Source organism: Achromobacter sp. F4_2707, assembly GCF_047501535.1.
Lineage (GTDB): Bacteria > Pseudomonadota > Gammaproteobacteria > Burkholderiales > Burkholderiaceae_B > Yanghanlia.
Map to the genome: position 1 here is coordinate 113,557 of NZ_JAZDRJ010000005.1, position 56,486 is coordinate 170,042.

At 56.6% G+C, this 56,486-nt stretch carries 57 protein-coding genes, 2 tRNA genes, 1 pseudogene and 1 riboswitch (2 of these 61 only partly in view); of the genes and pseudogenes, 32 read left to right on the top strand and 28 right to left on the bottom strand.

The window, feature by feature from the left end; genetic code table 11:
* Positions 1–536, top strand: the 3' portion of a protein-coding gene (dapB, locus tag VRY85_RS06610) for a 4-hydroxy-tetrahydrodipicolinate reductase (protein ID WP_414597818.1). 256 nt of this gene lie to the left of the window's left edge; the window shows 536 of its 792 coding nt (coding positions 257–792); its start codon lies off the left edge, out of view; it ends in the stop codon at positions 534–536.
* A gap of 92 nt (positions 537–628) precedes the next feature.
* Here dapB and murB read toward each other — a convergent pair whose 3' ends face one another.
* A complete protein-coding gene (gene murB / locus VRY85_RS06615; protein WP_414597819.1) occupies positions 629–1,672 on the bottom strand; it encodes a UDP-N-acetylmuramate dehydrogenase in 1,044 nt (347 codons plus the stop codon).
* Positions 1,673–1,877: 205 nt separating this feature from the next.
* Between murB and VRY85_RS06620 the strand changes: the two genes are divergently transcribed.
* From VRY85_RS06620 to VRY85_RS06655, 8 genes are all read left to right on the top strand, one after another.
* Positions 1,878–1,953, top strand: a tRNA-Gly gene (locus tag VRY85_RS06620).
* A gap of 100 nt (positions 1,954–2,053) precedes the next feature.
* Positions 2,054–2,158, top strand: a riboswitch (TPP riboswitch).
* A 134-nt stretch (positions 2,159–2,292) separates the two neighbouring features.
* Entirely contained in the window at positions 2,293–3,399 is a 1,107-nt protein-coding gene (locus VRY85_RS06625) for a long-chain fatty acid--CoA ligase (RefSeq protein WP_414597820.1), read from the top strand.
* Positions 3,396–4,895 (top strand): acyl-CoA reductase, encoded by a 1,500-nt coding sequence (locus tag VRY85_RS06630; RefSeq protein WP_414597821.1) that lies wholly within the window; start codon positions 3,396–3,398, stop codon positions 4,893–4,895. Before VRY85_RS06625 ends, VRY85_RS06630 begins: the two co-directional genes overlap by 4 nt.
* Positions 4,896–4,904: 9 nt before the next feature.
* Positions 4,905–5,690 carry an ABC transporter permease gene (locus VRY85_RS06635; RefSeq protein ID WP_414597822.1) on the top strand — a complete coding sequence of 262 codons (786 nt, stop codon included), beginning with the start codon at positions 4,905–4,907 and terminating at the stop codon, positions 5,688–5,690.
* Positions 5,690–6,694 (top strand): ABC transporter substrate-binding protein, encoded by a 1,005-nt coding sequence (locus tag VRY85_RS06640; RefSeq protein ID WP_414597823.1) that lies wholly within the window; start codon positions 5,690–5,692, stop codon positions 6,692–6,694. Before VRY85_RS06635 ends, VRY85_RS06640 begins: the two co-directional genes overlap by 1 nt.
* A 21-nt stretch (positions 6,695–6,715) precedes the next feature.
* A complete protein-coding gene (locus VRY85_RS06645) occupies positions 6,716–7,483 on the top strand; it encodes a 3-oxoacyl-ACP reductase (RefSeq protein WP_414597824.1) in 768 nt (255 codons plus the stop codon).
* Positions 7,484–7,516: 33 nt separating this feature from the next.
* Positions 7,517–8,131, top strand: a complete 615-nt coding sequence (locus VRY85_RS06650; RefSeq protein WP_414597825.1) for a hypothetical protein — start codon at positions 7,517–7,519, stop codon at positions 8,129–8,131.
* A gap of 45 nt (positions 8,132–8,176) precedes the next feature.
* Entirely contained in the window at positions 8,177–9,712 is a 1,536-nt protein-coding gene (locus tag VRY85_RS06655) for a phospholipase D family protein (protein WP_414597826.1), read from the top strand.
* Positions 9,713–9,734: 22 nt separating this feature from the next.
* Here VRY85_RS06655 and VRY85_RS06660 read toward each other — a convergent pair whose 3' ends face one another.
* Entirely contained in the window at positions 9,735–10,484 is a 750-nt protein-coding gene (locus VRY85_RS06660) for a TSUP family transporter (protein WP_414597827.1), read from the bottom strand.
* Between the two features lie 53 nt (positions 10,485–10,537).
* On the opposite strand from VRY85_RS06660, the pseudogene VRY85_RS06665 reads away from it, so the two are divergent.
* Positions 10,538–10,660: pseudogene (locus VRY85_RS06665) on the top strand (glutathione S-transferase C-terminal domain-containing protein); the annotation flags it as partial.
* Here VRY85_RS06665 and VRY85_RS06670 read toward each other — a convergent pair.
* The gene (locus tag VRY85_RS06670; protein WP_414597828.1) at positions 10,648–11,883 is read right to left on the bottom strand and encodes an MFS transporter; all 1,236 of its coding nucleotides are present in this window, start codon (positions 11,881–11,883) and stop codon (positions 10,648–10,650) included. The pseudogene VRY85_RS06665 and the gene VRY85_RS06670 overlap by 13 nt on opposite strands.
* Positions 11,884–11,939: 56 nt before the next feature.
* Entirely contained in the window at positions 11,940–12,881 is a 942-nt protein-coding gene (gene trxB, locus VRY85_RS06675) for a thioredoxin-disulfide reductase (protein ID WP_414597829.1), read from the bottom strand.
* A 117-nt stretch (positions 12,882–12,998) separates the two neighbouring features.
* On the opposite strand from trxB, the gene VRY85_RS06680 reads away from it, so the two are divergent.
* Positions 12,999–13,673 carry an ArsR/SmtB family transcription factor gene (locus tag VRY85_RS06680; protein ID WP_414597830.1) on the top strand — a complete coding sequence of 225 codons (675 nt, stop codon included), beginning with the start codon at positions 12,999–13,001 and terminating at the stop codon, positions 13,671–13,673.
* Here VRY85_RS06680 and VRY85_RS06685 read toward each other — a convergent pair.
* From VRY85_RS06685 to VRY85_RS06700, 4 genes are all read right to left on the bottom strand, one after another.
* Entirely contained in the window at positions 13,670–14,863 is a 1,194-nt protein-coding gene (locus tag VRY85_RS06685; protein WP_414597831.1) for an MFS transporter, read from the bottom strand. The two genes, VRY85_RS06680 and VRY85_RS06685, sit on opposite strands and share 4 nt — an antisense overlap.
* 42 nt (positions 14,864–14,905) lie before the next feature.
* Complete coding sequence (locus VRY85_RS06690) at positions 14,906–15,334, bottom strand: PaaI family thioesterase (protein ID WP_414597832.1); 429 nt, start codon at positions 15,332–15,334, stop codon at positions 14,906–14,908.
* Positions 15,335–15,462: 128 nt separating this feature from the next.
* Positions 15,463–15,882 (bottom strand): PaaI family thioesterase, encoded by a 420-nt coding sequence (locus VRY85_RS06695; RefSeq protein WP_414597833.1) that lies wholly within the window; start codon positions 15,880–15,882, stop codon positions 15,463–15,465.
* Positions 15,883–15,929: 47 nt separating this feature from the next.
* Positions 15,930–17,630, bottom strand: coding sequence for a sigma-54 interaction domain-containing protein (locus VRY85_RS06700; RefSeq protein WP_414597834.1), 1,701 nt, complete (start codon positions 17,628–17,630; stop codon positions 15,930–15,932).
* 138 nt (positions 17,631–17,768) lie between these two features.
* Between VRY85_RS06700 and VRY85_RS06705 the strand changes: the two genes are divergently transcribed.
* The 10 genes from VRY85_RS06705 (at position 17,769) to VRY85_RS06750 (ending at position 28,257) form a co-directional block, all read left to right on the top strand.
* The gene (locus VRY85_RS06705) at positions 17,769–19,313 is read left to right on the top strand and encodes an acyl-CoA carboxylase subunit beta (protein WP_414597835.1); all 1,545 of its coding nucleotides are present in this window, start codon (positions 17,769–17,771) and stop codon (positions 19,311–19,313) included.
* Between the two features lie 74 nt (positions 19,314–19,387).
* Complete coding sequence (locus VRY85_RS06710) at positions 19,388–20,398, top strand: Bug family tripartite tricarboxylate transporter substrate binding protein (protein ID WP_414597836.1); 1,011 nt, start codon at positions 19,388–19,390, stop codon at positions 20,396–20,398.
* Positions 20,391–22,526, top strand: a complete 2,136-nt coding sequence (locus VRY85_RS06715; RefSeq protein WP_414597837.1) for an acetate--CoA ligase family protein — start codon at positions 20,391–20,393, stop codon at positions 22,524–22,526. Before VRY85_RS06710 ends, VRY85_RS06715 begins: the two co-directional genes overlap by 8 nt.
* Entirely contained in the window at positions 22,523–23,932 is a 1,410-nt protein-coding gene (locus tag VRY85_RS06720; protein WP_414597838.1) for an acetyl/propionyl/methylcrotonyl-CoA carboxylase subunit alpha, read from the top strand. Before VRY85_RS06715 ends, VRY85_RS06720 begins: the two co-directional genes overlap by 4 nt.
* Before the next feature lie 30 nt (positions 23,933–23,962).
* A complete protein-coding gene (locus VRY85_RS06725; RefSeq protein ID WP_414597839.1) occupies positions 23,963–24,175 on the top strand; it encodes an acetyl-CoA carboxylase biotin carboxyl carrier protein subunit in 213 nt (70 codons plus the stop codon).
* Between the two features lie 101 nt (positions 24,176–24,276).
* The gene (locus VRY85_RS06730; protein ID WP_414597840.1) at positions 24,277–24,708 is read left to right on the top strand and encodes a PaaI family thioesterase; all 432 of its coding nucleotides are present in this window, start codon (positions 24,277–24,279) and stop codon (positions 24,706–24,708) included.
* A 251-nt stretch (positions 24,709–24,959) separates the two neighbouring features.
* Positions 24,960–25,607: an ABC transporter substrate-binding protein gene (locus tag VRY85_RS06735; protein ID WP_414597841.1), complete on the top strand. Its 648-nt coding sequence runs from the start codon at positions 24,960–24,962 to the stop codon at positions 25,605–25,607.
* Between the two features lie 84 nt (positions 25,608–25,691).
* Complete coding sequence (locus tag VRY85_RS06740) at positions 25,692–26,492, top strand: ABC transporter permease (RefSeq protein ID WP_414597842.1); 801 nt, start codon at positions 25,692–25,694, stop codon at positions 26,490–26,492.
* Complete coding sequence (locus VRY85_RS06745; protein ID WP_414597843.1) at positions 26,492–27,286, top strand: ABC transporter ATP-binding protein; 795 nt, start codon at positions 26,492–26,494, stop codon at positions 27,284–27,286. Before VRY85_RS06740 ends, VRY85_RS06745 begins: the two co-directional genes overlap by 1 nt.
* Positions 27,283–28,257: an NnrS family protein gene (locus tag VRY85_RS06750; RefSeq protein WP_414597844.1), complete on the top strand. Its 975-nt coding sequence runs from the start codon at positions 27,283–27,285 to the stop codon at positions 28,255–28,257. Before VRY85_RS06745 ends, VRY85_RS06750 begins: the two co-directional genes overlap by 4 nt.
* Positions 28,258–28,627: 370 nt before the next feature.
* Here the strand turns inward: VRY85_RS06750 and VRY85_RS06755 are convergent, their stop codons facing one another.
* From VRY85_RS06755 to VRY85_RS06785, 7 genes are all read right to left on the bottom strand, one after another.
* Positions 28,628–30,922, bottom strand: coding sequence for a hypothetical protein (locus VRY85_RS06755; RefSeq protein WP_414597845.1), 2,295 nt, complete (start codon positions 30,920–30,922; stop codon positions 28,628–28,630).
* Positions 30,923–31,101: 179 nt separating this feature from the next.
* Positions 31,102–31,431: a hypothetical protein gene (locus VRY85_RS06760; RefSeq protein ID WP_414597846.1), complete on the bottom strand. Its 330-nt coding sequence runs from the start codon at positions 31,429–31,431 to the stop codon at positions 31,102–31,104.
* Between the two features lie 154 nt (positions 31,432–31,585).
* On the bottom strand, positions 31,586–33,757 hold the full coding sequence (locus VRY85_RS06765) for a replication endonuclease (RefSeq protein WP_414597847.1): 2,172 nt from the start codon (positions 33,755–33,757) through the stop codon (positions 31,586–31,588).
* 70 nt (positions 33,758–33,827) lie between these two features.
* Positions 33,828–34,607 carry a vWA domain-containing protein gene (locus VRY85_RS06770; RefSeq protein ID WP_414597848.1) on the bottom strand — a complete coding sequence of 260 codons (780 nt, stop codon included), beginning with the start codon at positions 34,605–34,607 and terminating at the stop codon, positions 33,828–33,830.
* A gap of 50 nt (positions 34,608–34,657) precedes the next feature.
* Positions 34,658–34,933 (bottom strand): helix-turn-helix domain-containing protein, encoded by a 276-nt coding sequence (locus tag VRY85_RS06775; protein ID WP_414597849.1) that lies wholly within the window; start codon positions 34,931–34,933, stop codon positions 34,658–34,660.
* A 185-nt stretch (positions 34,934–35,118) separates the two neighbouring features.
* Positions 35,119–36,345: a tyrosine-type recombinase/integrase gene (locus VRY85_RS06780; RefSeq protein WP_414597850.1), complete on the bottom strand. Its 1,227-nt coding sequence runs from the start codon at positions 36,343–36,345 to the stop codon at positions 35,119–35,121.
* A gap of 199 nt (positions 36,346–36,544) precedes the next feature.
* Positions 36,545–36,618, bottom strand: a tRNA-Cys gene (locus VRY85_RS06785).
* 227 nt (positions 36,619–36,845) lie between these two features.
* Between VRY85_RS06785 and VRY85_RS06790 the strand changes: the two genes are divergently transcribed.
* Entirely contained in the window at positions 36,846–37,208 is a 363-nt protein-coding gene (locus VRY85_RS06790; protein ID WP_414597851.1) for a NirD/YgiW/YdeI family stress tolerance protein, read from the top strand.
* A gap of 90 nt (positions 37,209–37,298) precedes the next feature.
* Here the strand turns inward: VRY85_RS06790 and VRY85_RS06795 are convergent, their stop codons facing one another.
* The 6 genes from VRY85_RS06795 to VRY85_RS06820 all read right to left on the bottom strand — a co-directional run bounded on the left by VRY85_RS06795 (position 37,299) and on the right by VRY85_RS06820 (position 42,726).
* Positions 37,299–38,126: an SAM-dependent methyltransferase gene (locus VRY85_RS06795; protein WP_414597852.1), complete on the bottom strand. Its 828-nt coding sequence runs from the start codon at positions 38,124–38,126 to the stop codon at positions 37,299–37,301.
* Between the two features lie 80 nt (positions 38,127–38,206).
* Complete coding sequence (locus VRY85_RS06800; protein WP_414597853.1) at positions 38,207–39,166, bottom strand: hypothetical protein; 960 nt, start codon at positions 39,164–39,166, stop codon at positions 38,207–38,209.
* Between the two features lie 133 nt (positions 39,167–39,299).
* The gene (locus VRY85_RS06805; RefSeq protein WP_414597854.1) at positions 39,300–40,292 is read right to left on the bottom strand and encodes a tripartite tricarboxylate transporter substrate binding protein; all 993 of its coding nucleotides are present in this window, start codon (positions 40,290–40,292) and stop codon (positions 39,300–39,302) included.
* Between the two features lie 78 nt (positions 40,293–40,370).
* Positions 40,371–41,084: a 3-oxoacid CoA-transferase subunit B gene (locus VRY85_RS06810; RefSeq protein WP_414597855.1), complete on the bottom strand. Its 714-nt coding sequence runs from the start codon at positions 41,082–41,084 to the stop codon at positions 40,371–40,373.
* Positions 41,071–41,751, bottom strand: coding sequence for a 3-oxoacid CoA-transferase subunit A (locus VRY85_RS06815; RefSeq protein ID WP_414597856.1), 681 nt, complete (start codon positions 41,749–41,751; stop codon positions 41,071–41,073). The genes VRY85_RS06810 and VRY85_RS06815 overlap by 14 nt, the downstream gene beginning before the upstream one ends.
* A 15-nt stretch (positions 41,752–41,766) precedes the next feature.
* The gene (locus VRY85_RS06820) at positions 41,767–42,726 is read right to left on the bottom strand and encodes a Bug family tripartite tricarboxylate transporter substrate binding protein (protein WP_414597857.1); all 960 of its coding nucleotides are present in this window, start codon (positions 42,724–42,726) and stop codon (positions 41,767–41,769) included.
* Between the two features lie 276 nt (positions 42,727–43,002).
* On the opposite strand from VRY85_RS06820, the gene VRY85_RS06825 reads away from it, so the two are divergent.
* From VRY85_RS06825 to VRY85_RS06845, 5 genes are read left to right on the top strand one after another with little or no spacing between them, the layout of a single operon-like run.
* Entirely contained in the window at positions 43,003–43,701 is a 699-nt protein-coding gene (locus VRY85_RS06825) for a DUF2946 family protein (protein WP_414597858.1), read from the top strand.
* Between the two features lie 50 nt (positions 43,702–43,751).
* Positions 43,752–44,339, top strand: a complete 588-nt coding sequence (locus tag VRY85_RS06830) for an NUDIX hydrolase (protein WP_414597859.1) — start codon at positions 43,752–43,754, stop codon at positions 44,337–44,339.
* Positions 44,340–44,347: 8 nt separating this feature from the next.
* Positions 44,348–45,121, top strand: a complete 774-nt coding sequence (gene aat / locus VRY85_RS06835) for a leucyl/phenylalanyl-tRNA--protein transferase (protein WP_414597860.1) — start codon at positions 44,348–44,350, stop codon at positions 45,119–45,121.
* Complete coding sequence (locus tag VRY85_RS06840; RefSeq protein ID WP_414597861.1) at positions 45,118–45,843, top strand: arginyltransferase; 726 nt, start codon at positions 45,118–45,120, stop codon at positions 45,841–45,843. The genes aat and VRY85_RS06840 overlap by 4 nt, the downstream gene beginning before the upstream one ends.
* A 10-nt stretch (positions 45,844–45,853) precedes the next feature.
* Positions 45,854–46,891 (top strand): quinone-dependent dihydroorotate dehydrogenase, encoded by a 1,038-nt coding sequence (locus VRY85_RS06845; RefSeq protein ID WP_414597862.1) that lies wholly within the window; start codon positions 45,854–45,856, stop codon positions 46,889–46,891.
* Between the two features lie 92 nt (positions 46,892–46,983).
* Here the strand turns inward: VRY85_RS06845 and VRY85_RS06850 are convergent, their stop codons facing one another.
* A complete protein-coding gene (locus tag VRY85_RS06850; RefSeq protein ID WP_414597863.1) occupies positions 46,984–47,577 on the bottom strand; it encodes a phasin family protein in 594 nt (197 codons plus the stop codon).
* 443 nt (positions 47,578–48,020) lie between these two features.
* Between VRY85_RS06850 and VRY85_RS06855 the strand changes: the two genes are divergently transcribed.
* Positions 48,021–48,995, top strand: a complete 975-nt coding sequence (locus tag VRY85_RS06855) for a tripartite tricarboxylate transporter substrate binding protein BugD (protein WP_414597864.1) — start codon at positions 48,021–48,023, stop codon at positions 48,993–48,995.
* Between the two features lie 41 nt (positions 48,996–49,036).
* Here VRY85_RS06855 and VRY85_RS06860 read toward each other — a convergent pair whose 3' ends face one another.
* The 3 genes from VRY85_RS06860 to VRY85_RS06870 all read right to left on the bottom strand — a co-directional run bounded on the left by VRY85_RS06860 (position 49,037) and on the right by VRY85_RS06870 (position 51,551).
* On the bottom strand, positions 49,037–49,807 hold the full coding sequence (locus VRY85_RS06860; RefSeq protein ID WP_414597916.1) for an IclR family transcriptional regulator: 771 nt from the start codon (positions 49,805–49,807) through the stop codon (positions 49,037–49,039).
* Between the two features lie 161 nt (positions 49,808–49,968).
* Positions 49,969–50,763, bottom strand: a complete 795-nt coding sequence (locus VRY85_RS06865) for a competence/damage-inducible protein A (RefSeq protein WP_414597917.1) — start codon at positions 50,761–50,763, stop codon at positions 49,969–49,971.
* On the bottom strand, positions 50,760–51,551 hold the full coding sequence (locus tag VRY85_RS06870; protein ID WP_414597865.1) for an EI24 domain-containing protein: 792 nt from the start codon (positions 51,549–51,551) through the stop codon (positions 50,760–50,762). The genes VRY85_RS06865 and VRY85_RS06870 overlap by 4 nt, the downstream gene beginning before the upstream one ends.
* Positions 51,552–51,680: 129 nt before the next feature.
* Here VRY85_RS06870 and VRY85_RS06875 point away from each other — a divergent pair, with 129 nt between their 5' ends.
* Entirely contained in the window at positions 51,681–52,055 is a 375-nt protein-coding gene (locus VRY85_RS06875; RefSeq protein WP_414597866.1) for a thioredoxin domain-containing protein, read from the top strand.
* Positions 52,056–52,072: 17 nt separating this feature from the next.
* Here the strand turns inward: VRY85_RS06875 and VRY85_RS06880 are convergent, their stop codons facing one another.
* From VRY85_RS06880 to VRY85_RS06890, 3 genes are all read right to left on the bottom strand, one after another.
* Entirely contained in the window at positions 52,073–53,446 is a 1,374-nt protein-coding gene (locus VRY85_RS06880; RefSeq protein WP_414597867.1) for a DEAD/DEAH box helicase, read from the bottom strand.
* A 142-nt stretch (positions 53,447–53,588) separates the two neighbouring features.
* On the bottom strand, positions 53,589–53,921 hold the full coding sequence (locus VRY85_RS06885) for an AzlD domain-containing protein (RefSeq protein WP_414597918.1): 333 nt from the start codon (positions 53,919–53,921) through the stop codon (positions 53,589–53,591).
* Between the two features lie 2 nt (positions 53,922–53,923).
* On the bottom strand, positions 53,924–54,649 hold the full coding sequence (locus VRY85_RS06890; RefSeq protein ID WP_414597919.1) for an AzlC family ABC transporter permease: 726 nt from the start codon (positions 54,647–54,649) through the stop codon (positions 53,924–53,926).
* Between the two features lie 157 nt (positions 54,650–54,806).
* On the opposite strand from VRY85_RS06890, the gene VRY85_RS06895 reads away from it, so the two are divergent.
* The 3 genes in view from VRY85_RS06895 to VRY85_RS06905 are tightly spaced (at most 22 nt apart) and all read left to right on the top strand, a layout consistent with a single transcriptional unit that may run on beyond the window.
* Positions 54,807–55,727, top strand: coding sequence for a branched-chain amino acid transaminase (locus VRY85_RS06895; RefSeq protein WP_414597868.1), 921 nt, complete (start codon positions 54,807–54,809; stop codon positions 55,725–55,727).
* Between the two features lie 22 nt (positions 55,728–55,749).
* Positions 55,750–55,962, top strand: coding sequence for a zinc-finger domain-containing protein (locus VRY85_RS06900; RefSeq protein WP_414597869.1), 213 nt, complete (start codon positions 55,750–55,752; stop codon positions 55,960–55,962).
* A 17-nt stretch (positions 55,963–55,979) separates the two neighbouring features.
* On the top strand, positions 55,980–56,486 hold the 5' portion of the coding sequence (locus VRY85_RS06905) for a YheT family hydrolase (protein WP_414597870.1). The gene runs 585 nt beyond the window's last position; only the first 507 of its 1,092 coding nucleotides appear in the window; its start codon is at positions 55,980–55,982; the stop codon falls past the right edge of the window.

A 56,486-nucleotide genomic window follows, 5' to 3' on the forward strand; every position in this document is an offset into this window, starting at 1 on the left:
TCGAGCATGGCGTCAAATGCGTGATCGGCACCACAGGCTTTGACGATGCGGGAAAAAAAGCCATTCAGGCCGCCAGCCAGAAAACCGCTATTGTTTTTGCGCCCAACATGAGTGTGGGCGTAAACGTCACTCTCAAGCTGCTGGAAATGGCGGCTCGCCTGCTCAACAGCGGTTATGACGCGGAGGTATTCGAGGCCCACCACCGCAACAAGGTCGATGCGCCATCCGGCACAGCGCTGGCCATGGGCGAAGCCGTAGCCCACGCTTGGGGCGAAGATCTCGACAAAATCGCGGACTGGGCCCGCCACGGCGATACCGGGCCTCGCGAAACCGGCCGCATCGGGTTTTCAGTGGTACGCGGCGGCGATATCATCGGCGATCACACCGTTTACTTCTGCGGGATTGGCGAAAGAATCGAAATCACCCACCGCTCCAGCAGCCGCACGACATACGCGCAGGGCAGCATTCGCGCTGCCCGTTACCTGGCACGCAAAGATTTCGGCCTGTTCGACATGCACGACGTGTTAGCAAGCTGACGCCTCACTCGCACGCCCCGCATGGGTGAAGCACACCCCAAAAGACGGACAGCAGTCCGAATTTTGGGGTGTTTTACATGGTGCGGGGCGTTTTACGTTTGTTCTGAAGCCGCCGACCCCATCTCGACCGGCTCTTGTTCGAGTCGCACACCAAAACGTGTCGCCACTTCGGCGCGAATCACATCGGCCAGTACCTGAATATCGCGAGCAGTCGCTCCGCCATGGTTGACCATCACCAGCGACTGTCGCTCGTGCATGCCCACCGGTCCCAGCCGCCGCCCCTTCCAGCCGGAACGCTCTATCAGCCAACCTGCCGCCAACTTGAAATGCGTGCCGCCATCCAAGGCATAAGCGACCATGCCGGGATGCAGCTCGCGCAGCGCGTTAAAGGTCTTGGCATCCACAATGGGGTTCTTGAAAAAACTGCCTACGTTGGCAAGCTCAGCGGGATCCGGCAACTTGGCCCGCCGTATTTCACAGACTGCATCGAATACCTGACGGGGCGTAACTGCGGCACCCGCCAAGGCAATGCCTGGATGCCGGGCAAGATCGGGATACGCCAGTTGCGGCCGCCATTCGTGCGGCAAGCGATAGCGCACCGCCAAAATCAACCAGCGGCCTGGTTCGGCATGTTTGAAAAAACTGTCGCGATAAGCAAACAGACAGTCGCCCGGCCCCATTTCAACCTGTTCGCCGCGCTGCATGTCCCAAGCCACCAGACTATGAAAGAACTCACTTTGTTCGACGCCATAGGCACCGATATTCTGAATGGGCGCCGCGCCAACGGTACCGGGTATCAGCGCAAGATTCTCCAGCCCCCGCCAGCCCTGATCAATACACAGGCCAACAAAGTGGTGCCAGGATTCGCCTGCTTGAGCCTCAACCACAAAAGCGTCAGTTTCCTGATCGACCAGCGTCACCCCGCGGGTTTCCACATGAATAACCAGTTCATCGACCTGAGGCGCAAGCACGACATTGCTGCCGCCCCCCAGCACGACCACGCCGGGAAAGCGGGGCACGATATCGGTGAGCGCAGGCAAATTAGCCGTGGAATTCAGGCGCAAAAACGACCGGGCAGATGATTTCAAGCCCAGCGTGTTGTAGTAGGTGAGATCCTGTTCTGTAATATGCAGCAAGGGGCCGCCCCCCAAACAATTTCGTCCCTCACATGTTACTGCAATCCGGCCGCTTGCCCATGCTCGACACCCCCCATCTCAACTTGCCCAACACCGCGCCAGCGCGCCCCGCCAGTCTCGCCACGCACCGACAGAGCACCAAACAGAAAAATCAGAAAAACATTTGACACACGCTAGATTTTCGTCATAGAATACAAATCTTCACGCGGGAATAGCTCAGTTGGTAGAGCGCAACCTTGCCAAGGTTGAGGTCGCCGGTTCGAGACCGGTTTCCCGCTCCAAATTCTCTAAAAATGCTCAAACCACGGTTTGGGCATTTTTTTTCGCCCTCTTCCTTACAATTAGCTTAAACCGGGACAGACCCCATTATTGGCTATAATCGGCGCTGCTCCGGGGTGTGTTGCGGCCTGATTAGGCGGGCACTGAGATGAAACCCGTGAACTTGAATCGGATCATGCCGACGTAAGGAGAGCGATTGTGGGGAAGCGCCCTGTTTCCCCATGTACCGGCGGCGCGGTTTTAGGCGCTGCCGCTTTTCACTACGTATGGCGGCCATTGTCCACGGCCCTTTCGGAGCACCCTTTCCGGCCCTGCCGGTCACTCCTGAACGAAAGGTAGCCGTGACACAAGCCCTTGATGCCACTCCTGCGATCGCACCCGATCTTCTTGCTGACCTAATGGATTTCATGAGGCGGCCCGATGACGGCGATGATGTCTTCAACAGCCTGGCATTACGCCTGTTTACCCACCAGTTCCAGCACAGCCCGGCATTTCAGCGTTACTGCCGACAGCAGCGCAAGACCCCGCGCACAGTAAAGCATTGGCGCGACATACCGGCCGTACCCATCAATGCACTGAAGGAACTCACCCTTTCTTGCGTGCCACCAGAGCAATGCGAACGGGTTTTCATGACCAGCGGCACGACCCGGGCAGATAACCGAGGGCGCCATTATCACCCCCACCTGCGGGTGTACGACCTTTCCATGAAGCTGTATTTCGCGCAGCGCTTCATGCGAGGCACCCCACGGATGCGTATGGGTATTCTATTCCCCACCGAAGCGATGTTGCCGAACTCGTCCCTGGCGCATTATCTGGCATTGGCCTTGAAGGAATTCGGCACCGAAGACAGCGAGTATTTCATCAGCCCGGACGGACTGGATATTGATCGCTTATGCCATGTTCTGGAACAGGCGCAGCACACACAGCAGCCCTACGCTTTGCTGGGGGCCAGCTACAGCTTTGTTCATCTTATGGACGCCTTGCGGGAACGAGGCCAGAGCTTCAAGCTGCCCAAGGGCAGCCGTTTGTTTGATACCGGCGGCTTCAAGGGCCAGTCGCGTGAACTATCGCTGGAAGACTTCTACAGCCAGATGACCGCGTGCTTCGGTGTCGCCGCTGAAGCCTGCACCAATATGTATGGCATGACGGAACTCAGCACGCAGTTTTATGACGATGGCAATGCCACTCAACCTGCGGTGAAATCCGGCCCGCACTGGATTCGCTCACGCACTGTGGACCCTCTTACCGGCCAGGATGTGCCTGCGGGCGAGCGCGGCGTGCTGGTTCATTGCGATCTGGCGAATTTCAATTCGACCACCACCATTCTGACCGAAGACATCGGTGTGCTGGTAGATGGCGGCTTCCTGCTCCTGGGGAGAGCTGAAGGCGCTCAGGCCAAAGGCTGTTCCCTGGCCATGGACGCCTTCCTGCGGGCAGCCCGGGAATGAGAAAAACTTCCGCGACCCGCACTACTGCGCCCAGCGCGCAGAACGCCTTCAAGGCTCAGGCAGGCTATATCCCTGGCATGGAAGCAAACGGCATCCACCGGCAAACATTGCGCTTTGAAGCGCATGGGCAATGCGTGGAGGTTGAAGTATTGCGGCCCACGCCCGCGCAACTCGCAACCCTGGCCACCTCCATTATCGCGGCACAAAAGCAACTGGCCGCCCTGCCCGTCATGGAGATTGTGGACGCCATTGACCGCAGCATTGCCCGGATGCTGGAAGCCGACACGCCGGAACGCCGGGAGATCGAACGCCTGCTGCCCATCATCAGCGGGTTCAGCCCCGAAATGACCCGGCTGGGCATCAACGCCTGCCTGAAAGCCTTTCGCCGCCCACAATTGCTGCGCTTTCTGGTTGAGGACTTCGGCGACCCGGGGCTGCTGGACGACTTTCGCCCCCGCCCCAAGGGGGGCTGGACCCGGGCTTGCGGCCCCGCCCTACTCGCCCATGTCTGGGCCGGGAATGTCCCTGGCCTGCCCCTGTGGAGCATGGTGGCAGGGCTGCTGGTCAAGGCGAGCGGCATTGGCAAAATGTCCAGCGACGAACCTCTGTTCGCCTCCTGGTTCGCGCATACCCTGGCCGAAGTCGACCCGCGGCTGGCCAATGCCCTGGCGGTGGTGTGGTGGCCTGGCGGCGACACCGGGCTGGAACAAGCGCTCTGCCAGCATGCGGATGTTTTGAAAGTCTATGGCGGCGACTCCGCCATTGCCGCCTGGCAGCGGCGGCTGCCCGCAGGCAAGCGCTTGCTGGCGCACGGCTACAAGCTGAGCGTCGGGCTGGTGTCAGGCACCGCCCTGGATACCCGCCAATCTCAAGCCACTGCGCGGCAGGCTGCGCTGGACATCCTGCGTTGGGATCAGCAAGGCTGCTACTCGCCCCAGACTCTGTTTGTGGAGCGCGGCGCCCAGGTCTCCCCCAGCGAATTCGCCTGCCATCTGGCCGGAGAGCTCGCCACGCTGGAGCACACTTTTCCCCGCCGTGCCTTGGCGCTGGAAGAATCGACCTCGGTCGCGCATTGGCGGCAGACACTGGAGCTGGAGGAACTGCGGGGTGAAGCCATTGAGTTGCTGGGGTCCACCGATGCGCCCTGGGGCATCGCCTATATGGATAAACCTCAGGCGCCGCTGCCCACCGCCCTGAACCGCACGGCCTGCGTCATGGCAGTGGACAGCCTGGAAGATGCCATGCCGTTGCTGGCCGGGCAGCGCGCTGTTCTGCAGACGGTAGGGTTGGCCGCCAGCCCTGAAGAACTGTTCCGCCTGGCGCCCCTGATCGCTGAAGCTGGCGCCACCCGTATCTGCGCTCTGGGCGCCATGACGACACCCGAGCCCGGCTGGCACCATGATGGCCGCTTCAGTCTGCTGGATCTGGTGCGCATGGTCGATATCGAGACGTCGGCGGAAACCGCGGCCGAAGCATTGGCCTCGTATCGGAATTAGAGCCGGGCCATGATGAAAACAGACTTGTGGAGATCCCCTTCGCTGTGGTCGGTCCTGCTGCTGCTCGCCATGCTGCTGACATGGGAATGGGCCGTCCACGCCTTTGGCTGGTCCGAGCTTGTGCTGCCCTCGCCTTCCGCCGTGGCCCGATCTCTCTGGCGTGGCCTGCTTACTGGCTATTTCTGGCCGCACATCATGCAAACTCTGGTGGAAGTCGTGGCAGGCCTGGCGCTGGGCACGGCAGTGGGGTTTTTGTGCGGGCTGGCGCTGGGCGAATCGGCCTTCGGGCGCCGGGTCTTCATGCCCTACGTTCTGGCCAGCCAGGTCATTCCCAAACTGGCCCTCGCTCCTTTGCTGACCGTATGGCTGGGTTTTGGCACACTGCCCGTCGTGGTCATCACCGCCTTGGTGTGTTTTTTCCCCTTGCTGGAAAGCACGATGACCGGCATCTCGCAAACCGACCCCACACGTCTGAAGCTGTTCCGTATGCTGGGCGCCACCCGCTGGCAAACTTTGTGGCGCCTAAAAGTGCCCGGCAGTTGGCCCGTTATCTTGGCGGGTTTTCGCATTGCTGCGGTGCTGGCTTTGGTCGGTGCGGTGGTGGGCGAATTCATTGGCGCCAGCCAGGGGTTGGGAGCCTTGATTATTGGCGCCCAGGGTTCCATGGATACCGCGTTGATGTTTGCCGTTCTGATACTTATCACGCTAATGGGGCTGGCGCTTTACCTGGCCGCATTGTGGATACCGAACCGCTTGCTGCGCCCCTATATCATTACAGAACCAGGAAATAAATAATGTTCAAGCACATGCTGCGCCGTTTGGCCACGCTCGCAATCGTGTCCGCCCTGGCATTTTCCGCGCAAACCGCCGCTGCTCAATCACCCTCGCCTGACAAAATCACCTTGGCGGGGTGGAGCAAGCCCATTACGGAAATCATTCATCTTCTTGCCGAGCCCGATATGGGTTTCTTCAAGAAGGAGAATCTGGCACTGACTTATCTGCCGGGCGCCGGTGGCGGCGATGCGCTACGCAACCTGTTGAGCGGCCAGGCGAATGTGGCATTCACCGACCCCGGTTCCTTCTTTGCCGCCTTGGATAAAGGCGCAAAGTTGCGCGCCATCTACGATATCTACCCGCAGAACGTCTTCAATATCGTAACCCTGGCTTCCAGCGGCATTACTCAGCCATCAGAACTCAAAGGCAAGCGCATTGGCGTCTACAGCCTGTCTAGCGGAACCCGCCAGAACCTGCAGATTCTGCTGCAGCAAGTCGGGTTGAGTGAGGATGATGTCACCATCATCGTGACCGGCTTGCTGAATTTTGCCCCACTCATACAAGGCCGGGTCGATGCCACGGCCGCCACGGATACCGGCCTGGCGCTGGCGCGACGCCGAGGGCTGACCGACGTCAACGTTATCAATGTCGCCGACTACCTGAACTATTCCAGCGATCTGCTGGTGGTAGAGGAATCGTTCTACCAGGAAAATAAAGACATGCTGCGCCGCTTTCTGACCGCCTGGCGCCACAGCGTCGAATGGATGATGGAAAAGCCAGAAGACGCCGCGCGACTGGCCGTGCGACGCGCCATTGATGGCCAGGACGAAAGCCTAAACGCTGACATCATTGCCTTGCGCAATCGCTCCAGCACTTCCGCACTAACCCAACAACACGGCTTGGGCACACTGAACTTGGAAACCCTGCAGGCCGCAGCCGACGCCTACTTCGAACTGGGCCTGATTTCGCGACGCATCGCTGTTCAGGACGCCATCGCCACCGATTTGCTCGCCAATACCCAATAAAGCCCCCTGAAGGAACACGCTATGGACTTCAAAAACAAGGTCGCCCTGGTGACCGGCGCCAGTCGGGGCATAGGCGCCGCCATCGCCCAGGCTTTCGCCCGTGAAGGGGCCATGGTGGTGGTGAACTACCTCAGTAACGATGCGGCGGCTGCCCAAGTCGTTGAGCGCTGCATGGCATCGGGCGGGGACGCCTGGGCGCAGAAAGCCGACGTTATGGACGCGCAGGCGGTAAACAATATGGTTACCCAGGTATTGGCTGAAACGGGCCGCATCGACATCGTGGTCAATAATGCCTTGCGCGCATATCGTTTCAACCCCGATACACGCAACCGTTTTCAGCAGTTGGAATGGCAAGCGTATCGCGACCAGTTCGACGGTGCGGTGCAAAGCGCCTGCAATGTCTGCCAGGCGGTGGTACCGTACATGCGCCAACAGGCAAGCGGCAGCATCATCAACATCGCCACCAACCTGGTGGAGCACCCTGTAGTGCCCTACCATGATTACGCCACGGCAAAAGCCGCTCTTATCGGTTTCAGCCGCCATCTGGCCGCCGATCTCGGCCCGTCCGGCATACGGGTAAACTGCGTAGCTCCAGGGTTGGTCTGGCCAACTGACGCCAGCCAGGAAACCCGTGAATCGTTGCGCGAACAATTGGCCGGCCAAACGCCGATGCGCCGCATCGCCACGCCTGAAGACGTCACCGGGCCCGTGCTGTTTCTGGCCTCTGAGTGGAGTCGTTTCATGACGGGTCAGGTTCTTTACGTGGATGGCGGCCTTGTAATGCGCTGATTTTAAGAAGCAGGAAACTAAGGAAAGCAGTTCATGGATATGGTATTGACGCTGTTGATGATTGCGGTGGTATGGCGGGTATTTACCCTGCGCTATCAACGCGCGCACATTACCTTGTTGGCCGGCAACCTGGCCAATCTTCAGCTGGAACGTCAAATCGCCTCTCTGATGGAAGGCTATGACCGCGCCCTCAAGGAAGACTCCGAAAACCGCCAAGTACAAATCCTGGAAAACTTTGCCCAGACGGAACGTACGATAGCCATCCATGCACAATCCTTGGCAAACGCCATGCAGAAGGAAGGTGAGTTGGAGACCCGGGTGGGCATCCTTGCCCTATGCATTCCTTACATTGAACGCTTTCTTCCCGGGCTAACGCGAGATTTCCGCCAGTTGCTGGCCATCCATGCAGCAGGCTTGCGCCATGTCGTCGATAACGAAGAAAATTGGAGCGCGAAAGACCGCGCCTTTCACTTGTCAGCCGAGGTGTTTCTGTTCCAACACAGTTGCCACTGGTTTTGCAAATCTCGGTCTGTTGCCGATGCGCGCTTAATGATGCTGCACAAAATCAACCACCAGAAAGTCCTGGAATCGGTATCGGAGCGCACCCGCTCGGCCTACAGAAGCTGGCTGCAAGGCGGGGGGGCCTGACGTGCGCTGCATCGCACACCACAACACCTCAAACCGGGAAACGCCGTGCTGAAAAAAGGGTTGCTGATCGCTGTGGGCCTGCTATTGTCGGCCTGTCACCCACCTTCTCTGGAAGACAGGAAGCCCTCTCAAGCACTGACCCGGCAAGAAAGCGCCGACACCCTGCTAGGGCGAGCGCTGACTCTACAGGTCGAACAGCACCCTGGCTTATCCGGCGTCCTTCCGTTACCCAACCCCATTGATGCTTTTGCCGCCCGCATGCTGTCGATTGAGGCAGCACAGCGCAGCATCGACATTCAGTATTACATCTGGCGGGACGACATCACCGGCAACTTGCTTTTGCAAGCCTTACACAAAGCCGCCCAACGTGGCGTGCGTGTCCGGTTGCTGCTGGACGATAACGGGACCAACGGGCTGGATGGCAAGCTGGCATTGCTGAATGCCCACCCCCATGTGGAAGTGCGATTGTTCAACCCCTTCCCCTTCCGCACGCTCAAGCAACTGGGGTTTCTGACCGACTTCAGGCGCCTGAACCGGCGTATGCACAATAAGTCATTTACGGTAGACGGCCAGGTCACAATCGTAGGCGGCCGCAATATCGGCGATGAATATTTCGACGCCACCCCAGGCATCACTTTTACTGATCTGGATGTCATGGTGGCCGGCCCCGCCGTCGATGAGGTGTCGGAAGACTTTGACCGCTACTGGAACAGCGAATCTGCCTACCCGATCGAACAACTGGTTGCCATGCCTCGCCAACGCCTTAGCGAGGCGAGGCAAAACGAGGCAGCTGCCCCTCCCCTAACCCCGAAAGCCCGGGCTTATGTCCAAGCCGTCACGCAATCCAAACTCATGGAAAACCTGGTTAACCAAACGCTGGAATACCAGTGGGTACCCGTGCGCATGATTAGCGATGACCCCGGCAAAGTACTCGGCAAAGCGCCCCCGGAAACCATGCTGCTCGCCCGGTTGGTGGAGGCACTGGATAGCCCCGAACAGTCAGTGGACCTTATATCGCCCTATTTTGTACCCACCGAACAGGGCGTCGAAGCCTTTGGCTCCTTGGCTCAAAATGGGGTGCGAGTACGCATACTGACCAACGGCATGGAAGCCACTGACGTCATTGCCGTCCATGCCGGATATTCAAAGTATCGACTACCGCTACTCAAGAAAGGGGTTGCCCTATATGAAATGCGGCAGGTACCCGACCCGGACAGACCCAAAGAAAAGGCGGGGCCCTTCGGTAGCTCGGGTTCCAGCCTGCACGCCAAGACGTTTGCCATAGATGGCAAACGTGTGTTTGTGGGTTCCTTTAATTTCGACCCACGCTCCGCCCGCCTGAACACCGAATTGGGTTTTCTGATCAAAAGCCAAGAAATGGCCCAAGCCATGTCCAACGCCTTTGAGCAGCAGTTGCCATACGAGGCCTACGAACTGAAGCTGGGCGACGAAGACAACATCATCTGGCTAGACGGAAACTCAAGCGGAAACCGCAGCTTAACGACAGAGCCTTCATCCTCGTGGTGGAAACGCGCATATATTGGATTCTTGTCGCTACTGCCGATAGAGCCCCTGCTTTAAACCGCCCACCTTATCTATTTGACTAGACCAGCATTCCGACCCCTGAGCAAATCAGCAGCACACACACCAGATGCTGTAACGTCTTTCTAGACACAGGGGGTTTGCGATTGGTCGAAAACGCCGTAATGGCGAACACGACAGGAAGCGCTTCCACCCCCAACAGCACGGCCTGGCTGCTTATTTGCCCCGTTACCACCATGAATACCAGCCTGAGCGCAGCACCGACTCCAAAACAGAGCACCAACGATTCCTGCATGGTTTTCAATGGCCAGGGCTGCCGGTATACGGCGTATACAAGGGGTGGGCCGGGGGTTGAGAACAACCCGCCCAAAACACCGGACAGCCCGCCTGCCAGCGCAAACGCTGGAGCGCTGTAGGTGGTGTCGGAAGGTTTGGCTGTCCGCCACAACAGCAAGGCACAGGCGATAATACACAGCCCCAACAACACCCTGAGCACCCCAAAAGATTGGGCTGACAAAAGCGTCAGAGCACCCATGCCGGGAAAATAGCCGATTAAGCTGCTGACCACCGCCGGCCTGAATGCCGGTTCAAATCGCAGCGGCCTGCGCCGGTACAAGAAAAGCGCCGCATTAACCACAGCGATGATTGTGACTGCGTTAATGGCGTCTTCCAACGGTACGATATTCGTAAACCCGACCAAGCCCAGAAGCACCAGAGCCAAGGCAAAACCGGTGAGATTCTGGGCGTATACCGCAATTCCGGTAAACAGAATAAAGATTAAATGTATGTGAAGCGCTTCTGGAAACAACATCAACTCTCAACCCAACAGCTTCTCAAAATCGAAAAGCTATATTTGAAAACGTGATATTGGGTGTGCTCAACCAACACCTGGATGGCAAGCAATGGATAATGGGAGACCAATACACCATCGCCGACAGCGCCATCTTCCCATGGGTACGTAACCTCATCGGTTTCTACGAGGCAGGCAGCGCCCGCTTGCTCCTGGCAAGCGTGGTCGCCAGTATCACCACAGCCAGCACCAGTGGGATGAACGACACCCACAAGACCATTGCCCAATCATAAGCCGCCAACAACGTGCCGGACGCAAACGAGCCTGCCGCCATGGTGCCAAAGACGATGAAATCATTAAACGACTGAACCCGGGTTTTCTCTTCCGGCCTATGGCATTCCAAGACCAGAGCCGACGCCCCCACAAACCCGAAATTCCAACCCACGCCCAGCAAAACCAAAGTAGCCCAGAAATGCGCCACTTCAATGCCAGTCAACCCAACCGCTGCAGACAAGCCCGTCAGGAGCAAGCCTGCCATTACGACCCGAGCGGCACCAAAGCGCGTGATGAGATGCCCGGTGAAAAAACTGGGTGCATACATGGCGATGACATGCCATTGCAGCCCTAAATTGGAGTTTTCCTGGGTATGGCCGCAGAACTGCATGGCCAGCGGCGCTGCAGTCATCAAGAAATTCATGAGCATGTAGGACACTGCCCCACATGTGACCGCAGTGATGAACAGGGGCTGGCGCACGATTTCGCCCAACGGCCTCCCCCCTCCGGCGATTTCTTCCGCTGACGGCTTGGGCAGCTTCACCCCCAGCAGCACCATTGCCGATAAGGCGGCCACCACAGCCTGAGCGATAAAGGTTGCCGCGAACATATAGGCAGGCCACATATACATGGTGTGGGTCACCAGTTGCGGCCCCACAATGCCCGCCAGCACCCCACCGCCCATTACAAAAGAAAGCGCACGCGCTTTTCTCGCCGGACTGACGCCGTCGGCCGCGGCAAAACGGAATGACAGCACCACAGCGGCATAGGCGCCGCCAAAAAAGGTCGCCAGGCAAAACAGCCAGAATGAACCCCATATGATGGCCAGGGTCGATAGCAGGCCGACCAAAACCCCACAGCCCGTACCCGCTAGAAATACCGTCCGACGCCCGTAGCGACGGGCAATCGCCCCTGCGGGCAGAATGCAAGCCGCCATGCCCACCACAAAGATACTGATGGGCAGCGTAGCGAGCGACTTATTTGGGGCAAGAATATGGCCAATGATGGACCCGGTGGCGTACACCACGACCGAGTTGGCACCGGCCAAAGCCTGCGCGACGGTCAAACGGATGATATTGCCGCGCTGGTCACGGTCCGGCAGTAGAGAAGCCCCTGTATCAGGGGCGGTCGAAGAATAGGCCGACAAGGTATGTCTCGTTTAATAATGAATTATGGTTATATAGAATGCCACGTTTTTCAGGACTAAGCATCCAGAAAACGTTCCGCATCCAATGCCGCCATGCAACCAAAGCCCGCTGACGTAATAGCTTGCCGGTAATGCTGGTCGGTCACATCACCCGCTGCGAATACCCCTGCCACCGATGTTTGCGTCGCGTTTCCATTCAACCCCGACTGAATAACCAGATAGCCGTTGTTCATTTCCAGCTGCCCCTCGAACAAGCTAGTATTGGGGTGATGGCCAATCGCCACGAAAAAGCCGTGAGCGGCGATATCGCGCGTGCTGCCATCAAGAACCGACTTCACCCGTACACCGGTCACGCCCGCATCGTCGCCCAGCACTTCCTCAACCGTATGGTGCCAGACGGGCTCTACTTTGCCCTCAGCGATTTTCTCAAACAGCTTGTCCTGCATGATTTTTTCAGCGCGCAAGGTGTCGCGGCGATGCACCAAATACACTTTGCGGGCGATATTGGACAAATACAGGGCCTCTTCGACCGCCGTATTGCCGCCCCCCACTACCACGACATCCCGCCCCTTATAAAAGAAACCATCACACGTGGCACACGCCGACACCCCGCGCCCCATGAATTCCTGTTCTGATTCAATGCCCAGATACTTGGCCGTAGCGCCCGTGGCAATAATCAATGCGTCGCAGGTGTATTCACCGCTATCGCCCACCAGCTTGAAAGGGCGCTGCGACAAGTCGGCGGTATGGATATGATCAAACACCACTTCGGTATCAAAGCGTTCCGCATGGGCTTGCATGCGGGTCATGAGCTCTGGCCCCATCAGGCCGTGGGCGTCTCCAGGCCAGTTATCCACTTCCGTCGTGGTCATCAATTGCCCGCCCTGCTGCAGCCCCGTAATCACCATGGGCTGAAGATTGGCGCGTGCGGCATATACGGCAGCGGTCCAACCCGCTGGGCCGCTGCCCAGAATGATAAGTGAGCGATGTGTAGTCATGAGATTTACGGTTCCCCTGGCATAACGCCAGCGCAATCGTGAGTTGATACGCCAGCACGAATGAAATAACAATCAATTTCTTGATTGATTAACAGAGTAATGATAGTCTTTTCTCCCATGGAGCTGTCAACCCCCTCTTCCTCTGATCCTGATTTCGCCGCGCAAGCGGAGGTCGCCAAGGCCCTGGCACACCCGCATCGTCTGGCCTTGTTGCGCCAGATTGCCCTGGGTGAATGCCCAGTCGATCAGTTGGCGGAACTCACAGGCCTCAGCCTGGCGAATGCCTCACAGCACTTGCAGCAGCTCAAACGCGCAGGGTGCGTGATCACCCGGCGCGATGGCAAGCGCGTTTTCTATCGCTTGAGTTCCGCAAAAATGGCTAATGTGCTTGTCACGCTGGCAGACTATGTGGAATTCCAGCAAACAAAAATCCGGGAAATTCTGCAGCGCAGCCGAGAGTTTCCCGAAGACCTGGAATGGGTTTCTATCCGCGATCTCGTCAGCCGAATGCACGACGGTACGGTTGTGCTGCTGGATGTGCGCTCTGATGAGGAATTCGCAAAAAACCACCTGCCGGGCGCTATCAATATCCCCATTGAACAGCTCGAACAGCGTGTGGGCGAACTATCGGAGAACGCCAACGTAGTCGCCTACTGTAAAGGGCAATATTGTGTATTGAGCGTTGAGGCAGTCCAGCTACTGCGCGCCCAGGGCTTACAAGCAAACCCTTTAGCAGGTGGAGTATCAGAATGGCAGGCTGCTGGCCTGGCCGTTTCAGCAGCTCCCCGTTAATCCGTTACCGAGGGCGGCCCACGCCGGGCGACAATCTGGGCCAGTACAAACAAGCCAATGCCGGCGATCAGAAAAGCCAAGGCCCCCGACAGGTGATCCGCCGCCCATGCTGCAACGGACACACCCAACGACTGCCCTATGAACAGACAACAGGCAAACAACGACATGGCGGCACCCCGCGCCGCAGGCGCCATTTGCGTGGCATTGGTCTGCAAAGTGTTGTGCAAACCATAAAAGCCAAAGCCCGCTAAGGCGCAGGCTACCGGAGCCCATGCCAGCGAAGGAATATAGGCGAAAGACACCAAACCCAGAAACAGCAACAGGCCACCCAGACGCGCCAGCCCCGACTCTCCGAAACGCCCCAGCAACCGGACGGCCAGGCGGGTATAAAGCAAGCCGCCCAAACCATAGCAAGCGGCTATCGCCCCAGCCATGGCCAGCGACACACCGTACTGGCGCTGCAAAAAGCTGGGAATAAAGGCCATGGCGCCAAGTGCCAATGCCCCTTCTATTGTCACCACCGTCAATATCCAACGGCTGGCCGGTCGAGAAATGATGTTGCGCAGCCCTTGCAGCACACTGAGCCGCGCTTTCACAGGACCAGGCTCAACCTTTTGATTCCTCAGGGCATGCAATAGCATGCCGCCTGAGACCAAAAAGAGAAAAGCCAGAATGAGAAAAGCGAAACGCCAGCCCACCCACTGCGCAATCAGCCCGCTGAGCCATTGCCCTGACAACATGCCCATCACCCCCGCGCTGACCAGCCGGGCCAGTGCCGCCTGCCGCTTCTCGTAGGGAAGGTTGTCGCCCAACCACGCCATGGCCAGAGGGAAAATACCCGCCGCGCACGCGCCAGACAGGATGCGAGCCGCCACCAGCGCATCCAGCCCGGGCGACAGAAAAGCCGCGATATTGCCGACCATGGAGGCCAGCGCGCCGAGAGCGATGATACGCAGCTTCCCATAACGATCACCCAGTGGACCGAAGAAAAGCTGAAACAGCCCGTAGGCGATTGCAAAGGCAATGACTACACGGGCGGCCTGGCCCAGCGTTACTGCAAACTCATCGGCCAGAACCGGAAGCAGCGTGTCGCACGCGCGCAGTGCAGCCATGCTGCTGAAGCAGCATGTGCCCAGAAGAAATGGAATATTGGAAGCAGCGCCGCCCTGCGATGAATGATCACGAGACATGGTGAAACTTTTGTGAAGACATGGAGCATGAGCGGCAGATGATTACTTGTTCGCGGCGACAAACACCATGGTCGCCTGCATGAGCGCGATCACTTTGTAATCGGGACCTTCATCCGCAAAGGCCCGCACTTCGCCGGTACACACAGCCAGCGACCGGCCCGCGTTTTCCACCCTGCCGATGGCCAGAAAGCGCTGGCCCAGCGCGGGGCGCAGAAAATTGATCTTGAATTCTGCACTGACGATCTCATGATCCTGGGGCGCTTTTGTCAACCCGGCATAGCCGCAGGCGCTGTCAACAATGCTGGTAATGGCCCCGGCGTGTATATAGCCATGCTGCTGGGATAATGCGCGGGAAAATGGCATGGTGATATGGACTTCGCCATCCGCCACCAAAGCCAGCTCGGCACCCAGGGTGCTCATCAGCCCCTGAGCCGCGAAGCTCTCGGAAATACGCTGCTCAATACTATTCATGGTTCTTTATGCCTTTTGCAGATTAAACCCGCCCGGCCCTGTTACGCCACGCATAGCCAGGGCCGGAAAAATCATGGACGGACTCATTACGAATACGGGCTCGCAAGCCACGCTCACAGAACGAACGGCTATTTTGCCGCCCCGGTGGATGGCGGAATCGCGTAAGTTCCCACAGCATGGGCGACGACCTGATCGCTGCCTTCCGAATAGAGACTGACCTCGCCCACAGCCAGGGAACGCCCCAGCTTCAGCAACTTGCACACGCCGATAATGGCGGCATCCGCTGCCGGCTTGCGCATGAAGTTGATATTCAGGCTGGTCGTGACCGTGAGCGGCACAAGGCCGATTTCGTTCAGAATGGCGACATAAAGCGCCACATCTGCCGTCATCATCAGTACCGGCCCTGACACCGTGCCGCCCGGCCGCAGTTCCGGCTCTCCCACCTCGTGGCGCACGGTGGCAGTAAGGTGTCCCACTTCCTCTACGGTGCATTTGGTCTGGGGAAACTCCCGAGACAAGAATTCAGCTATTTCTTGTTTTCGTGTCATGGCTGTCTATTGGCTGTGTAACCTGGTTAGTCTTATAACTTATAACCTTAATCTGCCACAGCCCCCCGGGCCAGCACCTTGTACAGATGTGAACGGGAAATCCCCAGCATCTCGGCAGCCCTTTTCTTGTTGCCCTCCAGTTCTTCCAGGGTTTCCAGCACAATCTGATATTCCCGCTCCTTCAAGCTGAGCGTAGATTGCCGCGGGGCCGCTTCCGCCGATTCCCATACCGGTTTCTGCTCAAACACTGCCTCAGGCGGCGTCTGCCCGGATGCCGAATGGCGCTCAAAATCCACCCTGCGCAGTTCCCGCAAATTGCAAAAGACCAGCGCTTCCTCGATACGCTGCCGTAACTGGCGCACATTGCCTGGCCAGTTCTGTGCAGCCAGATAAGGCAGAATGTCGCTGTCTATCGCAGGTACCGTCATATTGTTGCGTTGACAGAAATCACGCACAAAATAGTGCAGCAGTTCGGGGATGTCTTCACGCCTGTGGCGCAGGGCGGGTATGTGCAGCACTACGCCACTCAATCTGTAATAGAGGTCAAGGCGGAAGCGCTCAGCCTCGATGAGCTGCTGCATATTCCGGTTCGTGGCGGTTATAAGCCTGAACTGAACCTGCCTGCTTTCCCTGCCGCCCAGTCTTTGCACACGCCTGTCTTCCAACACGCGCAGCAGCTTGACCTGCATTTCTATGGGAATATCGCCAACCTCATCCAGGAAAAGCGTGCCGTTATGGGCATGTTCTATCCGCCCTTGCCGCCCCTGCTTGCTGGCGCCGGTAAATGAGCCCGGCTCATAACCGAACAGTTCCGCGTCAAGCAAAGTAGCAGGTATGGCCGCCAGGTTCAGACTGACAAGAGGCGAAGCGCCATCGATATTGGCAAGCTGGTGAATTGCACGTGCCACCAATTCCTTTCCCGTACCGCTTTCACCCAGAATCAGCACAGGAATATCGAGATGCGCCACGGTTGCGATCTCGCGACGCAATCTTTGCATGGGTGCGCTGTTACCCAGCAAAGAGGTGCCTGCGCCAGGCTCGTCGGGAGAGGAGGCTCGCTGCACCAGCACTTCTCGCACCATGTGCTGTAGTGATTCAGGATCTTTGAACAGCACTTGACCGATGGCTCCCACTACCTGGTCGCCACGATAAATCGGCAAACGATTTACAACCCGGGTGATGCCACGCATCGACTGAAGCTGGGCGATCTCTGCGCGACCACTGCGAGCCACATGGGCAAGTCGGGAATTAGGAATGACCTCCGCCGCTTCCCGTCCAGCGGCACCGCCGCGCGGCAAGCCCAGGAACTGTTCATGCACCGGACTGACGTAACGCATTTTGCCTGCGGCATCCGCAACCGTGATTGCCTGAAAGGGGTTGCTGATCATGAACTCCATGATTTCAGTAGCGAAAGGCACTTGCGCCAGGAAGTCGATCAGAGGGCTCGTTGCGTTAAGAGGGCGCAACAACACACATAACCGCACATCGTCCGGCAGCGCCAGCGCCATCCACACCCCTCCCTGCCCCTTGGTCTCGATAGTGAATAAACGCGGTGGCTGGTGCTGCCGCACCAAATCTGAAAGTGAACCCGTCCCACTTTCCTTTTCTATGAGCGCGCGCGTGGCGTCCTGCATGCCAGGGTCAGCACCGACCCCCATGCCCCAAGCGGTATCACGCTGCGTATCAAAAATGATGAGTCCAACGCGATCACCCGTCACACCACCACAAAGTGTGTTTTTTGAATACATGTCTTCATATCACCCAAAATATGTCTGCATGAAAGACATAATAACAACCAAGACCTGATAAAAGCCTATAAAAAACTGGCACACATATTGCTTCTAAGTATTCTGTAGCTACTGAATACACCTATAAAAGGAGCAGATGTGTCTTGGCAACCTGAAATCGACGAACTGGACTACCGAAGGAAGCTCTCCCTGGAAATGGGAGGAGCGGAGAAAGTACAGCGACACAAGAACGCAGGAAAACTGACGGTTCGGGAACGCATAGAGGGTATTGCAGACCCCGGCTCATTCAATGAAATCGGCGGCCTGGCAGGTAGCGGCCAGTATGACGCTCAAGGCAAGATCCTTGGCGTCACCCCTTCCAACCTTGTGATCGGACGCGCTCTGTTGGATAACCGTCCAGTCGTCCTCATGGGCGACGACTTCACCGTGCGAGGCGGCGCCAATGACGGCGCGGTCGGAGAGAAGCTGCTTTACGCAGAGCGCATGGCCGGCGACCTGCGCCTGCCTGTGGTCAGACTGGTGGATGGCACGGGCGGAGGCGGCTCGGTCCGCAATATCGAAACCAAGGGTCACACTCTGATTCCCACCATGAAAGTGTGGCAACACGTTGTCGAGAACATGACTATCGTGCCGGTGGTTTCTCTGGCGCTGGGCTCCGTGGCAGGCATGGGCGCCGCACGCGTAGCCGCAAGCCACTATTCCGTCATGGTCAAGGAGACTTCCCAGCTTTTTAACGCCGGGCCGCCCGTGGTGGCTCGCATCGGCCAGAACGTCACCAAGAACGAGTTGGGTGGCAGTCAGATCCACACTCGCAATGGAGTGGTTGACGATGAGGTTTCCAGCGAAGCTGAAGCGTTTGAACATGCCCGGCGCTTTCTGTCCTACCTGCCTTCCTCGGTATTCGAAACTGCGCCCCGCGGCCCACTTCCCCAGACGGAGCAAGACCAGGAATGGCTGCTCGGCGCCATCCCGCGCGACTCCCGCTCGGTCTACAAAATCCGCCCCATTGTCCAATCACTGGTGGACGAAGGCTCCTTCTTTGAAATAGGCAAGCGCTGGGGCAAGGCCCTGGTAACCGGTTTGGCCCGCATCGACGGCTGGCCAGTGGCTGTCCTGGCCAGCGACCCCTACCATTACGGAGGTGGCTGGGATCGCGCCACGGCGGAAAAACTGGTGCGCTTTGTTGACATGGCACAGGCGTTTCAGCTTCCTGTTGTGAACCTTGTGGACATTGCGGGCTTCCAGATTGGCGTGGAGGCAGAAAAATCCGGAGTCATGCGCGCCGGCGTACGCGCCCTGGCTGCTGTTTACCAGGCTACCGTACCTTGGTGCTCCATCATCCTGCGACGCGCCTACGGGGTAGCGGCCGCGGCCCACCAACACATGGGACGACACAATTTTCGCTACGCCTGGCCTTCGGCCAACTGGGGCTCCCTGCCCATCGAAGGCGGCCTGGAGGTGGCCTACAAAGCCGAAATTGAAGGCGCAGACGATCCACAACGCAAACGCGATGAAATCGAGCAGCGCATACGCAGCTTGACCTCTCCCTTCCGCAGTGCCGAGGCTTTTGTGATCGAGGACATCATCGACCCTCGGGAGACACGCAGGCGCCTGGTCGAATTCGCAAACCTGGCCGCGAAACTTCGCGAACCAGGCCACAAGACTTTCGGCCTGCGCCCATGACGACCATGCAGACCATTGCTCCACACAGCAACTATGAAGCGGGTGACCGCTCTTATCCAATGAGGAGACTTTTCATGTATTTTCAGAACGCTTCCACACCCCTGGCATCCGGTCTCAAGAAAACACTCGCAGCTACGATGCTGACGGCCGTGGCCTCTGTGGCTCCCATGCATACGGCCGCCGCCGAAGAATGGCCCAGCCAACCCATCACCATTGTGGTGCCCTTCCCTGCCGGAGGCATGACCGACGTCTTGGCGCGTCGCCTGGCCCAGCACATGCATGACAAACTCGGCCAGACGGTTGTTGTGGAAAACCGTGCGGGCGCCAGCGGCCAGATCGGAACTGCCGTTGTAGCCCGCGCCAAACCTGATGGCTATACCTTGCTCGTATCAGCTACCCATCACTCCATCAACCCGGCTGTACGCTCGAACCTGCCTTATGACACTCGCAAGGACTTCACCAATCTGGCCTTGATGGCAACCACCCCCAACGTGCTGGTTGTAAACAACGAAGTCCCCGCCACAAACCTGAAGGAATTCTCGGAGTACGTCAAACAACAACCCAACGGCGTGCTGTATGGCTCCTCCAGCATTGCAGGCGCCACCCACCTTTCGGGTGAACTCCTCAAACTCGAAACCGGGCTGCCCATAGCCAATGTGCCATACAAAGGCGCCACACCTGCTATGACAGACCTGTTCGGCGGACAAATCCCCGCACTGTTCCATGACGTCACCACCATGACGCCCCACATCAAAGACGGTCGAGTCAAGGCTATCGGCGTAACTTCCGCAGAGCGCAGCCCAGCTCTGCCTGACGTTCCGACCATTGCTGAACAGGGTGTACCCAACTACCTGGCTATCACCTGGATCGGCTTTTACGGCCCCGCTGGCCTGCCGCAAGATATTGCAGAAAAGCTCAACACCCTGGCACGCGAAAGCATGCACACCCCAGATGCGCTGGAAGCCTTCAAGGCCAATGGAACCGAGCCCGGTGATCTGAACCTGAAAGAATATGACCAGTTCGTCAACAGCGAACTGGACAAGTGGCAGGATGTGGTTGCGCGCGCAGGAGTCAAAGTTGAGTAAGCCCAGCGAACACACTATCTCCAGCATGTCGCAACCCACCGACATGCTGGATATCCTCTCGCCACGACGGGTTGCCATACTGGGCGCATCCGACAACCACATCAAGGCGGGAGGGCGCCCGATCCACTACATGCTGCGCCACGGCTATGCAGGCGAGATCTATCCGGTCAACCCCGCGCGTGACTCGGTTCAGGGGGTGAAAAGCTATCCGTCATTGCTTGATCTGCCCCACTCACCCGACGTCGTTGTGGTGAGCATCGCTGGGAAAGACGTTCCGTCGGCCATCGACCAGGCGATTTCCATCGGCGCCAAGGCGGCCGTGGTGTATTCATCCGGTTTTGCTGAACTGGGTGAGGAAGGCCTCAAAGCGCAGCACCAACTGGTCGCCCAGGCACGCGCAGGTAATCTCAGACTGTTAGGGCCGAACACGCAAGGAATTGCCAACTTTAAAAATCAGGCCATTCTTAGCTTTTCGACCATGATCAACGAATGCCCTCCACAAGACGGGCCCGTTGCCATTATCAGTCAAAGTGGCGCAGGCGCAGCGATTGTTTACGGTGGCCTGCGCCGCCAGAACCTTGGCGTACGCTATCTGGTCGCAACAGGTAACGAGGCGGACATGAATGTAGCCGACGTCACCAGCGGCCTGCTACAAGACCCCGACTTGAGGGTCATTCTCATGTATGCCGAATCGCTACGCGACCCTCTGCTATTCGCCCAGTGCGCACAGGTAGCCGCCACCAGGGATATCCCCATTCTTGCAGTCATGGCCGGCCGTACCCAGGAAGGTCAATTGACGGCCAGCTCACACACGGGCGCCTTAGCCACCGAAGACGCCTTGACGGACGCTTTCCTGCGTCAGCACAACATCATTCGAATGAACGACTTCCACGAGCTGACCGAATACGCCCATCTGTTCAGCAAGCGCGAACGCCCACGCGGTAAACGGGTGGTCGCCATCAGCAACTCCGGAGCCACTTGCGTACTGGCAGCAGACGCCGCACAGCAAAACGGGCTGCAACTCGCCCGGTTTGATGAGGCTCAAACTGAAGGCCTGCGCGGCGTTCTTCCCTCATTCGTGTCACCTCGCAACCCGATAGACATGACCACCGCGCTGCTCACCCAGCCACACATCTATGGTGAAACCCTGCAGCAAGTAGCGGAAAGTGGAGCCGCGCACAGCGTCTTCACCGGCTTTCCTATTGGAGGTGAAGGTTATGACATGGACGACTTTGCTCGCCAGACCGCTGATTTCTCCGCAAGGGCTGCGGTACCGGTCGCCATTGGCGCAGTACAGGACTGGGTAGTGGACATCTTCCGTAAGCAAGAAGTCCCGGTCTTTCCCAGCGAAGCCCGCGCCATGCGTGGGTTGGGCCTGTTGGCTGATTATGAAGCGCGACGTCGGCGCTTATTGGCATTACCCCCCAAGAATGAAGAAAGACGTCAGCATCAGGCAGAAACGAGCGGGTATACGTTGGACGAGCCGTCCAGCTTGGCGTTTCTGTCCAATGCGGGGCTGAATATCGTGGCTCACCGCGTCTGCCGCGATAAGTCTTCGGTCGACGAAAACTTTACCCAACTAAACACACCCGTGGTGGCCAAAGGCGTTTCCGCAGCGGTACCTCATAAATCGGATCATGGCCTCGTCAGACTGGGCTTGCGCAGCCCAGACGAAGCGCGCGATGCTTGGCAAGCCTACCAAACAACACTGGAAGCGCTGCGACTGCCCTTTGAAGGCATGCTGTTGGCCGAACAGCACAAGGCCGACTTTGAGCTCGCCCTGGGGGCGCACTGGGACGCCACTTACGGCCCCGTTGTCATGATAGGCCAGGGTGGTGTTCTGGTTGAGGCGTTGCGCGACACACAGTTCCTATGCGCCCCCTTCACTCAGGAAGACGCGCTGGAAGCCATCGACCGGCTCTTCATCTCCCGCGCCTTTATTGCCACACGCGGCATGCAGGCTGTCGATGTCGAAGCCATCGCAACCTTGTTGGTGAAATTGGGCGACTGGTTTGCCGCCCAGGCAGGCACAGTGCTGTCTGTGGACGCCAACCCCGTGCTGGTTTCACGAAACGCCGCACCCGTCATCGTTGATGCTGTCGTCGTCAAAAGCAAGGAACAACCATGAATTCTTCTCAATCAGCAAGTCGCGCCTTGCCACAACGGCTGCTCATCGCCAACCGCTCGGTGGTCGCCGCCCGCATCATGCGTGCCGCCCAAGCCTTGGGCATGGAAACTGTCGTCATTCATTCGCCGGTGGACGCTACGCTACCCTATGTGAGCCAGGCTAGCGCAGCCTATGAATTGCCTGGCAACTCCCCGATGGAAAGCTATCTGAATCAGGATGCCATCCTGAATATCGCTGCGATTTCGGGTGCCGACGCCATCCACCCCGGCTATGGGTTTCTCGCCGAGAACGCCGAATTTGCCCGTCGCGTGACCAACGCTGGGCTGTGCTTTATCGGCCCCCACCCTTCCTGGCTGGAGCGTCTCGGCGAAAAGACCGGCGCGCGCCGCTTCATGCAAAAGCTAGGCATGCCGCAAACCGCCAGCTCGGACATTCTTCCCAACGATCTGGAAGTAGTGCGTGCAAACGCCCGTAGCATCGGCTACCCGGTCCTGATCAAACCGGCCGCTGGCGGCGGCGGTATCGGCATGGTACCTATCTACGATGAGGAAGAACTCGGAAACGCCTGGTCTTCAGCTCAGTCCATTGCCAAACGCAACTTTGGCGAGGCCAGCCTGTATCTTGAAAAGCTCGTACAAAAACCCCGCCACATCGAGTTCCAGTTTCTGGCTGACCGCTACGGCAATGTGGCCGCTTTGTACGAGCGCGACTGCAGCGTCCAGCGCCGTAATCAGAAAGTGCTGGAGGAAACCCGGGCGCCTGGTCTGCCGACCGAAGTTCTGGACCAGATGGCTGAGCGCCTGCGCGAGATTCTGTCCCAGACAGGATATGACGTAATCGGCACTGTGGAAATGCTTTACACCCCGGAAGATGGCTTCTGCTTTCTGGAAGTCAATACGCGCTTGCAAGTGGAGCATGCTGTTACCGAACAGCTCACCGGTACCGATATTGTGAGTGCGCAAATCCGCCTTGCAGCCGGGCAACACCTGTCCGAAGTCCTGCCGTCGCACCCTGTCGCACAGGGCCACTCAATACAAGCGCGTATTTATGCCGAGGACCCGCGCCGGTTCATTCCCTCGCCAGGCTCTCTGAGCTGTTTTGATATGCCAGAAATGGAGGGTATCCGGGTAGAAACCGGCTACGCTGCGGGTTGCGAGGTTCCCAGGTTCTATGACCCTCTGCTGGCCAAAATCATTGCCACAGGCAAGGACAGAGCAGAGGCCATATCACGCCTGCAAGCCGCCCTGCGCGCCACCCGCGTTGAAGGCGTGAAAACCAATATTCCTTTTGTGTTGCGCTCTCTGGACGATCCCGACTACCAAGTCGGCATGCTTGACGTTGAAATCGTCGGTCGCATTCTGAGCAGGCCCGAGACCGTCGCAGAATCATCGTCCCCCCATTCCTGATCCCTTATATTTTCACGACAAGGTAATTCCATGAGCACCATCAAATCCACTGTTTCCGGCACAGTTGTCAAAATTCACGCTGCTCCCGGTGATACACTTTCCAGCGGCGATCCAATCATCACTGTGGAATCCATGAAAATGGAAATTCCTGTTGAAGCCGAAGACGATTGCGTCATCAAGGAGATTCTAGTCGCCGAAGGCGACACCATTGAGGAAGACGACGACGTCGCATCCCTTGGCTGAAGCAGGAACACGGTGAATGGCGGCCACGCTCTCCTGAAGAGAGCGGCCGCCGCTTTCGTCAATTTTCATTCCGGCCCGCAACAACCCAAGCAACAAATAACGTGACGACTTCCCAAACTGCCCCACTCCATTGCACCGAGGACGCCCCTTACTTCGGCCTGGCCATCCCCTTCATGAGCTATCTCGGCCTGCAGGCCGAGCATATTGAAGAAGGATACGCCCGCGCCCGCCTTCCCATGAACGCCGACCTGGTCAACAGCCGCGCCGATACCCATGGCGGCACGCTGATGAGCGTGCTGGACTTCATCATGAGCGCCGCGGCCCGGGGCCATGATCCGCTCAATATCGGTGTCGCCACCATAGAAATGTCCACGCATTTCCTGGACGTCGCCCGCGGCGATCTCATCTTTGAAGGGCGTGTCCTCAAGAAGGGGCGCAGCACCGCCTTCAGCGAAGGCACGGTCACCGACACACACGGCACCAGAGTCTGTGTGTCGCGCGCCACCTTCAGGCTGATCCAGCTGAACAAATAGTTGTTCAGCTGGACTGCGCGCTGGAACGAACCCGGCACTTCGCAACAAAGCCGCCCAACCAGGAAGGGGACAATCGTAGCGCGTGACGGCGCGGGCATCTGCCGCCGCCGTTCGGCCTTGCCGGGTTCCACTCCGGCATACATTGACAATTGTCATTCCCGCCAGCCGCTCCCTGGCCCTAGACTTTGTGCATTATGCAAGCGATTCACATTCTCATTTCCAGATTTCGCCGCATTGCACAAAGGGTTGCGATGCGTGCCGCATTGACTGCCTTGCTGTGCTTGCTGGCGCCGCTGCATGCCGGTGCCGAACCCACCCAGCGCGAACGCCTGGTGCTGGCTGGCCCTGCCACGGCTGTATCGTTTCCACTGCTGCACATGGTGGAAAGCGGCGCCCTGGCGGACATTGCTCCCCAAGTGGAATTTGTGGCCTGGAACAACCCCGACCAGCTCCGCGCTTTAGCCATGGAGGGCCAGGCTGATTTCATGGCCATGCCCACCAACGTGGCAGCCAACCTGTACAACCGGGGCTTACCGCTGCAAATGGTGAATGTGTCGGTCTGGGGAATACTGTGGATGGTGTCGCGCAACCCTGACATGAAAACCCTGGCCGACTTCAAAGGCGAGGAAATCGCCGTGCCGTTCCGGGGCGACATGCCCGACATCGTGTTCGGCTTTTTGGCGGAAAAGTCCGGGCTGGACCCGCGCCGGGATTTCACGGTGCGCTATTCCGCCACACCCATGGATGCCATGCAGCTGCTGGTGCCTCGACAACGCCCAGGCCTGCGCGCAGTTGGCGGCCAAGTACATAAAAATGCTGGAACCCGAAGCCGTGGCCGATTCAATTGCCGTACTGCCCCGTCACTACACCACAGCCGGACAGGCCCGCGAAGAACTTGAGGTTTTCTTCAACCTCCTGCTGGAGCGGCAACCGGCAACCGTAGGCAACAAACTTCCAGACTCAGCATTCTACGGGCCGCAACCATGAGCCTGCCCGCACGGCTGCGCGGCGCACTGGCTGCCGCGCTGGCCTATCTATGGAGCGGCTGGGGCGCCATCACCAGCCTGCTGCTGTTTTGCGCACTGTGGGAACTCGGTGGCCAGGTCTATGGCGATCTCGTTCTGCCAGGGCCGGTGGCCACCCTGTCGCAACTGGGCAATATGTTCGACACCGGCCTGGCCTGGCCCGAACTCATGATTTCCGCCAGGCGGGCCCTATACGGCCTGGGGCTGGCTCTGGCGGCAGGAACCATGCTGGGGCTGGTGGCGGGCCGTTCACTGACCGCCGCCATGGTGTCGCGCCCGCTGATCACCTTGCTGATGGGCATGCCGCCCATTGCCTGGCTGGTGCTGGCCATGCTGTGGTTCGGCATGGGCGACGCCACGCCTGTCTTCACCGTATTCGTGGCCTGTTCCCCGATCGCCTTTGCCGGCGCCATGCAGGGCTCGCGCACAGTCGATAACAAGCTGCGCGACATGGCCACTTCGTTCCGCCTTCCATGGTGGATGATGGTGACGGATGTCCACCTGCCGCACGTTACTTCCTACCTGTTTCCTTCCTGGATCACAGCCCTGGGCATGTCGTGGAAAGTCGTCATCATGGCCGAACTTCTCACCACTGTGGATGGCGTGGGCGCCGCCATGGCGGTCTCGCGGGCGCAGCTTGATACCGCCACTTCGATGGGCTGGATCATCGCCGTGCTGGGCTTGCTGCTGATGGTTGAGTATCTGGTTCTGGAACCCGTCAAACGCCATGTGGAACGCTGGCGCACGGAGGCGGCCTGATGAGCGGACTGACCATCAGTCACCTGTACCACCGTTATGGCGTAAAGGAAGTGCTGGCCGATGTGGGGCTGGATTTACACGCTGGCGAAACACTGGCGCTGGTGGGGCCTTCGGGCTGCGGCAAGAGCACCTTGCTGCACATTGTTGCCGGGCTGCTGACTCCTTCTGAAATCCAGATGCGCTCCACCTTCCGAAGCATTGCCTGTGTATTTCAGGAGCCGCGCCTGATGCCCTGGAAAACCGGCCTGGACAACATCGCGCTGGGCCTGCAAGCCCAGCGGCTGCCCAAGGCGGCGCGCCGCAAGCAGGCGGCCGAGCTGGGACACCGCATGGGGCTTTCCATGGAAGACCTGCTGAAGTATCCCCACGAACTTTCCGGCGGCATGCAAAGCAGGGTGTCCCTGGCCCGCGCACTGGTTACGCGGCCAGATCTTCTATTGCTCGATGAGCCATTTTCCGCGCTCGACGTTGGCCTGAAGCTGGAACTCTACGGCCTGCTGGCTGAACAGATACAACAGCACAGCACCGCCGTTCTCATGATTACCCACGATCTCATGGAAGCTGTTCGCCTCGCGGACCGCATCCTGATGATGGTTGCCGACCCAGGCCGCATAGTGCGCGAATTCAAGCTGCATACTCCCGCGAAAGAGCGCACCAGCACCTGGATTCACCAGACCACCGACGAACTGATGCAACTGGACGAAGTGCGCATTGGCTTTGGGCTGATGGAAGGCGAGCTTCCCAAGATTGAATTGCACGATCACGCGCCGCGCCATGGAGGGTGCTCCGTTTGAAAACCCCTCTCCTCGATCTGCGCAGCGGCCTGCGTGGCGAATGGCCGGTTTTCATGTGCGGCTTCCGGCCCTTCTTTGTGCTGACGGCGGCCAGCGCGGTAGTCATGATGGCCATGTGGCTGCTGATGTTGCGCGGCCTGATGCCCGATGTCATGCCTGGCGGCAGCATGCTGTGGCACAGCCACGAAATGATTTTCGGGTTTGTAACGGCGTCAATTGCCGGTTTTGTGCTGACGGCCATCCCGGAGTTCACCCACACAGCTCCCGTAAGCCACCGCAGGCTGGCGCGCCTGGCCATGTTGTGGGTAGCCGCCAGGTTGGCATACGCCCTGAGCGGCTTATGGCCTGCCTGGCTGGGCTTGTGGCCAGCGGCGCTGTTCAATCTGGCGATTGTCTGCGTTGGTTTGTGCAGCCTGGCGGAATTTTCGCTGGGCGACAACCTCATCACCGGCTGGACGGCCCTGGCCGCTGCCGCCGCCATGCTGAACCTGCTGAACGACTGGCATGTAGGCAGGCCGCTCTTCAATCGCTGGGCCTTAATGATGTATGCCTTCTATTGGCTGGTGGCGGTGGGCTACGGGCTGATGGGCGCCGCCTGGCTGGGCGCGCCGCTATTGCCTTCGGCCGGACGGCACGTATTGATGGCCGGAGCCATGGGGCTGTCGATTTTCACCATCATGGCAATGGTGGGGCGCATTCACGCGGGGCTATGGCTGGATCGCCGCATCTGGCTGCCGCTTACCGCCATGACTCTGGTATTGGCCACGCTGCTGCGCGCTATCGCGGGCTTTTACGCCGCCGCCTGGACAGCCACCCTGCTGCTGGTATCGGGCATGATGTGGGCCGCCTGCTTTGCCACCTACTTGCTGGTCACCTGGCCAGTATTGACCGGCCCGCGCAGCGATGGCCTGGTGGGCTGCCAGGAACCGATGCAGCGCGACGCCGGGCATACGGCAGACAAGATTTCCTGAAGGTGCGGCACTGGGGTGCCTATGTCGTGATCGCGCTGGGCATCGTTACGATCTAGATGCCCTAGCCGGAAAAAAAAGGGCTTGCGCCTTAAGCGTAAGCCCTTTATTCATTTGGAGGCGCAAGCCGGAATCGAACCGACGTACACGGATTTGCAATTTCTTTTTATGACGGAATCCAGTATGGATTTTATCCGTTTTCGCTGGAAAAACAAGTGGTTGCGCTAAATTCCCCTACTTCTCTCTAATGACTTCTAACCTTGTCTGTGTCGCATCTTGCCACCATTCTTGCCACCATTTTTTGGCGAATGTTAATGGGAAGTAGAGGTACGTACTCAGCCGCCCTGCCCGCACAGCGTCGGGCGGGGTGGAATTATCTGTGGCGCTGACGCGTGGCTGGTGCTGGTTGTCCAGAGCGTATATGTTGTGCTGCAGCCCGTCGTCTGGATTGTTCTTGCTCTCGAATGTGTGGGTGGGTTTCTAGTAGACGGTTGATAGTGCGTGCTGCTGCCTCCTTGCGCCATCCTTCTTTGCTTCCTCTTAAGGTCTCAAGAGCTGCGCTGTAATCGCTCTCAGCGCGTTCCTGAGCGTGTTGCGCTGCTTCCTGGTGACGTGCAGCTTGTGCTGCTTCTAGTGCTGGCAGGCGTTCGATTAGATCGTTGCGTGTTGCTACGTGGGCTTCGATCCTTTTGATTTCATTCTTTGCTTCTTCGATTATCCGAGAGCGAGACTCGAGCTCTGTTTTCCAGAATTTGTGCGCCCTGCTTTCAACCTCCACACGACGCCCTAGCCATGTAGTGCGCGTTTCTCTATGAACAGGTTCTTCTTGGCGGTGACGGCGTAGCTCCTTCTCTAAGCGTTCTAGGCGTTCCAGGGCGAGCGCATGTGGGCCGTCGAAAGTGCCGCTCTTGGTAGCTTCCTCGTTATCCCATTCCTCGATAAGCAGCGCGACTTGATTACGCGTTAGTGGGCCACGGCTCACGAATTCTTGTGTAGCGACAATCGCGGCTGGCTCATCTTGAATTGTGGAAAGTTCTTCTAATAGCTTGTTTACGTTCATAGTCTTATCTTTATCCTTTGGTGGGGTTGTTGCCGCCCCATGGGCGGCCCTGGCCGTCCCTGCGCCCTTGGGCGCGGTAGTTGCAACAACGGGCTTTTTGTTGAAAGCGGGGTCATTGCTCTTGCGTTTTGGGCGCGGCTTGTCCTGCTGCGCCGCTGGCGCGGGCGCGGCGACCGGGGCCGCCTGTGGGGGCGGCGGTGGTGCTGCTACTGCTTCTGCTTTAGTCATGAGATCGTTAGCTGTACGTATTCGTAGTGCTGCTGATATGTCTGATATATGTTTAGGAGTTGGAATTGACTTTAGAGCGGCGCTGTATGCTTCTTTTTGTTCTTCTGATAGTCTGAGCCTTTGAGGTGCTTTAAACGTATTAGGCAGCCCTAGGCGCTTCTTGATAGTGGGCAGCGAAGCGCCGGCACTCTTGCCAGTGATCTTGGGGCCGTCGCTAAGCTGAAAAGATACGCCTGAGGCTCTACCTTGTTTGTTTTGATTCCAGCTCATCTTGATGCCGTGGTCGCGCATGAGCTGGCGTAGTAGCTCTGGGTCTTTGATGTTTGCTTTTTCTGCGCGGGTTAAGACGTATTGAACTGCGGCTTTTGTTACTAGCTCTGACTGAGGTACTTCGATACCTGTCATTCTCTTGATTTCATGGTTGTGCAGAATGGCTGCATCTCTACGTGAATCATCTGAGCCGCCCTTCCATTTAGATGTGTCCAGGCCCTCTTTCTTCGTTGGGTCTCTGTACATCTGATCAAGCACAAAATCAACGTCACCGCGCTCGGCTGCTTTTTCTACTTGCTGATGAAGTTGCAAATGTCCGTGGCGCCATCTTTCGCAGTGATGGTGTGGCATGCCTTCCTTTGCGAGGGCGTCGGCTATTAGTCCCGCGATGCTGGCTCGTAATTGACGCAATTCAGAATGATTTGTTTTTGGCAGTCCAGCGGCAGCTCTAATGGCGGGTCGCTGTTCATATAGAATGCGATCCCCCATTTTAAAACCGTCATCGCCTGTTGATATGATCTCGCGTAATGGGTGGCTTAAATGCATGTGCCAATTTCTTTTGCCAGCGTCGGGCTGGTGGATAGCAAAGAAGACTGGCACCCCATCCATTTTTTCTCGAATAGCATCTGATATCTCTATAGCTAGCTTCCGCCTGCCTTCTGTAGTCATTCTATCTGGCAGTGCTATTGTGTCATGCGACATTTGGCGGCTATTGCTTTGCCTGCCTGCTGTGCGTTCAGCTTCAATTGCTACAAGTTCGGGGTCAAGTGCGAGGCGTGGCGTGTTGTGCGAGTGTGATACGTGTATGAAGTCAACGCGACCATCATCACGCTCATCCATTCCGAAGTCGTATCTAATCTTACGTAGTGCGGATGTAGGCGTAAAGCGTCCGCCCTGTCCTTTGCGATTGCTGTACTTTCGATTGAAGTGAAATTGAGATGAAGATGAGGGGGCGCGGCGTTTGAAAGCCACAGGTAAGCGCCATGTTCCGCTTTTACTTGAGCGAGCAGCATTTCTTTTTGCTCTTTCGCTAGCAGCATCTGTGGCGCGCGCTGCCTTTGCGAACTCGCGTCGGATTTGCTCTTCTTCAAACTTATTCGCGTATCTCATAACACTGCACCGCTAATGGTTGAGCAGGGGGACCCACGAAGTGGGGGCGGCACGCACCACCCCGAAGGGTGGTTGGCGATCCAAGCGCAGCGTTGGCGTACTGTACTCGATGAAATCGAGTGCTAAGTGCGCCCTTCATGACTCGGCTACGCCTCAGGCCGGGGTGCCGGGGGTATTGCTTAATGCGAAGTGGTATTGCTGGGTGCAGCTTTAACTATTTGCGCTAGTTCGTCATGAATGTCTTGTAGCGCTTGGATATCTTGATCACGCAGCTTCGCGCTACGCATGTGTGCTAGCACACTTCGTGCGGCGCTGGGATCATTGCGAACCCAATTCATAATTAACCCGCCTAAGACGATTTTGGAGCGTGTGTCATGTTGGCGTTGGCGTTGCTGTGCTCTTGCTAAAGCTTGCTTCGCTGCTTGGATCTGCTGGGCAGGGGTTAAGCGAGTGCGCTGTTTCTTTTGGTTTTCAGCTTGCTGAACTTGAGTTTGAATTTGATTATTCATTTTGAATACCTTTTTTGAGAAGTTGATGATGCTTATTATGACTCAAGTTATTCAAAAAAAGTTCACGTAGCCCGCTCACCACCATTTCTTGCTTTCGCAATAAGTGATTATTTTTTTGTGTGATGGGTGCTGAAAACGATCTGAAGCCCGGTGGTTAGACTGGATTTTCAAACAATTTTAGTGGTATGAGCTTAGTTTGTCTTTTAGTCGTGCTCGGATGGTTTAATTGCTCTGAATTTTCAAGCGAGTTATCGTCAAAGCTAGCAATAGCGCCGCCTGCGGCGGCTTGGCTCTGTATAGATAACTGTAACCCTGCGCGAAAAGAAGAAATCATATCTTTAAGAAACTTCTCTACTTTCCTTTCTGTCTTTTCTTTTGATAGTGTCTCTTTGCTCCACTTGACGATATCGCGTCTGACGAAATGAACTTCACTCGTCATGTCATCAATCCTGATCAATAGCGGCGATCTTGCGGCACCGCCACTTGGCATCAGGGGTTCCCCGAACTGATTGAGCTTGCGGGTTTTTCGTTCAAGAAGCTCAAGTTCATCATCAGAGAAATACATCATTTCATCAAACTCTTCGTGAGCTGTGATTGAGATAACTTCTCCTGTGCTGTGATTCAGCACAGATAATTCTGTATTAAAGAAATCAGACTCATGCCAAGCTGCTCGATACTCTACTGCGATTGATTGAAGGAAAGTCTTGTAGTGCGTCGGGCGCGTAACGCTGCCGCGCAGTTCGTCGCTATAGCGCTCCGGTACTTGATCTAAACCGCGCGAGGCAGCCCAGGCGGGCAAAAGTTCAGTGGGTATGGGGTCAGCTTCAAAAGAGAAAGATTTTTTCTTGTAGGGCGTCTGAATCGCTCTCAGGCCGCGCCAGATTCCGACATGATCTTTCATCATTGTGAACGCGCGACGCCCGATAGATGACGCATACAGCGCTTCACTCGTTAGCTTTCCATTAAATGTTTTTGTTATGTAGCGCAGAATTTTGGTGATGTATTTCTTTGCTCCGCCGTCGCTACGCACGCGTTCCCAACGTACGCGGTGCTTGCGTGCGCCGGGCTCGTTTGGTGAATCTGAAAGTAAGAACGCGTGCAACATGGCTGCGTGCATGAGCTCTTCGTGTTCTTGTTGACAGTAGATCAGGATGTGACGGTGTGGCGTCGCATCAGTATGTCCTTCCATGTCGCCGAAGTGGCCCCAGCCTCCAGGCCCGGCGATTTTTTGCGCGAGGGCGCGAAAGTTAGTCCAGTTTTTTTGAAGGTGGTTTGCTCCGTCTTGCGCAGTTAACGTCGAGTCAAATCGCGGGTTTGGGATGCTGCGTTTCTTTTTTTTATTTCCTACTGTGATAGTGCTGTGAAAACGTGATGGACATGTGAGGGTTACTAAGAAAGGCAACATGCCTTTTTCGGTGTGGATTTCGTGCATTGCGATTGCGCGAATATCAAGCTCAGCAAGCTGGCGTTGCTTCGCTTTTTCGTTAATATCGAAAAGCGTGTGCTGCTCCCCTGAACCGCTTGTCATGACGGTACGCTTCATCCAGTCCTGCGTTAAGTCGATTTGCGCATGCTTTCGGTTTGCTAGATCCCATGGCAAATAAGCCGCGCGAGGTCCGCCGTCTGGAGCTTTACCGCGACCAAGGATTTGAAGGGTGCGTGCAAGCTGAAGTGATGATTTGTTAGCTTGCTTCTGTAGATGACGCAGCCAAAACTTTTCAGTGCTGGCGCGTGCATAGAAGCTATTAGCGTCCATGTCGCGGGGCTTAGTCCAGCCTGTGACGCGCTGCACTCTTTCAAGGTCATGCTGAAAGAGCTTGTTAGCGGCGCCGTCATCCTTGATCGTCATCCATTGTTGATAGTTTTTTTGGTATCTATCAGATTCCTGGCTTGCTCTTAGCTGAAAATCAGAGAAGTTGGCATCGACGGCGGGCAGGTCAAGTCTTGTTTGATCTTCTATGGTGCCCAGCGTCTTATCGATATTTCTGATGTCATCAACAATATCATTGCTAGCGATTGACTTTAGCGCGTGCTCAAGCGCTTTGCCGTGTCGCGTCGGCAGGTTCGCTTTTAGATGATTTGCCCGGTTATGAAACAGTGGGCGTGCTTCATTTACTAAAACGGTCTTTGCTGATTCAATTTCTTCTTCTGTGTAGTCTGCGCCGGTGTCTGTATTTGACAGTCTACGCACGAAGCGGTGTAGCCCGATTTCACGCGTGATTCGAAGTTGTGCCGCTAGGGGGCGGGCGCGAGGGTCGTTTAGTTTTTCTTCTAGTGACCGGAAAACGCTTGCTTCGGAAGAGAGGGGTGTATATACTTGAGTCATGTCGAATCCGTTTCATTCGATATTGCCGCATACGTGCGGATAAAGCCCCGGCTAGTCCCCGGGGCTTTTCTTATTTGGTAAAGCGCTCTTCCATTCCGGCGCTGTCAAAATCCTCAAGCGTCTCGACTTTTGTGCCAATCATCTTGATACCATGCATGCTGGTACCCGTGAGAAGCGGCTGCGCTGCTTCAAGCGACTTTGCCCACACCTTCTGGTATGCAGGTTCAGTGGGATTGAACACGCCCTTCGGCCCTTGTATGCCCCCCATGTGATCAATAAATAAATTGGGATATCCATCCGTTAAAAAGTATGTAATTTTTTCAGCGTTGGGATTATAAGGGTTCATTTGCTCATATTCCGTTTCGGCATATAAAAAACCTGCCGAGTAATTCGTGTTACCCCTAGCCGGACAAAGGTGTATATTAGGCAATACATTACGATTAAGGAACATATAAGTTCTCGAGGTTGCACCAGAATCGAAACATACTATCGTAAAATTTACATTACCATCATGTAACATAAGCGTGTCAATCAATTTATTGACAGATGCCAACTGATTTTCCGCAATGCTTTCAGTACTAGCAGAAGTATCAATGATGACAGCGATATTGTAATCAATTCCGCTTTTTGCCTCTAACTCAAAGCGATATTTAAGCGTTTCCTCAAGGTCTTGAAAACGTTCTAAATCAAACACTACGGTTTCTTCAAGTGATTCGTGCTCACTTTCGTTTGTGGCGCTCGTTGAACTAGAGTCAGCGAGTGAGAGTGGTATTACCAGGCGCATCTGAGCTGATGCGATAGTGGTAGCGAATGTCAGCAGAAGCGCTGTTGCAATAGATGTGATTTTCATGTTGATACCTTTTATTTAAATGGTTTTGGTGGTGTTAAGTCGTTTGAATATTAAGACAGTGAGATGCGGCCGGTGAGGTCAATCTTCTTACGCGGTCGTCCAGTTCTGTTCTTGGGAGCAGGCGTGTAATCGAGCGGTATCAGCTTGCTGTCTAGCCACTCTTGGAAATCGCGCTCTTTTACAACTAGTCGATCACCGATCTTTAAGAACGGCGGAACATCGCTTTTTTCGGCTTTTCCAGCACGAATTCTAGCTAGAACATTGTGAATAGATTGCGGATTCATTCTGAGAATTTCAGCTACTTCGTTCAATGTGATTAGTTTCATCTCTATTCCTCGGTTTTTGTTGATGATTTAATTCTGCCATATATCCCCTTTGAAATGAATGCGACGGCCAGGTTATTATGTATTTTTCGGCGTCGGATTAAGCGCACGAATCTAGCTCAGTTCCTCACATTGGGTTTTAGGCAATAAAAAAACCGCCATTTAGGCGGTTGATGGGGTGCTTTTGATTAAGCTGCTTCACGCATCTTTCTATAAATCGCCCTTTGATCTACATGAATATATCTTTGCAAGCTTGCAAGCGTCTTGTGTCCAGATACTGCTTGTATCTCTATTGCTGTCCAACCGCGTTCAGCAAGGCGTGAACACGCTTCATGACGTAGATCATGCCAGCGGAAATCTTCAATGTCTAATGCTTCGCATGCGAAGTTTAGTAAGCGCCAGACCCGTGCGGGTTTAAGGGGGTGAAAGATAGGTTCGTCTAAATTGATGTTTTGCTTTATCTGCTTGATCTCTTTGATAATTTCTACCATGCGCAGCGACATAGAAAGAATTTTGGGAACGCCCTTATTTGCTGAGCCCCACTCTTCCGCTGGAAAAATAATGCGCTCTTGTCCAGGGGTAAGGTCAACCCATCGCCAGCAGATCTTGAATAGTTTCTCCTTTCGGAGGGCAGTTTCAATTGCAGCCTCAAAAGCCGCTCGAATGTATATAAGAGAATCGTCAGCTTCGAAAGATAGGATTTTTTTGTTGCTTGGCACCTTTACATCAATAAACTGACGTCCTTCTTTCTCTGGTGCGCGGATTTGGGCTTGCTTCATGTTTTCGAATGTTCGCAATATCAAATCAAGCTCGGAGGGCATTAGGCGGCGGTTACGCTGTCCTGATGATCTTAATTCGCGTGCTTTTGACGCTGCCGCTACCGGGCTATGGATCTGCCACTTCCAGCCTGCAGGGCGGTCCGGTCGGGTGCCCGCCGCCGCGTGCTGGTAGAGTTGGTTTAGGCAGTGCAGATTGTTCCGAATTGTCGAATCTGAACGCTCGTCATCGCGGCGGTCATCAATGAAGTGCTCAATATCTGCTTGGCTGATTGTGCTGAGTGGTTTATCAGCTAGTGCGCTGGCTTTCCATAGTTTTCGGTGCGTCTTCCCTTTCTCGACAGACTTCGTAAAGGCTTGGAACCTGGTGTTCTTTTGGGTCGCCTCACTGGCGCTCTTAATGTAGGTCTTTACATCCTCTTCCCATGCTTCGACTGCTTCGCGCAAGGTCATGCGCGTAGGCATTGCCTTACCTGTTGTGAAGACGCCCCGTGCACGGGCTTCTGTCTCTTTTGCCCATGTCAGTGCTTCTTGCTTGGTATCGAATGTTCGGGTATCGCGGAACACGACCACGCCGCCGCGCGTTAGACGAGCTTCTCCTTTCCAAGAGCCAGATTTATTTTTTGTAACAGTAGCCATGCTGAAATTCTCTCATCTGAAAAATGATTTCCAAAGGAGGATTCCGCATGATTTAGCAATTGCTAATATTGGTGACCAGTAAGGCTCTTGCCATCATTCTTGCCACTTTATGCTGTGAGTGGCGCTTTTATTCTGGTTGGCCTGGAAAGTGAAAAGGCCGGAAACCCGCATGAATGCTAGGTTTCCGGCCTTTCGAATCTGGAGGCGCAAGCCGGAATCGAACCGACGTACACGGATTTGCAATCCGCTGCATCACCACTCTGCCATTGCGCCATTGCCTGTGCACTCGCAAGCCTGTATAGCTTGTACTGCACCAAGACAATCCACGATTATACACAATTAATGACGGGCTGAATAATTTTTTGACGCTCGAATGCCACCGAAAAGTACACGACTCTTGCGTACAAAATCTTACGACTGTAGAGGGTGCGGTTGATATGATTAAAAAGTTAACACAGGGGGACTCGACTGCTGAGCCGCCCATCTACAAAGGAAGTCGCATGCAATTGAAGAACAGAACACTGGCAGTCGCCCTAGCGGTGGTTGGGGCCTCGTGGGCATTCTCGGCTCAGGCTCAGTACACGGGCCCAGCAAACAGCCCGGCAGCCTCTGTAGACGCCATCCTGAAAGCCCCGAAAGATGATCAGGATGTCGTGTTGCGCGGTCATTTGCTGCGCAAAACAGGGAATGAAAAATATGTGTTCTCTGATGGCACAGGCGAAATCATTGCAGAGATTGACGACGATGACATGCCGAATGAACCAGTAAGCGAAACGACAACCGTCGAACTGCGCGGTGAGGTGGACACCGGCCGCAACCGTGCGCCAGAAATAGAAGTCGATTCCGTCCGCATCGTCCGCTAAAAGCGGTGTAACGCCGGCACTATTGAAAAAGGCGGCTTCGCCCAGCGCTTGCAACGGCAGGGCGAAGCCGCCTTAAGATACGCTCAGCGTTTAGTTCGCTAACTTGGCAGCCCACGCGGCTTGCCCCTCGGCTTGGCCTTGCATAGTCTGCCCGGATACTTTTCCGGTGTATGCCACATCTCCCACCTTGAAGCTGATATTAGCGCCATCCAGGCGCCCTTCGGTAATGGGTGTTGTGGTGCCACCTTGAGTGAGCGCCCCTTTAAAGAATTGATAAGTCTGAGTGAGCTGTAACTGCCCGTCAGGCATTGTCCAAGTGCCTTCTACCTTGGCTGGCACCACCCACTTGTAGGCAATGCAATAGTTGGTACAACCCTCGGCCTCACCCGTTTCATCGGGTTCCCAATCCCCCATGGTGAAAGAGTTGGACACCACGCGAGTACCGGGCGCCATATCCAAGAGTGTGGGCTTGAGCCGCAGATTCAGGCCGGGCAGCAAAAACAACGTCACGACAGTTGCATCCGAAAAATCGGATTCAAAGATATCTGCCTGCTCAAATGTGGCGCGATCGGACACCCCTTCACGCAGGGCAGCACTTTTAGAAAGTGCCACCATATCAGGGTTGTATTCGATTCCCCTTGCTGTCGCGCCGCGCTTAGCAGCGGATATCACCGTACGACCGTCCCCAGAACCCAGATCCACCAGCGTGTCTTGCGGTGTAAGTTCGGCCATGTCTAGCATGCGGTCCACCAACTGCTGAGGCGTGGGAACCCAGATGACATCTTTCCCGGACTGCCCGATCGTAGGCTCGAACTCGGGGGACGGGGCTTCGACCGAAGAGGTGTCCGCCCAGGCCGAACTTACCAGGGAAACCGCAAACACGGCTGCGGCGATGGGAAACTTGCGTGAAGTGATCATTAACTGTCTCTCCTGTGTGTGGGTGATTGCGATCTTGTAACCGCAGCGCCACGTCAGCGCTGACTCCACCCTGTTTTTCTTTATTTAAAACGACTTGCCGCTGGCACGCGAGGAGCGGGCCAAAAATCAGGCGGCAAACTGACTTCTGGGTCTTCATCCAGCGGCCCCGGACACTCCTCAGGTTGACACGTTTGCAGAGCTTGTTGCATTTTTCTGAGTGCCGCTTCGCCCGTTACACCTTCGGTGACTTGATTCCACCATACCCTATGCACGTGGCGCACCTGCACTGGGACTGTGGGCAAGCCAAGATGTTGAGCCATAGCCAAGCGATGCAAGCCACGGTTGACTTTCAGAATGCTACCTTCACGGGAGATGGCCACCCCGATCGGGTCTTTGCCGCGATCTGGATCAAAACCATTAACGGCCATGTCGTCCAGAAAATCAATATACACCTGCAAATATGCCCGAATTTTTTCCGGCGTATCGAGCAGCACGCCCAATTGATGCGAGCCCCAGGGCTTGCCTTGCTCTATGCAAGCCAGCAATTGCTGAAACCTTTCCGTACGTTCTAGTTGATGACGGTTGGCATCCAACTCACGAATCAACTGGTAGCGCGTGCCGACGCGCAGATCCTCGCGCCGTTGGTCCCACGTTCCTTCCCAAATAAAAGCCAGCGACGAAGGCCGCTTCTCGACACGGCGTGGTGCATGAACTGCGATGCGAATCAACTTGCGCGGGTCAACATGCAAAGTTAACCCTTCGTCACCCAACACTTCTTCGACAATATGGCGCGGCAGGCCAAACGATTCCACATGAGTGCTAACCGCTTTGTCACGCATCCAACGCCGCAACAGCACCCGCCCCAAAGGGCGCCCGACGTAGCGCTGCACGGATTGCTTGCTATGTGTGACCAGATGCGCCATCAAAACCCGCCGACGGATGCCGGGGTCGGCCAGCGGGGCGAAGGCGGGATCCGCCCCCGGCCCCAACAGACCTTTGGATGAACAAGTGGTAGAGGTGTTTTTATCCTTGTGCCGCATAATTTCCCGTGTAGGGCATTTGATTTGTGCCCTATTATCTCATTCGAGAAACTGGCTTGCCGCCCCCCACACAGCACACGTGAAAAAACAGGCCGGCAGCCTCGCTGCCGGCCTGTAAAACTCACTTTCAAGTCTAGTCGATCTTAGCGCCTGACTGGTCAACCGCCACCTTCCACTTCTGAATTTCGCGGCTGATGTGCGCCTTGAACTCATGGGGAGGCGTACCCACCACTTCGTAGCCGAAGCCTCCGAGCTGCTCACGAATCTCCGGGTCTTGAGCTGCCGATGTGAATGCTTCGTAAAGCTTATTCACCACCGCATCGGGCGTACCGGCCGGCGCAATAATGCCGTACCAGCCGTCGATCTCAAAACCCGGAAGACCTGATTCCGAGACCGTTGGAACATCCGGCAATATGGCGGAGCGCTTAGCGCCGGTTACTGCCAATGCCTTGAGCTTGCCAGCCGCGACCTGAGGCGCCGATGTCGAGATGCTGTCGAACATCAGCGACACCTCGCCCGCCAGCAAGGCCACGACAGCAGGACCACTCCCCTTGTAAGGGATGTGCATCATCTCCACACCGGTTTCTTTCTTGAACAGTTCGGCAGCCAAATGACTGGTATTGCCATTCCCTGCGGAAGCAAAGGTCAACTCATCCGGGTGTTTTTTGGCGTAATCAATCAGCTCTTGAATATTATTTGCCGGTGTCTTGTGTGGTGCCGCCACCAGCAGCGGCAGGGTTGCCAGCATGGTGACCGGCGCAAAGTCTTTTTCGGTATCGTAAGTCAGCGAGCCATACATGCTGTCGTTGATGGCATGGGCAGCCAGCACCATCAACACCGTATATCCGTCGGGCTTGGAGCGCGCCAATTGCGCTGTGGCGATCGTGCCGCCGGCACCAGGCTTGTACTCAAGTACAACAGGCTGGCCAAGCTCCTCCTGCATTTTGGCCGCGACGGGGCGCGCCAGCATGTCAGCACTGCCACCGGGTGGGTACGGAATCATCAAGGTGATGGGTTTATCAGGGAAGTTATCTGCCTGCGCATTCACGCTGACAGAAACCCCCATTAACAACGTACCGAGGCCCAACATCAGCCTGGACGCAAATTTTGTTTTTTTTACTGCCATCTTTGTCTCCAATATGGTGCCCGCCTAGCAGCGGGCATTTGTGAGTTGCAAATAATTAAATTGCCCAATTATGTGATTTCAAGCGCCATAAAAGGGCACGCCCTTATTGTTCAGCCTTATCACCTTGGGCGCTTCTGCGCGCAACGGCGCACCTGTCCGCTTCTGCAACTCCTCTAGGCTCAGGTTTTCCACCAATGCGTAGACCTCGAAAGCATCGCCCACAGGTTTGAGCACGGCAAGATCGGTATACACCCAATCGACAACTTTCAGACCCGTGAGAGGATAGCTACATTGTTGCAACAGCTTAGCTTGGCCGTCTCGAGTATTGTGCTCCATCGTCACAATCACCTGTTTGGCGCCCACCACGAGGTCCATGGCTCCGCCCACTGCTGGAATCGCATTCTCGGCATCGGTCATCCAATTGGCCAAGTCGCCATTCATCGCCACTTGGAAGCCACCCAGGATGGAATAGTCCAGATGACCGCCGCGCATCATGGCGAAGGAATTGGTGTGTTCAGTAATGGACGCGCCATCCAACAGCACAATGGGCACACGGCTGGCGTCAATGATGTCAGGGTCGATTTGGTCTCCAGTAGCGGCCCCACCCATGCCAAGAATGCCATTCTCGCTATGGAGAATAATTTCTTTATCCTCCGGTAAGTAATCGCCGACTTTGGTGGGCATGCCAATCCCCAAATTGACATACGCGCCGTCAGGCAAGCTGCTCGCCACCAGCATGGCGATCTGCTCCCGGCTCAACGCCTGGTGAGTATTCGTTTCAAGCGCGGACATGCTGGGCCTCCACAGGTACAACGGTCTGAACAAAAATTCCCGCAGTCATGACATGTTCGGGGGGAATGGTCCCCAGCTTAACCACTTCATCGACTTGGGCAATTGTGTGAGCGGCAGCCGTACACATCACAGGGTTGAAATTACGCGCCGCCCAGCGGTATGTAAGGTTGCCCCAACGGTCTCCCTGATGTGCGCGGATCAGTGCAAAGTCTCCATGCAAGGGCTGCTCCAGTACATAGCCTACCCCATCGATCACACGTTGCTCCTTGCCTTCAGCCATCAAGGTGCCATAACCCGTCGGTGTGAAGAATGGCCCAAGGCCGGCTCCAGCGGCCCGTAACCGCTCTGCCAGGGTACCTTGCGGCATGCATTCCAGCTCAAGCTGACCCGAACGAAACGCTTCGGCGAATACTTCGGATTGAGGCGGGCGTGGATGCGAACACACAATTTTTCTAACCTGACCATTCTTGATCAGGCCGGCAATGCCGACATCGCGCGTGCCGGCATTGTTGCTAATGATGGTGAGATCGCGTGTTCCGAGCTCCCGCAGGGTGTCTAGCAGCTCAAAAGGGATGCCGGCATCGCCAAACCCGCCGACAATGACACTCGCCCCATCGGGAATAATGCTTAAGGCTTCTACCCGAGAAGCCTGAATCTTGTTAATCATGCTCTTGCCTTTGTACTAGTCCATCTTCAAATTGGCCGCTTCAACAATCTCGGCCCATTGATTCTGCTGATTCGTGATGAGCTCGGCAAATTCCGCCGGGGTATTGCCGCCCGGCTTACCACCCATGTTGGCAAATCTAGCTTTGATATCGTCGCTTTCCAGAGCTTTCTTGGCTGATTGATACAGTTTATCTACCACATCATCGGGCGTTCCCGCCGGAGCGAGCAGGCCGAACCAGGCAGTAACCACCATATTGTCCACCCCGGCCTCTTTCATCGTAGGCACATCGGGCAACTCAGCCACACGCTCTTCACTGGTTACAGCCAGCGCCTTGAACTTGCCTGCCTGTATGGAAGGCAAAGAGCTGGGCAGATTATCAATCATGAAAGTGAACTGGTTACCCAGCAGGGCAGTCACAGCGGGGCCCGCCCCCTTGTAAGCGATGTGTTCAGCCTCCAGACCTGTACGCTGCAGGAACATTTCTGCAGACATGTGGGGAGACTGCCCTTTACCAGAGGAACCGAAATTCTGCTTGTCCGGGTTGTTCTTAACGTACTCAACGAGTTCCTGGACCGAGTTAACAGGCGTCTGCTCGTTGACCACCAGCACATTGGGAACCGAGATCACCAGCGTAATGGGCTTGAAGTCTTCTTTTTTATAAGGAAGGGAATCATAAAGGCTGTAGTTGATGGCATTCGGGCCGATATTTCCCATCACCAGCGTGTAGCCATCGGGTTTGGCGCGCACCAGCGCCTGTGTCCCAATAATGCCCGCAGCACCCGCACGGTTTTCAACCACAACGGTCTGCCCCAGGTCGTTGCCCATTTTCTCGCTGAGCATACGGGCCACAATATCAGTGGTCCCCCCTGCTGAAGCAGGCACGATGATGGTGACAGGCCTTTCAGGCCAAGCTGCAAAAGCAGCATTGCCTGCGACCAGACCGAGCGACAGGAGTAGCGCCTTGGCTAGCTTCATAATGTATTCCTCTCAATTCGATTCAAGACTCCGCCTTTCGCAACATGCCGAGAGTCGAAGTACCAGGGTAATAAAGCGCTCTTTCTCATCAAGACCGCATTCCGATTTCATTATGTGCGTCTCCATGCTTGTGGGCCATTCCCTTTTTCTGAAGCCTCTCTTTCAGTCTGATGAATGAATAAGCCCTATATTTACGATATGGCTGTCCCGATGAGACCCATGTCTCATACCTGAGTGGTGCTATGATCTTTACGTACAATTTCTTCCCTGAGTCTCATGGACGAACAAGTCATTGCAGCAATGGCGCGCTGGCCGGATGTGCCGGCTGTCTATGGTTGGCTGTCGCTTTCGGAAGCGGGGCTATGGCGCTTGCACCCTAAAGGCGATGCATTGCAGCACCCAGAAGCCCCCGGCGAAGAAATCACCAGCCCGCAGATCCTCGCCTTCATGAATCGCAACTATGCGTCCGACGCGCTTGGCCAATGGTATTTCCAGAACGGCCCGCAGCGCGTTTATGTACGGCTCGATGCGGCGCCATTCGTTGTGCACACTACGACTGACACCCGTTCCGGGCGTCTCAAACTGCGCACACACACGGGCCTGGATATCGGCGAGGTGCGGGCGCTGCATCTGGATGAAAACGGGCGGCTCTTTGCCGATACCGACCGGGGGGCTGCGCTGATCAAGGGGCGCGACCTGCCAGCCCTGCTTGACGCTCTGCAGCCCGCGGCAAGCGCCACAGCATCGCTGCCCGCCGACACCGACATTCACGATGCTCTGGCGCGCTGCCTGGAGACAGGGGAGCCGCTACTGCTGCAATCACACAGTGTCCAGGGCTTTCCCGCCCAAGCGATTCCTTTGCTATCGGGCGCACAGAGCTCGCTGGAAGACGCGCTGCATTTTCGGCGTCACCCCCAACCGCCGCCAGGTTCTGCAGGCCCCGTTCAGGGGCCCGACACACCGGTTTCCGGTTGACCCTGACCGCTTGTTTCCCCCGAACGCCAGGATTTCGTTAGAATTTCTCCATGACTTCGCCAGCGCCGACCTTTTATTTCCCAGCCCCCCGGACACAAACCTACTGTTCCGTTTGCGGCACTGCCCTGACCCGGCGTGTTCCTCCCGAAGACAATCGCATGCGCGATGTCTGCGATCAATGCGGGGCGATTCACTACCAGAACCCTCGTAACGTTGTTGGCGTTGTTCCCATATATGGCGATCGCGTGCTGCTTTGCCGCCGCGCTATCGAGCCTCGTTACGGCAAGTGGACTTTGCCGGCAGGCTTTATGGAGCTGGGTGAAACCACGGCGCAAGGCGCCATGCGGGAAACACAGGAAGAAGCCGGCGCCCAGATAGAACTAGGGAAGCTCTACACCATTATTGATGTCCCACAGGCAGAGCAAGTCCATTTCTTCTATTTAGCGAAAGTCACCAGCAGCGCGCTATACCCAGGGCCGGAAAGCCTGGAAGCCGCTTTCTTTCGCCTGGAAGACATCCCATGGAACGAATTGTCGTTTCGGACTGTCAGCTCTACCCTGCGGCATTATGTCGAAGACGCCCAGTCGGGAGTTTTCCCCATCCACCACTACGATCTCCCCGAGCCCGACTCGCAATAGGCGTGGAAGTGAACAGTCTGATCTGGCTGGAGTCTGACACCCCGCTCCCCGACCCAGACCGCGCCCTACCCGACGGGCTGCTCGCTGCGGGCGGCGACTTATCAGTCACTCGGTTAGGTGAGGCCTATTCAAAGGGAATTTTCCCGTGGTTCAATGAAGGCGACCCCGTGTTGTGGTGGAGCCCTGACCCGCGTATGGTGTTGGAATGCGCCCGTTTCAAGGAGTCGCGTTCCCTGGGCAAGAAACTGCGGCAAATGGCCCGCTTGCAAGACAGCCCTGAAGAGCGCGTTATCGTGACGACCGACCTCGCCTTCCAGTATGTGATACGCGCCTGCGCTGCACCACGCGCCACCCAATCAGGCACCTGGATTTCCGACCGCATCATTCATGCCTACAGCAAATGGCACTTGATGGGGCAGGCACACAGTGTGGAAACCTGGGTAGACGGCCGACTGGCTGGCGGGCTCTACGGCGTCAATCTGGGGGGGTTCTTCTTTGGAGAATCGATGTTCGCGTGGTCTGCCGATGCCAGTAAAATTGCCCTAGCCTACTTGGTGCGTTTTCTGGCTCGCCATGGCATCACTCACCTGGATTGCCAGCAGGACACACCCCACCTGAGCAGTCTGGGCGCCACCACCATGAGCCGGGCCGCCTTCCTGACATTGATGCGTGAGGCCATACAACGCCCCGCCCCACTGTGGCAGGCCGGGCGGCTGCTCCATGACGGGCAGCTCCGGCCACAGCAGGCCGAGCGCCCGCGACATAGCAAGGATGAGGCATGAGTGACCCACAGGAATTCGCCGTCAAAACGCTGCAGTTCTACACCACAGCGGAATACCCCTGCAGCTATCTGCCCGATCGGGCCGCCCGTTCGCAGGTGGCCGCTCCCACTCATTTGATTGATGCCGACCTATACAGCGAGCTGGTGCAGCAGGGTTTCCGCCGTAGTGGGTTATTTACTTACCGCCCGCATTGTGACGCCTGTTCTGCCTGCTGGCCGATACGCGTCGATGTCGCGCACTTCCAACCTACCCGCAGCCAGCGGCGTTGCTGGAAACGCCAGGAAACACTCAATATTCGCTCGACCGGCCTGCGCTGGGATGATGAGCATTTCGAACTCTACCAGCGCTACCAACACCATCGCCACCCCGGCGCGGGCATGGATGACGACATGAAAAGCCAGTATCAGCAGTTCCTGCTCACCAGCCGGGTAGAAACACGTCTGGTCGAGTTCCGCGCGACGTCGGGGCAACTGCTAATGGTGTCGGTAATCGATGTACTCAATGATGGCTTATCAGCCGTTTATACATTCTTTGAACCCGAAGCCTCCGGCAGCCTCGGCACCTGGGCCATACTCTGGCAAATTGAACAATGCCGCCTGGCCGGCTTGCCGTGGCTTTACCTGGGTTACTGGATCGAGGAAAGTCGTAAAATGACCTATAAGTCCGCTTTCCAGCCGTATGAACTGCTGCGCGCCGGTAGCTGGTCCCCTCCTTCACCCTAATTGCCTCTCAATGTCCCTGTTTTTCAACGCTTACCCTCTGGCCCGCACGGCCCTGTTCTCGCTGGATGCCGAGACGGCTCACGAACTCACTCTGCGACGCCTGCAACAGGTTTACGATTGCCGCCATACCCGCCGGTTGCTACTGCCCACCACACAAAGCCGCCCACGCACGCTGATGGGCCTGTCTTTGCGTAACCCGGTCGGTCTGGCAGCGGGCCTGGACAAAAATGGCGCACATATCGATGCACTGGCCGCATTGGGATTTGGCTTCGTTGAAGTCGGGACGGTCACGCCGCGCCCTCAGGACGGAAACCCCAAACCGCGTTTATTCCGGCTGCCACGTGCGCAGGCGCTTATTAACCGATTTGGGTTCAACAACCTTGGCTTGGATGCCTTCATCGCCAATGTGCGGCGCAGCAATTTCAGGCAAGAAGGCGGCATTTTAGGGCTGAATATTGGTAAGAACGCTGCCACGCCGATTGAGGAAGCAGTCAACGATTACCTGACCTGCTTGGAAGGCGTGTACCCGCATGCCGACTACGTCACTGTAAATATTTCTTCGCCCAACACCACCAATTTACGCGCTCTGCAAGGTGGCGATGAGCTCACCACCCTGTTGTCGGCCTTGCAGCAACGTCGCGAAGAGTTAGCTGACCGCCATGGCCGCTTTGTACCCTTGGCAGTAAAGATCGCTCCAGACCTCTCAACTGAACAAATAGACGCCATTGCAGAGCTCTTGCCTCGCTTCGGCATGGACGGCGTGATCGCCACCAACACCACGTTGGATCGAAGCAAAGTACAGGGCTTGCCCCATGCCGATGAAAGCGGTGGCTTATCCGGCCCGCCAGTGCATGAGTTGTCGCTGGCCGTGATACGGCGACTGCGAGAACGACTGGGCCCCGACATGGCCATTATTGGCGTAGGGGGCATTCTTTCAGGTGCGCAGGCTCGCGAAAAAATTGAAGCAGGAGCCGATGCTGTGCAGCTGTACACAGGCCTGATCTACCGCGGCCCGGCCTTGGTCGGCGAGTGTGTTCAAGCAGTCTGAGTCGCCACAAAAAAACCCGGACACCGGTAATTTTTACCAGTATCCGGGCAGGCTGAGTGCAGTTGCCAGCTTAAGCCGGCCTCTGCAGTACCTTAGGCTTCAGCAGCAGGTGCGCGACGGGCGCGGGTGCTGGTGGCAGTCTTGGTGGCTTCAGCAGCTTCGTTCGCGGCTTTCAGAGTAGCGTTGGTAGCAGCTGCGATATTCGATTCAGCAGCATCGCTGGCCTGACGTGCTACTTTGGCTGCGGACTCGTACGCGCTGGTGGCAGTCGCCAGGGTGCTCTTCATCAGCGCCACGGCGCCTTCAGAACCCGTAGGGGCGTTCTTAGCCAGTTGCTCAATGGCTTCGTCTACTTGACGCTGAGCCTGAGCTACTTGTTCTTCGGTCAGCTTGGTGAGGCTGGATTGCAGGCTGGAGATGATGTCGTAAACGTGCTTGCCGTAAGCCGTAACCTTATCGGTGTTGGGCTGCGCCAGGCTGCTGGCAAAGTTAACGGCTTCTTGAACGTCTTTCACTTCCAGAACTTCTTGAGCCTTCTGGGCAGCTTCGTCGAGCGAAGCACGTGCGACTTTGAGGTTGAGATCGACCAACTTCTCGAAACCATTGAATACCGCTTCCTGGAATGCGAGAAGATTATCGACAGAGGCTTTCTGGTTGACGAGTACTTGTTGGGGGACCGCGCTCATGTGAGTTCCTTTCCTGATTAATAAGGGGCTAGCGCCCGTAGTGTGGGAGCGTTTGTTGCACCGCACAATTGTTATTTTACCTAACACAAAATTCGTGTCAAGGAAAATTATTGCGCCGCAACATTACAAGATCCTGACAAAGGGAATGGATTTGCTAAATAGCAAACTTTGCGCTTTCTCACCGACGATCTGGGGTTTACCCCCGAGGACAAACGGAAAACTTTTGCCTTAGCATTTGACCCAGGAGAGAGGGTGGTGCGGTAACAGTCGTTTCTTTACAACCGCACTTTTCAGCCTGACTCCCTAAGCAGTATCAACAGTGTACATGATTTGTTACAAAACGTACGCATCATGTGGCCATGATGGCCGAGGCATTCCGGCGAAGCCAAAAACTAAAGTCGGGCTGCCTTCAACCATAATTTCAGGAAAAATAAGCCGATACTATGAAGAATTCCACCCTGAAGCTGACTACCGCTCTCATTCTTGGATCCGCCCTGTTTGGAGGAACAGCCGCCGCCCAATACCCTGAACGGCCGGTCTCCATGGTCGTCCCATTCTCTGCGGGTGGTCCCACTGATACCGTCGCCCGCTCTCTGGCCGAAGCCATGCGTCCCACTCTGGGTGAAACCGTTCTCGTTGAAAACAAGGGGGGTGCGGGTGGCACGATTGGAGTTTCCCACGTCGCACGCTCCAAGCCCGACGGCTACACCATGCTGCTGATGCACATCGGGTTCTCAACTGCTCAATCTCTGTATAAGAACCCCGGCTATTCCTCAGACAGCTTTGATCCCATCGGCCTGGTACTTGATGTCCCCATGACCATCATCGCCCGGTCCGACTTCCCAGCCGAAAACATCAACGAGCTGATCGACTACGTCAAGGCCAACCCGGATAAAGTCTCGCTGGCTAACGCGGGCATTGGCGCCGCCAGCCATCTATGCGGCACGATGTTCTCTAACGCCATCGGCGTTGACCTGCTCACCATCCCGTACAAGGGTACCGGCCCGGCCATTAACGACCTTTTGGGCAAGCAGGTCGACATTCTCTGTGACCAAACCACCAACACGTCACAGCACATCAAAGCCGGAACGGTCAAGGCCTATGCAGTCACCAGCAAGGAACGCGTCCCCACCCTGCCCGACCTGCCCACCATGCAGGAAGCAGGCTATGACGGCTTTGAAATTGGCATCTGGCACGGGCTATGGGCACCCAAGGGCACGCCCCAACCCGCACTCGATAAACTACAAGAAGCCTTGAAGGCCGGTCTCGCAGATGAAGCCTTCCAGACACGCATGGCCGGACTGGGCGCGAATCTTCTGGCTGATCGCGCCAACCCTGAAGCGCTTTCTGCCCACGTAAATCAGCAAGTTCCGCAATGGGCTGATCTCTTCAAGAAAGCAGGTATCGAACCGCAATAAGGTCAGGCCTCGCCTACCGGGGGCTGGGGGCGGCTGCGGCTTTAGGCCGACGCCCCCCCTTCATATCCCAACGCTTCTGAAATCTGCAACGCGGCGCGCTGCAACAGGGGTATCCAGTCATCTCGCAGCCGGTCGCCCGGCGCCGAAAGCGACAGCCCCGCCAACAGTTTGCCGGTGTCATCATGTATGCCGGCTGCGATGCAGCGCACGCCCAACTCAAGCTCTTCGTTATCGCGTGCATAGCCATGCCGCCGCACCAGGGCCAGCTCACGCTCCAGCCGTTCGACATCGGTAATACTGTTGCGCGTGGTGCCTGCCAGGCCGGTGCGCACCGCATACGCGCGTACCTGCCGACTTTCTGCTACAGATAGGAACAGTTTGCCTGTGGAGGTCAGGTGCAAGGGCGCATGGCCGCCGATAGCGCGCACCACCTGCATGCCGGAACTTTCGCTCCAAGCGCGTTCGATATAAACGATTTCATCGCCCTGTTGCAAAGACAGGTTCACTGTCTGCCCGGTCAGGCGGTGCAACTCGCGCATGGGTTCCAGAGCCACTTCGCGGACGTTCAAACGCCGCTTCACCAGCGAGCCCAGTTCCAGCAGCCGCATGCCTAATTGGTACATGCCGCTGTCGACCCTGTCTACATAGCGCCCAACCACAAGGTCGTTCAAAATGCGGTGAGTCGTGGAAGTGTGCAAACCGGTTGCCGCAGCCAACTCCTTGAGGGCCACAGGTTCGGAATGCATGGCCAGCACATCTAACAATCGCATGGCGCGCTCCAGCACCTGGATTGCCACTTGCGGGCCATTCATCTGAAGAGAGGTACTCGATTCACGGGCGGGCAGGGATTCAAGGCGGGCAGAGTTCATGGTTCCTCGCATTATGATGCGACGCAGCATTTTTACCCTGTGAAATATACACGAGCCCGCTACGCTTGTCTGCCCCACCAGGCATCAGGCCCGCATCAAAGGGCTCAAGGGTTCAGTTCGCCCCCTAGCCGCAGGACTTCTTCACGCAGATAGCTTAATGCCTGCGCGGCGGCGCTAGGCTCGCCTTTGACACCGAGATCAAGATGAGGCCTGCCCTGACCCATGCTGGGCAGGCTGAAAGCCGTCACCCCCGGCCAGCGCCTTTCAACTTCTTCCAGAGCAGGTGTAATTCGGGACTCAGGCATTTCGAATGCGACAAAAGAATGCTCAACGCGCTCCACCTGATGATGCAGAGACGAGTAACGGTGGTCCAGCGTCCATTCCATCATGGGCCAGGCAATGACAGGAAAACCCGGCATAAACGTGTGATCGCGAATGAAAAACCCCGGAATCTTGTTGTAGAAATTGGGCACGATGTCACTGCCTAACGGGAAAACGCCCATCTGCAACCGCAGTTGGTTTTCCGGCAGCGACATATCGGCGCTGCCCTTACCGGCGCGCTCATTATCGGCGCAACGTTCGGTAATGAGCCGCTCTGCTTCGGGATGCAGCACCATGCCTACACCCAGCGCCTGCGCCGCCGCCTGACGGGTGCGATCATCGGGCGTGGCGCCAATACCGCCGCAGCAAAACACGATGTCGCCAGTGGCGAAACTACGCTGCAACACAGCCGCAATTTCATCTTGGTCATCGGAAATTATTTCCACGGCGTTCAATTGCATGCCACGGGCCGCCAGCAACTGAATGAGCTGCGCCATATGCTTATCCTGCCGCCTGCCGGACAAAATTTCATCGCCAATGATGATGAGACGTATCTTGGGCTGATCCTGATGCATTATGAGACTCCCGACAAACGATGCTGGCGCAAAGCTTCCATACCGAAATGGGCAAACACCAGAGACGAAAACACCGGCATGATGAGCCAGGCGGGTGGTAACAGGTTAACCAGCGCCAGACAAAAACCAATCAACCACCACTGGCGGTTATGACGCTTCCAAAGATAGCGGCGCTCATCGACGCTGGCGTGTTCCACCACGGCATCCACCCGCAGCATGCGAGTGATAGCGAAACACCACCAGAAAATCGGCAACAACACGGCGAAAGGTGGAAACAGCCACAACGGCATGGTGAGCAGCCAACCCAATACAAACAGGCCGCCCACCCACACGGCGTTCCAGGCGCTCAGCACAGTGGCGTTATGACCATTGCGACGCAAGCCCTGGTAATGCGGGGATTTATCCAAGTGCCCCAGCACAATGGGCATGATGAACACCGCAGCGATAACCAGCCCCAAAATGCCTGACATCGGCAATAGAATGCCGGCCGCCAACAGCGGAATCATGTAGAGCTTGATAGAGAACAAGCCGATGGCAAGCAGCCAGCCATCTATGGTGTTCAATACACCCCAATCAGCGGACTGTGTCATCAGCCAATTGTTTAGCGGTTCCCAGAAAACCCATAATAGAACGATGGCACCCAACAAAGCGATAATGAACGGTAGCAGCACCGCCATCAACATTTTCGGGTGCAGCTGCGACGCCAGCGCACGCTTGAACGCCAGGACAACTGCAGCCAAGCCCTGGGGCCGACGGCTGTCGTCGTGCACAGTCAGCTGATATTCATTCATGCAATGCTCTCCTGGATGGGGCAGACGGTATGATATCGCCATTATGACCGAGCGCCTATGTGCAAGCGCCGTCCTACAGGGCGGAGTTAAGCGAGGCAAGTTTTAAAGTCAGTCGCCCCTATCCATCCGATGAATTTTTTTGACGCTCAAACTGAATTGCCGGCATTGGCAAAGCGCCTGGCCTCACACCGGGGCTTGGTCGTTGTCTGTTATTGCGCCGCCTGGTGCGATACCTGCAGCGGCTATCTGCCCGGGTTCAAAAAGTTGGCCGCCAGCCACCCAGAGCATCTCTTTGCCTGGGTGGACATTGAAGAAAATGAAGCGTTGCTTGACGACGAAGAGGTGGAAAACTTCCCCACCGTGCTGGTGCAGTCTCCTGACGGAAACTTGTTTTTCGGCCCCATGCTGCCCCACCCCGAGCACCTCCAGCGCCTTCTTCAAAGCATGGATGCCGGCCGGCCCACACAGCAGGAAGGCCCGGCTCTGTTAAAGAACCTGATCTGAGCCTCGAGCCTGCGGGCTTAACCGCCCAGCAGCACCCCTACCGATTTACGACGTTCGGAATCGCGGCCATTGCCCGCCGTGGTTGACGCCGCAGCAGGCTGGGCGGCTGTGGCAGACGGCACATAAGGCTTGTAGAAGAAGTCATCCACCGGCTGCTGTGGCGCCCGAGAATACGCGCTGGAACCGCGACTTTGAGAAGTGCGGCCACGCCGTGGGCTTGATGGCAAGGACAGCGTGCCACGCGGGATTTTGCGGCCAATGAGTTTTTCTATATCTGCCAGCAACCGCTCTTCTTCTGAAGAGAAGAAGCTAATCGCCTCGCCACTGGCGCCTGCCCGGCCGGTGCGGCCAATACGGTGCACATAATCTTCAGCGTTATAAGGCAGGTCGTAGTTGATCACGCAAGGCACGCCAGCGACATCCAGCCCGCGTGCCGCAACATCCGTCGCCACCAGGACTTCAAGCTCGCCCGCTTTGAACGCCTCAAGGGCTTTCATGCGGTCGGCTTGGCTTTTATCGCCATGGATGGATTCCGCCTTGACGTCATCACGAATCAGTTCACGGGCCAAGCGGCTGCAGCCTATCTTGGTATTGGAAAACACAATCACCTGGCGCAAGCCGCGTGACTTCACCAGATGCACAACCGCAGCCCGTTTCTCAGCAGAGCTGAGTTCATAGACCGTCTGACTGACCGTATCGGCCGTGGCATTACGAGCCGCAACTTCGACTTCAGCCGGATTATTCAGGTAAGTGCGTGCCAGCTTGCGGATATCGTTGCTGAAGGTAGCGGAAAACAGCAGACCCTGACGCCGCGCTGGAAGCAGGCGCACAATGCGGTCGAGATCGGGCAGAAAGCCCATGTCCAGCATGCGGTCGGCTTCATCCAGAACAAACAGCCCCACCTGGCTAAGGTTGAGCGTTTTCTGCTCGACGTGATCAAGCAGGCGGCCCGGCGTAGCAACCAGCACCTCGCAACCGCGCCGCAGTGCGTCGCGCTGCGGCGCAATATCGACCCCACCGAACACCACGGTGGTTCTAAGCGGCGTGTGCTTGCTGTACTGTGCGACGCTCTGATGAACCTGGTCGGCCAGTTCGCGGGTAGGCGCGAGAATCAGGGCGCGCACAGGATGGCGGGCGGGCGAGGCGCTGGTATTGGCCAACGGCATGAGCCGGTGAAGAATAGGCAACGTAAACGCCGCCGTTTTGCCTGTGCCCGTTTGAGCGGCCCCCATGACATCCCGGCCGTCCAACACCAGCGGGATAGCCGCAGCCTGAATGGGAGTCGGCGATGTATAACCGGTTTCGGTAATGGCCTGCAACAGGCTGGGGTGCAGCCCGAATTCGGAGAAAGAGGCGATGGTATCTGGCTGAGTTTGTGTGGTATCTGTCATTGAAAGGTGTGCATGCCCCGCTTGAAAACTCAAGCGGCAGCGTCGTTAACATATTGATTTTAACGCACAACCGTCGTCACCCCTTGATAAAGCTCCTATATCGAGGGCGACATGAGGCACTACCGCTACACTTTGCAGCATTTCAGAACGGCCACCAAGGGCGTAACAACCAATAGGCCACCATGCCGCCGGCAATCACGAACAGGCTGTTGCGCGTACGCCAGTACAAGAAAATGGCAATTAACGCAGCGACTGCCTTGACATCCAAGGTTGGCCAATCACCCGGTTGCCAAGGCAGGATCTCGGGGATGATGATTCCTGTCAGAGCCGCCGCAGGCGCGTAACGTAATGCACGACGCACCCCTTCCGGCAAAGGCAGGTAATCGCCAAACACCATGTAACCTGCCCGTGTGATCAAGCTGCACAGCGCCAGCACCAGAATGGCGCCTAAGACATACCAGCTACCCTCATCCAGCATCATGCCTGCCTCACTTCTTTGGTAAAGCGCTCACTCAACACGCCAGCCAGAATGCCTGCCACTACCGCTGCGGCCAGCCCCAGCCGCAAAGGCAGGCCCTGTCCCATCCAGGCCACGCAGGCAGCAGCCAGAATGCATACGGCCACAGGTCGAGTACTGACTAGCGGTATCACCACAGATAACAACGCCAACACGGCGGCGAACTCCAATGACCACGATGCGGGAATGGCCGCTGCTAAATAAACGCCAATAATGGAGCACAGGTTCCAGGTTATCCAGCCAGGGACGATCACACCCAAGAAGTACCAAAGATGACGAGGCTCGCCGCGCAACCGGGACTCACCATAGCGGCCCATGAACAGCACGAAGGCAATATCGGTGGAAAAGAAACCCACCCCAAGCCGCTTGGGCCAACTCAGATGACGGAAAAACGGCTGCAAGGCGGCGCCAAAAATGACGAAGCGGATATTCACCACCAGACCGGCGGCAAAAATCAGCCACAGCGGCACACCTTCTTTAATAAGAGGCAGAGAGGTCAATTGCGCGGAACCCGCATACACCCATAGGGTCATCAAAGTCGCCAGGGTTTCACTGATGCCCGACTTGACGATGGCGATGCCGGTTACCAGCCCCCATATGCTGGTTGCCACCAACGCGGGCAGCGCATCGCGAAACCCGAGCACGAACTGAGCACGATATCGTGCTTGCGGCCAACTTCTATGCAACCTGCTGAACGACACAAAGCCAACCCTATTGAAAAATAGCAGCAGCCCATCATTGTACGCACAAGCAGGGCCCGCATTGGGGAAACTCTGCACATGCCGCGACCGACTTATTCAGGGCCGCCCTTGGTACAATCAATGCACTTTTCGGGAGAGCGATATGTCCATGGCTGATCGTGATGGTGTCATCTGGTATGACGGCAAACTAGTTCCTTGGCGTGAGGCCAATACTCACGTGCTTACGCACTCCCTGCACTACGGTCTGGCGGTCTTCGAAGGGTTGCGCGCCTACAACACTGAGCAAGGCACAGCGATTTTCCGGCTGCACGATCACACCCGTCGTCTGTTTAATTCGGCCCACATCTACCAGATGCCGATTCCTTTCGACCAAGAAACCATCAATGCCGCCCAGTGCGAAGCTGTTCGAGCCAATCAGCTCGAATCCTGCTATATCCGCCCGTTGGTCTTCTATGGCTCCGAAAAAATGGGGGTGTCTCCCAAAGGCGCCACCGTTCATGTAGCGATCGCTGCGTGGTCTTGGGGCGCCTATCTTGGCGAAGAAGCCCTTAAATCGGGCATACGCGTAAAAATTTCCTCTTATGCCAGGCAGCATGTAAACGTCACCATGCCGCGCGCCAAGGTCGCCAGCACCTACGCCAATTCCATCTTGGCTAACGCCGAAGCGCTGGATCACGGCTACGATGAAGCCATTCTGCTCGACACCGACGGCTTCGTGGCCGAAGGCGCGGGCGAAAATCTTTTCATCGTTAAAGACGGTGTGCTCTACGAACCGGAAATCGCCTCTGCGCTCACCGGCATCACCCGCGCCACCGTGCATACGCTGGCCGCTGATCTTGGCCTTACCCTGCATACGCGTCGCCTCACCCGCGACGACCTCTACATCGCTGACGAAGCCTTTTTCTCAGGCACCGCAGCAGAAATCACCCCCATACGCGAAATCGACGGCCGACGCATCGGTGCCGGGCAGCGCGGCCCCGTAACCGAGCAACTGCAAACCGCCTTCTTCGACGCCGTGCATGGCCGCAATCCCAAGTATCATCATTGGCTCACTCCCGTCTGATGCCAACTTTTCAGGAAGAAAAATGAGCAGTACGCCCGATAAGACTCTCCAAAAAGGCGAAACCGTTTACGTAGAGGCTAAAGACCTCCCCGTCTATTGCCCTGGTCCTAAAGCCCCCCTCTGGAGCATGCACCCGCGCGTGTATATCGAAATCATTCAGTCTGATGGCGCCATCTGCCCTTATTGCGGCACACACTATCAACTGAAAGAAGGCGAGAAAGTCCGCGGCCACTAGAAGCGAAAAGGCTGGACGTGACCGCAAGCGTCGATACCTCACCCTGTCCAGTGCCATGGTGGCTGCCGGGCGGGCACGCACAAACCCTTTATGGGTCCCTGGCTGCCCGCCATCACCGCATTTCCTTCGTTCGGGAACGGGTAGACACGCCTGATGGCGACTTTCTGGACTTTGACTGGGCCGGCCCCAAGCTGTTCGCCGACCGCCACGTCGATGGCAGTCACGTGCAGCCCGACCCCCAAATGGAAAAAACTGCTGCGCGTCGCTGGATGCAAGATGCTGACTGGTGGCAACTCAGGCAAGCAGAAGACACCCCTGCCGTGGTGATTTTCCATGGCCTGGAAGGCAGCAGCCGCAGCCACTATGCGCAAGCGATCGCGCAATACTTTCGGGCTCGCGGCTGGGTCACCGTTATTGCCCATTTCCGTGGCTGTTCGGGCTTTCCAAACCGCATGGCGCGCGCTTATTTTTCCGGTGATTCCGCCGATATCGGCTTTGTGCTGGATACCGTCAGAGAACGTGTA

What these genes read in the sequence shown, in the direction of transcription:
- VRY85_RS06735 (WP_414597841.1), top strand. Translation starts at nt 24,960, where the DNA reads ATGCGTGCCGCATTGACTGCCTTGCTGTGCTTGCTGGCGCCGCTGCAT.
- VRY85_RS06880 (WP_414597867.1), bottom strand. Translation starts at nt 53,446, where the DNA reads ATGACAGATACCACACAAACTCAGCCAGATACCATCGCCTCTTTCTCC.
- VRY85_RS06695 (WP_414597833.1), bottom strand. Translation starts at nt 15,882, where the DNA reads ATGACACGAAAACAAGAAATAGCTGAATTCTTGTCTCGGGAGTTTCCC.
- VRY85_RS06860 (WP_414597916.1), bottom strand. Translation starts at nt 49,807, where the DNA reads ATGAATGGCCCGCAAGTGGCAATCCAGGTGCTGGAGCGCGCCATGCGA.
- VRY85_RS06775 (WP_414597849.1), bottom strand. Translation starts at nt 34,933, where the DNA reads ATGAAACTAATCACATTGAACGAAGTAGCTGAAATTCTCAGAATGAAT.
- VRY85_RS06640 (WP_414597823.1), top strand. Translation starts at nt 5,690, where the DNA reads ATGTTCAAGCACATGCTGCGCCGTTTGGCCACGCTCGCAATCGTGTCC.
- VRY85_RS06830 (WP_414597859.1), top strand. Translation starts at nt 43,752, where the DNA reads ATGACTTCGCCAGCGCCGACCTTTTATTTCCCAGCCCCCCGGACACAA.
- VRY85_RS06740 (WP_414597842.1), top strand. Translation starts at nt 25,692, where the DNA reads ATGAGCCTGCCCGCACGGCTGCGCGGCGCACTGGCTGCCGCGCTGGCC.
- VRY85_RS06755 (WP_414597845.1), bottom strand. Translation starts at nt 30,922, where the DNA reads ATGAGATACGCGAATAAGTTTGAAGAAGAGCAAATCCGACGCGAGTTC.
- VRY85_RS06700 (WP_414597834.1), bottom strand. Translation starts at nt 17,630, where the DNA reads ATGTATTCAAAAAACACACTTTGTGGTGGTGTGACGGGTGATCGCGTT.
- VRY85_RS06805 (WP_414597854.1), bottom strand. Translation starts at nt 40,292, where the DNA reads ATGGCAGTAAAAAAAACAAAATTTGCGTCCAGGCTGATGTTGGGCCTC.
- VRY85_RS06690 (WP_414597832.1), bottom strand. Translation starts at nt 15,334, where the DNA reads ATGAATAGTATTGAGCAGCGTATTTCCGAGAGCTTCGCGGCTCAGGGG.
- VRY85_RS06900 (WP_414597869.1), top strand. Translation starts at nt 55,750, where the DNA reads ATGAGCAGTACGCCCGATAAGACTCTCCAAAAAGGCGAAACCGTTTAC.
- VRY85_RS06875 (WP_414597866.1), top strand. Translation starts at nt 51,681, where the DNA reads ATGAATTTTTTTGACGCTCAAACTGAATTGCCGGCATTGGCAAAGCGC.
- VRY85_RS06850 (WP_414597863.1), bottom strand. Translation starts at nt 47,577, where the DNA reads ATGAGCGCGGTCCCCCAACAAGTACTCGTCAACCAGAAAGCCTCTGTC.
- VRY85_RS06765 (WP_414597847.1), bottom strand. Translation starts at nt 33,757, where the DNA reads ATGACTCAAGTATATACACCCCTCTCTTCCGAAGCAAGCGTTTTCCGG.
- VRY85_RS06760 (WP_414597846.1), bottom strand. Translation starts at nt 31,431, where the DNA reads ATGAATAATCAAATTCAAACTCAAGTTCAGCAAGCTGAAAACCAAAAG.
- VRY85_RS06870 (WP_414597865.1), bottom strand. Translation starts at nt 51,551, where the DNA reads ATGAATGAATATCAGCTGACTGTGCACGACGACAGCCGTCGGCCCCAG.
- VRY85_RS06770 (WP_414597848.1), bottom strand. Translation starts at nt 34,607, where the DNA reads ATGAAAATCACATCTATTGCAACAGCGCTTCTGCTGACATTCGCTACC.
- VRY85_RS06630 (WP_414597821.1), top strand. Translation starts at nt 3,396, where the DNA reads ATGAGAAAAACTTCCGCGACCCGCACTACTGCGCCCAGCGCGCAGAAC.
- VRY85_RS06810 (WP_414597855.1), bottom strand. Translation starts at nt 41,084, where the DNA reads ATGTCCGCGCTTGAAACGAATACTCACCAGGCGTTGAGCCGGGAGCAG.
- VRY85_RS06855 (WP_414597864.1), top strand. Translation starts at nt 48,021, where the DNA reads ATGAAGAATTCCACCCTGAAGCTGACTACCGCTCTCATTCTTGGATCC.
- VRY85_RS06710 (WP_414597836.1), top strand. Translation starts at nt 19,388, where the DNA reads ATGTATTTTCAGAACGCTTCCACACCCCTGGCATCCGGTCTCAAGAAA.
- VRY85_RS06895 (WP_414597868.1), top strand. Translation starts at nt 54,807, where the DNA reads ATGTCCATGGCTGATCGTGATGGTGTCATCTGGTATGACGGCAAACTA.
- VRY85_RS06725 (WP_414597839.1), top strand. Translation starts at nt 23,963, where the DNA reads ATGAGCACCATCAAATCCACTGTTTCCGGCACAGTTGTCAAAATTCAC.
- VRY85_RS06780 (WP_414597850.1), bottom strand. Translation starts at nt 36,345, where the DNA reads ATGGCTACTGTTACAAAAAATAAATCTGGCTCTTGGAAAGGAGAAGCT.
- VRY85_RS06795 (WP_414597852.1), bottom strand. Translation starts at nt 38,126, where the DNA reads ATGATCACTTCACGCAAGTTTCCCATCGCCGCAGCCGTGTTTGCGGTT.
- VRY85_RS06645 (WP_414597824.1), top strand. Translation starts at nt 6,716, where the DNA reads ATGGACTTCAAAAACAAGGTCGCCCTGGTGACCGGCGCCAGTCGGGGC.
- VRY85_RS06635 (WP_414597822.1), top strand. Translation starts at nt 4,905, where the DNA reads ATGATGAAAACAGACTTGTGGAGATCCCCTTCGCTGTGGTCGGTCCTG.
- VRY85_RS06820 (WP_414597857.1), bottom strand. Translation starts at nt 42,726, where the DNA reads ATGAAGCTAGCCAAGGCGCTACTCCTGTCGCTCGGTCTGGTCGCAGGC.
- trxB (WP_414597829.1), bottom strand. Translation starts at nt 12,881, where the DNA reads ATGACTACACATCGCTCACTTATCATTCTGGGCAGCGGCCCAGCGGGT.
- VRY85_RS06745 (WP_414597843.1), top strand. Translation starts at nt 26,492, where the DNA reads ATGAGCGGACTGACCATCAGTCACCTGTACCACCGTTATGGCGTAAAG.
- VRY85_RS06825 (WP_414597858.1), top strand. Translation starts at nt 43,003, where the DNA reads ATGGACGAACAAGTCATTGCAGCAATGGCGCGCTGGCCGGATGTGCCG.
- VRY85_RS06680 (WP_414597830.1), top strand. Translation starts at nt 12,999, where the DNA reads ATGGAGCTGTCAACCCCCTCTTCCTCTGATCCTGATTTCGCCGCGCAA.
- VRY85_RS06720 (WP_414597838.1), top strand. Translation starts at nt 22,523, where the DNA reads ATGAATTCTTCTCAATCAGCAAGTCGCGCCTTGCCACAACGGCTGCTC.
- VRY85_RS06650 (WP_414597825.1), top strand. Translation starts at nt 7,517, where the DNA reads ATGGATATGGTATTGACGCTGTTGATGATTGCGGTGGTATGGCGGGTA.
- VRY85_RS06790 (WP_414597851.1), top strand. Translation starts at nt 36,846, where the DNA reads ATGCAATTGAAGAACAGAACACTGGCAGTCGCCCTAGCGGTGGTTGGG.
- VRY85_RS06800 (WP_414597853.1), bottom strand. Translation starts at nt 39,166, where the DNA reads ATGCGGCACAAGGATAAAAACACCTCTACCACTTGTTCATCCAAAGGT.
- VRY85_RS06840 (WP_414597861.1), top strand. Translation starts at nt 45,118, where the DNA reads ATGAGTGACCCACAGGAATTCGCCGTCAAAACGCTGCAGTTCTACACC.
- VRY85_RS06815 (WP_414597856.1), bottom strand. Translation starts at nt 41,751, where the DNA reads ATGATTAACAAGATTCAGGCTTCTCGGGTAGAAGCCTTAAGCATTATT.
- VRY85_RS06685 (WP_414597831.1), bottom strand. Translation starts at nt 14,863, where the DNA reads ATGTCTCGTGATCATTCATCGCAGGGCGGCGCTGCTTCCAATATTCCA.
- VRY85_RS06845 (WP_414597862.1), top strand. Translation starts at nt 45,854, where the DNA reads ATGTCCCTGTTTTTCAACGCTTACCCTCTGGCCCGCACGGCCCTGTTC.
- VRY85_RS06660 (WP_414597827.1), bottom strand. Translation starts at nt 10,484, where the DNA reads ATGTTGTTTCCAGAAGCGCTTCACATACATTTAATCTTTATTCTGTTT.